Source organism: Paenibacillus sp. FSL R5-0928 (assembly GCF_037970385.1).
GTDB lineage: Bacteria > Bacillota > Bacilli > Paenibacillales > Paenibacillaceae > Paenibacillus_AQ > Paenibacillus_AQ odorifer.
Map to the genome: position 1 here is coordinate 346,029 of NZ_CP150225.1, position 57,671 is coordinate 403,699.

Below are 57,671 nucleotides of genomic sequence, written 5' to 3' on the forward strand. Positions count from 1 at the left end.
ATTGGCCTTCTCCATAATCAATATAGGGAATATCGCGTAAAAGAAGTAATTCCAGAACGGCCCGGTTGCTGCTGGACGCTCTATATAACATGGCGAAGTCGCTATATTCTCTTTTGCCGCTCGAAACCTCGTTTAAAATATGCTCAACCATCTGCTCAGCTTCCTCGTCTGCTGTCTGCGGACGCATATACCGGGGCTGACTCCCGCTGCCTTTGGCAGCTTGCAGGGTTTTGGAACGCCGGCGCGTATTGTGCCGGATAATACCGTTGCCGAGCCCGACTATAGCTGGACCAGAGCGATAATTAATATCAAGTGTAATAACCCTTGCTCCCGGGTACAGCTTCTCGAATTCCAGAATGAATTCACTGCGTGCCCCGTTGAAGGAATAAATCGTCTGGTCATCGTCGCCAACCACCATCAGATTATGCTGCGGGTGAGCAATCATTTTGACTAACTCATACTGCAAGGCATTTGTATCCTGGAACTCATCCACCATCACGTATAGATATCTCATCTGCAATTCCTGCAAAAGCGTTGGACGCTCCTTCAGCATCCGATAGGCGATTAAGAGGACATCATCGAAGTCGATTTTGAAATTGTCTAGTTTCCATTGTTCGTAGATTTCCAGAATGGATTTCATTTCTTTTTCAGCGGTGGTTCCTTCAGGCAAGCCTTCTACGGTACCCATGTTCATCTTGCAGGAAGAGAGCAGGGAGAGTAGCGTTTCCGGTGGATAGGCATCTTTAGGTAGCCCGAGCTCACGCATGATTTGTTTCAAGAGGATGTGCTGGCGCCGCGTCTCACTGAAAATTTCTTGCTGCAATCCTTGTCTGCGCAAGAAAAATAAGAAAAAGGAATGAAAAGTACGGGCTTGCAGCCGCGCGACGTCCGCTGGGCCTACTCCCGGCAATAGGGCGATCCGTTCGCGCATTTCCGCCGCAGCTTTACTCGAAAAAGTCAGCAATAGCAGCTGACTTGGCGAGACGCCGCGCACGGACAACAAATAACCGGTTCTGCAGATCAGAACCGAGGTTTTGCCGGAGCCTGCGCCGGCCAGTGTTAGAAGCGGCCCTTTATGATGCCGTACCGCAGAAATCTGCGGACGGTTGAGCAGGATGCCGCCTTCTTCCAGCCTGCGGAAATAAGCGGAGTCCTCATCCTCCCGCTTCACCAGTTCTTGGCTTGTCTGCGCTGAGGCCACAGCCGCTTGCGGGATCCGCTCACCAGTAGCTCCCAGCGGGATAGTATGAAATAAAAGCTTATTCAATAGATTCACCTTCATTATTTCTGTATAGAGTAGTGATCTCAACAAACCTAGTTCTATGATGTTTGAGTTCATCTTAAAATGTGCCGAAAATTTAGCCAATCTACAATATACCATCCCAAGCTTTTTGCTGCACAGGAAAAGTGTTGGATATTGAGCCAGTAAAAATCTGGGGATTGGTGTGGGAGTGGGACACAACGGTGGTATGAATCCCGTAGATTAGCTGGATCGTGGCTGCGTGGGCGGAATGTACGGTATAAATCCCGTAGATAGGCTGGAATGTGGCTGCGTGGACGGAATGTGCGGTATAAATCCCGTAGATAGGTAGGATTGTGGCTGCGTGGGCGGAATGTACAGTATAAATCCCGCAGATTAGCTGGAATGTGGCTGCGCGGACGGAATGTACGGTATAAATCCCGTAGATTAGCTGGAATGTGGCAGTGTCGGCGGAATGTACGGTATAAATCCCGCAGATAGGCAGGAATGTGGCTACGTGGGCGGAATGTACGGTATAAATCCCGTAGATTGGCAGGAATGTGGCTGCGTGGGCGGAATGTACGGTATAAATCCCGCAGATAGGCAGGAATGTGGCTACGTGGGCGGAATGTACGGTATAAATCCCGCAGATTGGCTGGAATGTGGCTGCGCGGACGGAATGTGCGGTATAAATCCCGTAGATAGGTAGGATTGTGGCTGCGTGGGCGGAATGTGCGGTATAAATCCCTTAGATAGGCTGAATTGTGGCTGCGTGGGCGAAATGTACAGTAAAAATCCCGTAGATTGGGTGGAAAGTGGCAGTGTCGGCGGAATGTGAGGCATAAATCCCGCAGATTAGCTGGATCGTGGCTGCGCGGGTGAAATGTACGGTATAAATCCCGTAGATAGGCTGGAATGCGGTTGCGCGGGTGGAATGTACGGTATAAATCCCTTAGATAGGCTGGATTGTGGCTGCGTGGGTGAAATGTACGGTAAAAATCCCGTAGATTAGTTGGAATGTGGCTGCGTAGACGGAATGTGCGGTATAAATCCCGTAGATTAGTTGGAATGTGGCTGCGTAGACGGAATGTGCGGTATAAATCCCGCAGATTAGCTGGATCGTGGCTACGTGGGCGGAATGTACGGTATAAATCCCGCAGATAGGCAGGAATGTGGTTACGTGGACGGAATGTACGGTATAAATCCCGTAGATTAGCTGGAATGTGGCTGCGTGGGCGGAATGTACGGTATAAATCCCGCAGATTGGCTGGAAAGTGGCTGCGCGGGTGAAATGTACGGTATAAATCCCTTAGATAGGCTGGAATGTGGCTGCGTGGGCGGAATGTACGGTATAAATCCCGCAGATTGGCTGGAAAGTGGCTGCGTAGACGGAATGTGCGGTATAAATCCCGTAGATAGGTAGGATTGTGGCTGCGTGGGCGGAATGTACGGTATAAATCCCGTAGATTAGCTGGAATGTGGCAGTGTCGGCGGAATGTGAGGCATATTCGCCCTACTAAAGGGCGCTGGGTGCAGGTCTGTTTCTATTTTTATAATATAAAAATTTCCGCCCCGCGCATCGCAGACTTGTCCAGCGCACATTTGCCACTCTCCTGAACAATTCTGTGATGCCCATTCCCTTTTCCTATCATGCTCATATCCTAAAGCAAAAACATGATATGGAGATGACCCTATGCCCTCGCCCAGTAAGGTCCGCATCAGACATGCCGTTACTATAGACGTACTGATTCCCGCGATTGAAAAAGATTTACAGACCCTTCCCCATGTGATTGACGCTGTTAGAAAGCAGGTTAAGCATCCCATCGGCCGGATATTAATTGTTGCTCCCAAAAAGAAACGGATGATTGAGTTCTGTCGCACAAAAGGCTGTACCTTTATTGATGAGAATACGGTGCTGCCGATTACGAAAAAAGATATTCATTACCGCTCACGCACCTGGGAACGTTCCGGCTGGCTATTCCAACAGCTGCTGAAACTGAATGGCGACAAGCTCTGCACGGCGGATTATTTTCTGGTTATTGATGCCGATACCGTTCTGATCACCCCCCACCGTTTTCGGGCGGACGGCAAGACACTCTTTTACAGCCGGAACTGGAGCCAACCACAGTATTTTGTAACCTATAGGAAACTCATGGGCCGCAAGGTGACCGCAAAATCGTCATTTGTGACCCATTATATGCTGTTTGAACGCAGTCAATTGACTCAAATGAAAAGAGAGATAGAAGCAAAACACCAAATGCCTTGGTATCGAGCTATTTTACACAGTATGAACCGTTCCAAGCAATTTGCCTTTTCCGAATTCGAAACCTATGCCAATTACCTGTATTCGAAGAATCGCGAGGGAATGAAGATTCAAAAAGCGCGTAATAAAGGTCTCCATATGAATGCAGGACAGCTATCCAAGCAGAGAGTGAATCAGCTGGCTGAGAAGTATAGATCATTGTCTTTTCATAAACGAAAGGGGTATGTGAGAACACCAGGGGCTAAATCCAGCGCAGGGGGGCGATAGGATTGCAGATCGTACTCCTTTCAGGGGGATCGGGGAAGCGGTTGTGGCCGCTATCAAATGAGATCAGGTCAAAAGCTTTTTTAAGGCTGCTTCCAACAGAAGCTGGCGGTGTGGAGTCGATGATCGAGCGGGTATGCAGAGGGCTGGAAGAAGTAGGCTTGTTGGATTCAAGCTGCATTGTGACTCATCGCAGTCAGGTGGAGATTACTCGCAAATCCGTTGGTGCTCAAGTCCCTTTATTAGCGGAGCCGCAGAAACGGGGGACTTTTACTGCAGTAGCTCTGGCGGCGAGTTATCTGCATTCTGTGAAGGGGATGGACTCAAAAGAGATCGTAGTGGTCATTCCGGTGGATTCGTATGTGGAGGCTTCTTTTTTTAAACAGCTTCATCAATTTCCAAGTGTACTTGCCGAATCACAAGCAGATATTGCTTTGATTGGTGTTTTACCTGAATTTCCTTCTACACAGTTCGGTTATATTCTGCCTGGTGAAGGGTCAGGGGTAGGAGGGACTTCTTTTTTAAATGTTAAACAGTTTGCAGAGAAACCGAACGAATCGACAGCCGCCGAGTTCATTTCTCAGGGAGGACTGTGGAATTGCGGCGTGTTTTCCTGCTCATTAGGATATTTGCTCTCAAGTATGAAGGAACGGAATCTTCCAGTAGATTACATGGAGTTTTTGGGGCATTATGATCAATTGCCAGAACGAAGCTTTGACTATGAGGTGCTGGAACACACACGGCGTGCGGTAGTGATCCCCTATATTGGGGTATGGGCGGATATTGGCAGCTGGGATGCGCTTGTTCCCCATTTGCAAGGAACGGTGATTGGCGAGGGGAGTATCTCAGAGGATTCAAAAGGTACCCATTTGATCAACGAACTCTCTTGTCCTGTGCATATCATCGGCGCTCCTGGTTTAATCGTGGCGGCAGGGCCAGATGGTATATTGGTAGCTGGGATAGAGCAGGCAAAACGAATTAAGCAGAAGCTGGAGGGCCATGCGGCGAAGCCGATGATTGAAGAAAAACGCTGGGGCACCTCACGCATTTTGGACTTCTCTCGCACGGCAGCAGGTATTGAGGTTACGACCTCCAAAATAACCATTTTGGCAGGTGAGCACACCAGCTACCATTTTCATCAACATACTAAAGAAGTTTGGTCTTTTCTTTCTGGAAATGGAGAATACCGGATGAATGGTCAACTTCATACGGTTGCCGCCGGGGACACGGTCACGGTTCCTGCTGGTACGAAGCATGGGCTGCGGGCAATTACAGCGCTCGAATTGATTATCATTGAACTGTTGGAATTTCCTGAGGTGGATGACTATGTACGAGTGTCTGCCGAATGGGAGGGGGAGGACAGCTTCCTTGATGATTTGGGATGAATGGAAAGGTAGTTCGCTTTAACCCGGAGGCTGTTATAGATATGGATAGATTGCGCGGCTGAAGTGAAATAGATGTATCCAGTGCAACTATTTCGTGGAGTAGCGAATGCCTTGCGATATAGATGTAGTTTGTACAGTTAAAAATAGCGAATTTTTGCGTTCTGAATAGATTTGCTGAATATAAGTGTACAGAGTGCAATTAAATCCGAATTAGCTCTTAAAAGAGAGCATTTAACTGTACGAAGTACAACTAATTCTTGAGAGGGACGGGGATGCAATAGGCAAGCCACAGTAAGCTACAGGAAAGCGATAAGTAAGCTATAGGTAAGCCACAAGTAAGCTATAGGCACGCCACGAGCTAAACCTAAAGTGTAAATGAGAGATCCCTGCCTAACAAAAATAAACCCACAAATAGCACCGTGAGCAGAACTGCCCACGATGCTATTTGTGCATTCACTGCTTTATACAGGAATTACTCTTTAGAATTTCTATTCAAAAGATGCTCAATTCCTGCCGCGACTCCGTCTTCCTCATTGCTGGTGGTGATGAATTCCGCCATTTCCTTAAGAATTGGCGCTGCGTTAGCCATAGCAATCCGGTAGCCGGCCTTCTCGAACATCGGCTGATCGTTATAACTGTCGCCCATGACAGCTACATCCGCTAGCGATATACCATAATGGTCAGCAAGCATGGTTACACCGGAGCCTTTGTTGGCCTCTTCATGGTTAATCTCGATATTATTCACATGGGAGGCGGTGATAATTAAGCCCGGAATAGCCGCGAAGCGGGTGGAGGCTTCCTTGAGCAGCTCTCGGTTTAGAGAAAAAGCCAATGTTTTATAAATAACATTTTCCTCCTTGCTCCACACCTCTTCCATACTCTCCACATAGGTTACCGCTGCTTGTTGAAACTGTTGATCGATCATTGCTTTTAGCAGCCAGCTGACTTCTTCAGGAACTTCATCATCGCTTAGTGCAGATAATTTCTCTAACCGTACACGTTTGTTCAGCTCTACATAAACGTTATCCTCAGTGTATACCTCGTAATACAAGTCCGGAATTTCGTTCATCCAGCGTAGAGCGGGAATGATGTCCGCTTTATTCAGCGGCGTGCTTGCCGCGAGGGTGCGATCAGATAATGTGACGACTGCGCCATTTAGACTGACTACAGGACATTCCAGATCCGCTAGCCGAAGCTGACGTTCTGCATCCATAAAAGAGCGCCCTGTAGCAATGATAACAATGTGACCTAGTTTCTGAGCTTTTATAATAGCTTCGCGGTTTTTTGGACTGATGTTTCCTTCTTCGTTCAGTAATGTTCCATCCATATCTAAAGCAATCAGCATATTGTATGAGCTCCTTTTCCAGGTAAAGTGGTACTTTTTAAGGGGTATTGAAACGTTACTTGTATCTTATCATTAATATTCTGAAAACCAAAAACCATTTTCATGCAACTGTACAATAATGAACGTCCAACAGGAGATAAAAGGTTTTTACAGTATATTTTTAGAAAATAGTTCAGGCGTGGTACAATAGTTGTCAAACTAACCGACTAGCCGAATCTATCGTCAGCTTATGTTCGAGGAATGTGACCGACGGTATTTTTCCTGCGTAAGGACATCGGCAGCTGCTTATGTAAAGGGGACTATTTATGAGATCCAAAAACTTAGCCACCATGTCACTCGCCTTTATGGCATGTGGGTTTCTGATTACACTGTTTCTACCTGAAAACCTAGCCGTGATTCTACTGAGAGGTGGTTTCGAGGCTGGTTTGGTGGGGGGGATTGCCGACTGGTTCGCGGTAACGGCGTTGTTCCGCCATCCGATGGGATTACGTATTCCACATACCTCACTACTGCTCAAGAATCGCGATAAGATCATCCAATCACTAATCACCGCGATGGAGACTGAGCTTCTTAACAAGGAAAGCATTGAGAACAAGCTGCGTAAGTTTGGCTTTATATCAATGGGCTCCAAGCTGCTGACAAAGTTTTTTAGTAAAAAGAAGGCAAGAGTACAAATATTGGAGCAGCTTGGCGAATTCGTGTCTCGTCTTCCGGTAGAGAAGGCAGTACCGTTTCTGCAAAAGGCAGCCTCCGAATATGTTCGTGAAGCTGAGCTTGGCGCTGCGGCCGATAAAATAGTTACTAAGTTAATGAATGACGGTAAAGATGTAGCTGCTCTGGACTATGCGCTGGAAGGGGTATCTAATTGGAGCGGACGTCCTGAAACGAAAGCTATGCTTGGCAAGATCGCCAGCGAGAAATTGGCTGAAGTGAAGCTTGGCGGACTTAAAGGCATGGCCTTTCAGGCTTTTGTCGGGTTTATGGATGCAGATATGCTTGGTGAAATGCTGCAAGGTATGTTGCAGTCCGGTATCCGCGATTTTCGGGAAGAGGATAGCCCATACCGTGAAGAGATTATCCGTGAGATTCGAGTGGCCCTGTTCCAGATTGTTAATGATGAGGCTAGACTGGCTTCATTAAAAGAATGGGCACTGAATGAGCTTGAAGGCGAAGCAGCAACCGCATTTCTGCATACGCAATTGGAGAACATTCGCAGCAAAGCAATTTCCCTACTGGAAGAAGATCGGGCGGCTGGCGGACGCAAGCTGTTCACGTTATATACCCTGCTTGTACGTCGTATTGGTAAGGAACAAGAATGGATCAGTAGCTGGGAAGAGCGGATTCGCGCTTCATTAATTGCTTTTGTAGAGGCTAACCACTACAGAATAGGTCTTTTGGTAAAAGAGAATCTGGACAGCATGGATGACGCTAGTCTAGTGAATATGTTGGAAGATAAAGTGGGTAAAGATCTGCAATGGATTCGTGTGAACGGAGCCTTATGCGGGTTTGTCGTAGGGCTTGTGCTTACAGTTATTCAATTGATTTGAATTGAAGGAAATTACCTATTTAATGTAAAATTCACAAAAAAAGCAGAGCAGCGATTCTCCCGTGTTGGAGGATCGCTGCTTTTTGTTGTTGCTTATGGCCTGTCTGCATCGTGGAGTAATAATCCTTCTCTGAGGCTTACGGACCCATATGACGTTATTTGTTAGTTTTTGGCCTTTGGAACATGTTTGCGGACTCCACCGACGTTATTCCTATGGATGCGTTCATATTGGGCATTTTTCATGCCAATAGTGGTTATAGGGTCCTTTAGCATTGCAAATGTGGGATAAAGCTGCGTTTGGGGTCAGCTGTGTCCGATAGCTACCTTTTATACGCATATATGACCTAATTCAATCGGAGATTGGTGTTTGTTTAGCTCAAGCAAACACCAAAAAGAAGGGAACCCAGCAGCCAGTTGATGGCTTATGGGCCCCCCTACTTTTCTTGAGTCTACAATTGCATTCCGCCTGCAAGAGTTCTGTACCCCTGCTGTGGTGATGTAGAAGCTTGGTACAGCTGTTCTAAATGGTTCGCTGTACGCAACCAATTGAAGGCTTCAAGCGCATCTGTTCTCCCTTGTGATCCGATGGTAACTGCCAATTGTGGATTGCGGGCTATCCGCAGCAAATGTCGGGCAAAGGGTAAAGCCTCGCGATATCGTTCTACCAGATAACCGTTATGGCCAGAGGCGACAATCTCTCGGATTCCCCCATTATTAGAAGCGATAACAGGTAGACCGGAGGCCATAGCTTCTACATTAACAAGCCCGAAGGATTCATGATTCTGGGAAGGGCATACAAAGCAGTCTGCTGCCTGATAAAGGGTGTGAATATTCTCATGAGCTACATTTCCTAGAAAAGTAACTGACACTCTCAGCCGCCGTGCAAGTAGCTTCAACTGCCGTATGTACGACGGTTTGCCCTTGCCTGCGATGACGAGATGAGCGGGGAGGTGTTTGTTTAAATGCGACATAGCACGTATTAATATAGGCACTCCTTTGCGGGGTATAACCCGACCAACGAACAAAACGGTAAAGGTCTGCGGAAGTCTGTAAAAACTACGAAGCTGTTGTTTTTCAGATGTCTGCACAGGGGTAAACCGGTCAAGATCGGCTCCCAATAAGACAATGTGAATCCCTGTGGTCAGTTGAGGGAAGCGGCGATCCAATCTTCGCTGTAAGGAGTGGCTGTTGGCAATGATCAGATCTGCTTTTGCCAAGGCATTTGCCACTTTATCTGTACCCGGTGTGAAGGTAAGAGAGTGCAGGAACAGAAATACCGGGATATGAGGAAGCTGTTTCTTTACAGCAGACATAAGATGGGGGCGATTATCAACCTGAATGATATCAAAGGATTCTTTCTGAATGTATTCTAATACCGAAGTAAGATAATGGGCTGGGGTGCTTGCGGGCAACCGGATAATTCTGACCTGCTCCAATATAGTGGCAGCAGGTAGTCCAGGTAACTTCCGACTTACAATGGTTACCTTATGTCTCTCCGCGAGCCTTCTGGCAATGGCCCAAATGCAGATTTCTACTGAACCGTCTCCCGGAACTGGGAACTGCTCCGGTGCAATGATACAAATGTGCATGGTTCACGCCTCCTTTTATCCGCTAATGGATATCCTCTTCCACCATATGCAACACAGTAAACAGTAGATACATCCGAAAGCGGAGAGGGCGTTTCACTCATGCCATTTGTACAGTTGCAGCATAAAATACTAAGGCTTACTAAGGCCGTGATTATTTTCTGAGGGACAGGGGAGAGGACAGTTGGGAAAGAAGTTAAAGTCTGCATTGACCAGCAAATGGATTAAAACCAAGGTGCTCATGCGAAGCACTGAAATTTCACCGTTGATTCCCGAAACAGTAAAATTCAGTAAAGTCAATCTGAAAGCTATGCTGCTGAAATATGGAATGGTTTATGTCAAACCAGAATACGGTACCTATGGCAATGGTGTGATGAAGGTTGAACAGAGTAGAGAGACTTATGGAACAGAATACAAGTACCAAAGTGGAACAAGACTTAAGACTTTTAGAACCTTCGACGCCTTCCATTTATCCTTAAAGAAAGCGACGCGTGGACGTAGTTACCTGATCCAGAGAGGAATAGTATTGCTAAAGCACGGGAAACACCGCTTTGATATCCGTGTGATGGTCCAGCTCAGCCCGCAGGGCAAATGGGAAACTACCGGTCTGATTGGTCGGGTAGCTGAGAAAGGTAAGATTGTTACCAACTATCATAGCGGCGGCAAACTAACTGCTATGGAAAAGCTTCTGTCTCCTTATCTGAACGAAGCTCAGCAAGCGCAAATGCTTAGGATACTGAGAAAGCTAGGAGAAGATACCGGACGTTTCTACCATAAGAAATATCCTGGGTTTAGACAGATTGGTGTCGATGTAGGATTGGATAGATCCATGACGCCTTGGATTATTGAAGTGAATACTAGTCCGGACCCATATATTTTTAAACATCTTTCTGATAAAAGCATGTACCGCAAAGTAATGGCTTACCGCAGAGCGAATGAGAAGAAAAAAAATACTAAATGATCTGTTTCCTCGTATTAGCAATGACAACAGAAATCTTTTGTTCTAATTCTATGATTTTTTGCTTGTGCGTTGCGATTTGGCGGTAACCCGAGACGAGTGAGAACAGAGACTGAGTGGTTAATGTAAGGTTTTGCTTGCGAATCGCTGCTTTGAAGTCACTCCAATCTGCGGAAATCCGTTTATTCAATGAGGTGACTACGCTTTTGTTAGATTTAATTGAGACTTGTGGGCTATCAATGCCAGACAAGGTTTTGCGGGCATAGGTTATCTTTCGGGTACGTGTCTGTTTGGCTGCATTCAACTGATTCTGTTTGTCGCTAATCTCTTTGCGAGCCAACTGAACCAGGACCTTCATAGCATCGCCTTGGGCTTGTAGTACGGTATTCAAAGTCTTATTTTTAAGACCCTTGGCGATCTTGATACGTTTATTAAGCGCATTGTATTGGTCGAATAAGGGCTGATAGTGCTGTTTACAGCTCTTAACGGTGACCTCCAGTTGAGCTACGGCTTCTAAATCAATCTCTTTAATTTGCTTACGTACCGCAATCAGTGTTTGCTCATTGTTATAGTGAAGGGTTCGGATCTGCTCCTCACGGTTATTGTATTGCATCTTTAAAGTAGATAATTCATTGTACAGATTAGTCATCTTCATCCTTGCAGGAGCCTCGGCAGTGGCAGCTGTTAGATCAAAAGCCGCTTGAATTGAGGGCGTTAATTCAGTCGTTGCTGCAGCAAAAGCTCTTGTTGATGTGCTTAACGATAGCAGGATCACCAGTAGTAGTAAGGGGAATGACTTTAGTGCGTTCATTGATTCGCTCCTCCTTTTGTCCGTATTCCTGAAGACAACAAAAAAGCACCCGTAGCAAAGGCAAAAGCCTTTATTACGGGTGCTTCCATCGTAATAGGTCACGAACGATATATTTATTGTTAAATATAAGTTGTTTATTTGCTTGCGTCAATAATTTAAATTTAAATATTTCCAATTTAAAATAATGCGCTAGACATTTCTTTCCCCAGTTCTCTTATCGTATACTGACATAAGAAGGTATGAGAGCTTTAGCGCTAGCAACAAAGGAGGTCTGGCTTAAATGGGCAGCTCGGTAGAATTTAACGCAATTCTGGATCATGCATTTATGAGGTCTCCAGAAGGAATGGCCGTACTGTTTTCGAATAACGGCAATTTCAACTGGATAAAAGTCAATCCGGCTTTTTGCAATCTACTTGGCTTTACGGAAGCCGAGTTTCTTGCCGGGGCTCTTTTTACAGAATCGGAAAATAGAGAGGCACATTCAAAAGAGCTCTCCTATAGAGTGGTAATGGATGAGCTTCAGAAATCGCCAGCGGGCAGCTGGAAGAAGGAGCATTGTTTTTTAAACAAAGAAGGTCAACCCGTCTGCCTGTTTCTCATGTTCTCTGGGTTAGGAGCAGAAGAAGGACAAGCCCCTTCATATATTATAGTATATGCCGAGGATATTACGGAACTAAAGATCGCAGCTCAGGAAACGGTGGATCATCGGGATCAGCAGCAGCAAATGGAAGAACAAATTCGTCAAAGTGAACGCAATTATAGATTAATGTCCGAGAATTCACTGGATTTAATCTCGCGTCATGCGGTCAAAGACAGTATTTTCTTATATTGTTCTTCGGCTAGTCGTACCCTGCTTGGTTATGAGCCTGAAGAGATGGTTGGGACAAGCGCCTATAATTATCTCCATCCGGATGATCTAGTTATGATGCAAGGTTTAATGGAGCAGAGCCGCAGCTCTGGCGTTATTCCGGCTGTAGCTTACCGCTACCGCCATAAGAATGGCACCTATGTCTGGTTCGAGTCGAGCAGTCGTTATACCTATGATGATGAGGGGAATGTCATGGAGATTATAGCGATTGGACGTGAAATTACGGAGCGCAAGCAGTTCGAGTTCAAGCTTAAGGAGAGCGAGCAACGGTATAAATCTTTGTTCGAATATAATCCATCTGCCGTGTACTCTATGAATTTGCATGGAGATTATTTGACCGCCAATGCGAATTTGGAGAAGTTGACCGGGTATTCGCTGGATGAACTGATCGGAATGTACTTTGGCCCCATTGTCCATGAGAAGGACATAGAGAAGACGTTGTATCATTTTAACTTAGCCGCCCAGGGTTATCCTCAAAGCTATGATCTAACGCTTATTCATAAAGACGGACACTTTGTAGAGATTAATACTACCAATATTCCGATTATTGTAGATGATCAAGTAGTAGGTGTGTATGGGATTTCCCGTGATATTACAGAGCGCATCCGTTATACAGAACAAATTGAGAAGCTTAGCAATGAGTACACTCTTATTTTAAATGCAGTTTCGGAAGGCATCTTTGGACTCGACATGGAGGAGAAGGTGACGTTCATTAACCCTGCAGGTTTGCAAATGCTGGACTATGAACATGATGAAATTATGGGCCATCCTTATTTGGATCAAATTCAGCAGATAGCACTCGATGGGAGCCATTATCGGCCGCAGGAATCTCCACTAATGAAGGCTATTAAGTCAGGTGTATCTTATCAGAGTAATGATGCGGTCTTGTGGCGTAAGGACGGTTCTAGCTTTCTTGCGGAATATCAGGTAACCCCTCTGTTTGATAAGGGGGATCCGAAGGGTGTTGTTGTAGTGTTCCGGGACATCACGGATGAGAAGGAAATCATTCGGGCGAAGGAATCTGCGGAAAAAGCAGACCAGGCTAAGTCTGAGTTCTTAGCTATTATGAGCCATGAAATCCGTACTCCGATGAACGGAATTGTAGGGATGACGGATCTCCTGGCGGAGACGGAGCTTGATGAAGAACAGCTTGGATATACTGACATTATTAAGGAGAGCAGCAGCTCGCTCCTATCTATTTTGAATGAAATACTGGATTACAGCAAAATTGAAGCCGGAAAAATGATGATTGTAAATGAGCCCGTGCAGCTTCAAGCCGTATTGGACAGCGTAATCGATCTATTTACAGCGAAGGCTTTGGAGAAAAATATTCAGTTATCATGCAGCATGGCACCTGGAGTGCCGCCACTGATTATGGGCGATGCCGGGCGGTTGCGTCAGGTATTGGTCAATCTGGTCAGCAATGCAATCAAGTTTACAGATCGGGGCAGTATCAGTATTTACGTAGAGCAGAAGCTGTCCGCAGATCAAAAGAAATTAACTTTGAAATTTAATGTTAGGGATACGGGAATCGGCATTCCTCTAGAGAAGCAGCATCGGTTGTTTCAGTCTTTTTATCAGCTGCATTCCTCGTTTAACCGCAAATATGGCGGGACCGGATTGGGGCTGGCGATTTGTAAAAAGCTCGTTGAGCTGATGGGCGGAGCCATTGCTGTAGAGAGCAGTGAAGGAGAGGGCTCTAATTTCTATTTCACGCTGCAGATCAATCCTGATAGTAAAGCTGAGATAGATGTGGAAGATACAGTGCAGACAGAAGAACGGGAGACAACAATGGAAGGGGCAGCAGCTGTAGAAGGAGAATTGGATGCCGGTACAAATGTGATTTTACTTCCGGAGGCGACTCCACATATTACTCCTAAGTCTAGCCCTTTAAGAGGGGATCTATCTGAATGAAGCATAGACAGCCTCGGATTAGCAACAAACTGCCTGCGGAGCCATATACACAGTGGGAGGTTGGGGTCGAATCCCCGTCATCTGCGTGTGGCCCAGCTACGATGGCAGCGTTAACGGAGTATTGGAACACCCATTTCGGAGCGGACTTTATTCGGGGGAAAGGTCATTTTCCTTCCAAAGCCGCTCATATTAATTACATATACAGCCATCACGGCGGAAGACCTTGGGGGATGAGTGTGCGCTGTTTTACCAAAGAACTGAAGAACTATATCCATTCATCGACTTTACCTAAGGATCAGCAAAAGTTACTCATTACTACGTTTAATGATTTTGAAGTATATAAAACAGAAATTGATGCCGGCCGGCCTGTGGCTGTTAAATTTGATAAGTGGTTTCGTCTGCGGTGGAGAGGCAAGTTTACTTACGATTACCATTGGGTACTAGGTATAGGATATGAGGTATTTGATGACGGAGAGCGTCCTACCCTGATTGTTCACGATAATGGTGTGCGGTACAAGGATGGTAGAGTCACTCTAGGTAAAGAACGGCGTATTCCGTATTTTGCAAATAAAGGCATTATTACGATGGTCGGGTTAGATATTGCAGATGCATTGAGGTAGAGGGGTTGTCCTGACAAAATAGCTTGAAAAATTTGAGTCCAAACGTTTGCACTACTTAGACGATCATACTATAATCCAGTTAATAACTGGAAAAGGGGATAGGTGCTTTGTCCGTACAAAGGGAAATGAAGGAACCCATTTATTATGGGGACCCTGCGGCTACTAGAGGGATTTCCGTGTTTGCTCAGGAGTTTGATCAGTTATTCAGCTATGATGGGGACGATCTTGGCCTAACGTACTCACCGGGTAGTTCAGCTTTTTGTTTGTGGGCGCCCACCGCTCAAGAAGCGGAGCTGGTACTTTATAATTCATGGCAGGGAGCAGCCGAGTGTAAGTATTCTATGATCCGTGATATCCGGGGCACGTGGAGAATTACAGTTGACGGTGATTTAGATGGCAAGTTCTATACCTACCGAGTACGTCTTGGAGAACAGTGGAATGAGGCGGTTGATCCTTATGCACGTGCTGTAGGAGTGAACGGTGATAGGGGAGCTATTTTAGATTTACGCAAAACAGATCCTGAGCGGTGGACGGAAGATAAACCACCCCTGGATGATCCTGTAGATGCCATCATTTATGAGCTTCATTTGCGTGACTTATCTATCCATCCAGCAAGTGGTATGACCCATAAAGGACAATATCTTGCTTTGGCGGAAGAAGGGACCCGCGGACCGGAGGGTATTCTCACTGGACTCGATCATATCGCGAACCTCGGTGTAACCCATGTGCAGCTATTGCCTGTTTATGATTATTCTACAGAGAGTGTAGATGAGACGAGGCTGGATGAACCGCATTATAACTGGGGTTATGATCCGAAGAATTATAATGTGCCAGAAGGTTCCTATGCTACAGATCCTTATGTGCCTGGAGTGCGTATCCGTGAACTAAAAACAATGATTCAAGCACTTCATGATCGGGGCCTCCGCGTCATTATGGATGTGGTTTACAACCATGTGTACGATGGCTACCGCGTGAATTTTACCAAGCTGGTTCCCGGCTATTATTTGCGTTATAAGCAAGACGGAAGCCTGTCGGATGGCTCTGGCTGCGGGAATGACGTGGCTTCGGAACGATTGATGATGTCCAGCTTCATTGTGGAATCCGTAGTTTATTGGGCCAAAGAATACCATATCGATGGTTTTCGTTTTGATCTGATGGGCTTGATTGATCTCTACACGATGGAGGAAATCCGGCGTCGTCTGGATGGGATTGACCCGTCCATCATGACGATTGGTGAAGGTTGGATGATGGGGACAGAGTTGCCGATGGAGCGGCTTGCCCATCAGAAGAATGCAGCGCTTTTGCCGGGAATCGGACATTTTAATGATGATTTCCGGGATGCAATTAAAGGGAATATTTTTCTTCATGATCAACCGGGCTTCATCAGCGGAATGATGGGTCTGGAGCTTGCGATAAAGGCAGGAGTCGCGGGAGGCATTGCTTTTGCCCCAGGCATTGGACAATTTGCCGTGGAGCCTCAGCAAACCGTCAATTATGTGGAATGTCATGATAATCATACGTTATGGGATAAAATATTACTGTCCACACAAGGGGAGACGGACAAACAGCGCCAATCTATGCATAGATTAGCTTCTGCGATAGTGTTCATGAGTCAGGGAATCCCCTTTGTCCATGCGGGTCAGGAATTTATGCGCACGAAAAACGGGGTGGAGAACAGCTATAAATCCTCGGTGAAGATCAACCAATTGGATTGGGAACTGTGCGCTGCTCATCAAGACGATGTGGTTTATCTGAAGCAGCTAATTGCCTTGCGAAAAGCGCATCCGGCTTTCCGTATGCGAACGGCAGATGACATTCGGAATCATCTAGTATTTGAAAAAGCACCGGTAAGTTCGGTAGCTTATACGCTGCGTGGCCATGCTGGAGGAGATGCGGCGAAGCATATCTATGTGCTTTTTAATGCTAATGTTGAACAGACGACTTTGGTTCTGCCACAGCTCGGGGCATGGAAAACGGTTTTTGGAGCCGATCTTGTGCAGAATCTGACGGGTAATAAGCTAAATGTAAGTGGGATTGGAATGGTAGTGCTGACGGTGAACTAGATGGTTTGTTATAGATAATTCGTCAAAAGCATACGGAGTATTGTGCTCAATGAGTACAGTGCGCTGTGTGCTTTTTTGCGCGGAACTTTCTTTTGAAAGGATGCTTTTATTTTACATAAAAAGGTGACATTACTCATTTTCGTTAAAGATCTAGGATGCTAATATTAAGGCATTTACTTTGGCGCTTTAGAGTGGCATAACAGCAGAAAGTGACAGAGAGTACTTTTCTTTGGTAGAGAGGATGAAAGAGATGGGGAAAGCAACCGGATTTTTAGAGTTTGAACGACAGACACCCTCCGAGTGTGAGGCATTGGAGCGAATTAAGAATTGGAATGAATTTTCGATTCCTATGGATGAAGAAAAGCTGCGCGAGCAAGGGGCACGTTGTATGGATTGCGGTACGCCATTTTGTCATGTAGGACGTCTGTTGTCTGGTATGGCTTCCGGCTGCCCTTTGCACAACTTGATTCCTGAATGGAACGATATGGTCTATCGTGGAAATTGGGAGATAGCGCTGAAACGTCTGCATAAGACAAACAACTTTCCTGAATTTACAGGCCGTGTCTGTCCCGCTCCTTGTGAAGGCTCTTGTACGGTAGGGATGAACGGCAAACCTGTCACCATTAAATCTATTGAGAAGTCAATTGTAGATAGAGGTTTTGCAGAAGGCTGGATTGTGCCTGAGCCGCCACTTCATCGCACGGGTAAGAAGGTTGCTGTAGTGGGTTCAGGTCCGGCAGGCCTTGCCTGTGCGGCACAGCTTAATAAGGCTGGACATACGGTGACTGTGTATGAACGGGCGGACCGGATTGGCGGTCTGCTTACCTATGGTATTCCCAACATGAAGCTGGATAAAAAGACTGTGCAGCGCCGGGTGGATCTGCTTGCGGCTGAGGGTATTACCTTCGTAACTCGAACAGAGATCGGCCGAGATCTCCCAGCTTCACAGCTCAAGGCAGAGCATGATGCTGTGGTACTGTGTGGTGGATCTACACAGGCACGTGATCTTCCGATAGAAGGACGTGATCTGCGTGGGATTCATCAAGCTATGGAGTTTTTAACGCTGAATACAAAGAGCCTACTGGATTCAGGGCTTGCAGATGGCGAGTATTTATCTGCAGCAGGTAAGGATGTAGTTGTAATCGGCGGTGGGGATACTGGAACAGACTGTGTGGCCACCTCAATCCGCCACGGCTGCCGCAGTGTAACTCAGCTCGAGATTATGCCACAGGCGCCGCTGACTCGTCAGCCTAACAATCCTTGGCCGGAATGGCCAAAGGTGCTTAAAGTGGACTATGGTCAGCATGAGGCCGCTTCACTGTATAAAGAAGATCCACGCCGTTATCTGGTTTCGACGAAACGGTTTGTCGGCGATGAGGGCGGGCAAGTGCAGGAGCTGCGTACAGTGCGCATTGAATGGAGAAGTAATGAACAGGGACGAATGGTACCGGTCGAAGTGCCGGGCAGTGAGGAGACCCTGCAAGCGCAGCTGGTATTGCTGGCTTTGGGATTCACAGGGCCTGAAGAAACTGTACTGGGCGAGCTTGGGGTGGAACGCGATGAGCGGGGGAACGCCAAAGCAGAGTTCGGAGCACAAGCAACCAATGTAGAAGGTGTGTTCACAGCAGGTGATATGCGGCGCGGGCAAAGCCTTGTAGTATGGGCTATTGACGAAGGGCGTCAGACTGCGCGCGAAGTAGACCGCTTTTTGATGGGATCCTCGAATTTGCCGTGAGTGTTAAGATATAGCGAGCAGGGCGTTCCTTTGGGAACGTCTGCTTTGCGTTGTGGTATGTTCAAGGTTAAGATTATTGTCTAAGCGCATATTTACTTAAGTTAAGTTGAAAAGGAGAATACATGATGAAGTTAATGTTTATTTCCGACATTCACGGATCTTTATTTTGGCTGGAACGGGCTTTGGAAAAGGTAGAAGAAGAGCAGCCGGACAGTCTTATTATTCTAGGAGACTTCCTATATCATGGTCCAAGAAATCCGCTGCCGAAGGACTATAACCCACAAGAGGTTGCTAATAAGCTTAACGTATATAACAAAAACAAGCCGATAACCGCAGTGCGTGGAAACTGTGACGCCGAGGTAGATCAAATGCTGCTGGAATTCCCGATGATGGGCGATTATGTAATGTTTTTGCACGAAGGCAGACGGATTTACGCTACACATGGTCATGGCTTTAGCATTGAGCATTTGCCGGCGCTTTCCGAGAAGGATATTTTTATTCAGGGACATACCCATATACCAGTTGCCGATGTAAAGGAGGGAGTGTACGTGCTGAACCCCGGCTCCATATCGCTGCCTAAAGAGAATAATCCTAATTCCTATGCTGTTCTAGAGGGCGGGGAATTTATCGTTAAGGATTTTGAAGGCAATGTGGTAAAAAAGATTACCGTATAGTGAGAGGGATCGTTTAAAGGAACTCCTGAAGATTGAGAGATTGAATAAGGGCGACAATGCCGAAAGACAACATTACCAATCCGGATAGTTTGTTGAACAAGAGCTGTTTCGAACGTCCTGACATTATGTTGTTTCTGAACAAAGCGGTGCTCCCTGTCAAACCCATCCACCATAATGCGGAACCCAGAAAGACGCCGCTAACTAGAAACGGCATATTGGAGCTGCTATGAGACAGAAGGACGCCAGATGCGCTGAATACGCCAAGGAAAAAATAATTGTCATGGGATTGGACAACGTCAGCAACAGCGTTACCGTGTATGAATTCAGTGAGCTTTTTGGGGAATTGGGTTCTGTTAGCTTCGTTGTAACGGATGAAACTTAAACTTTTTAACTGTAAAATGGGGGCTGCGAACAAAAAAATTCCTTCCAACATTATTAATGTCCCAGGGAATTGAGCACTAGAACATATTATTGTATGATGAGGAAGGAGTTTTAAGGGTAGGACTGGCTCCAAATATATTAGTAAAGGTAGTTAACACATGAATCCTAAAGATTTGAACTATACAATGCCACCGGAATGGGGCAAGCATGAACGTACTTTTATCTCCTGGCCGGTGCAGGAATCTATGTGTTTCCCGGACAACCACGAGTCAGTGTGTCAAGGTTATGCTGACATTATCACAGCCATCGCCGAGTTTGAACCGATCACGGTCATTGTGAACCCGGAGGACGTGGAGCGGGTAGAACATCTGGTCGGCGGACCGAATGTAACGCTGCTGCCTATTGCGCATAGCGATGCTTGGCTGCGTGATAACGGACCTACCTTTATTGTTAATAAAGAAGGACAAATGGCAGGTGTGAACTGGAAGTTTAATGCTTGGGGCGGTAAATATTCACCTTGGGATCTGGATGACGAAGTGGCTCCGCAGATTCTGGAGCATGCACAGATCACCCGTTTTGATGCACCGCTTGTGATGGAGGGTGGCTCGATTCATACGGATGGAGAAGGCACTTTGCTTACTACAGAAGAGTGTCTGCTTAACCTAAACCGCAACCCGGAGCTGAAGCGCGAAGAGATCGAAGAGTACGTGCGGAACTATACAGGTACAGAAGCTATTATCTGGCTGAGACGTGGCCTTAGCGGCGATGAAACCGATGGTCACGTTGATAATATTGCTTGTTTTGCTGCACCAGGCAAAGTTATTATCCAGGTCTGTGAGGACCCGCAGGATGAGAACTATGAGATTACGCAAGAAAATCTGCGTATTCTGGAGAACGCTACAGATGCCAAAGGGCGTAAGCTGGAGATTATCAAGATTCAGCAGCCACCACGGGTCGATCATGACGGCAGTCGTCTGACGCTCAGTTATTTGAACTTTTATTTCGTGAACGGCGGAATTATCTTGCCTGTGTTTGGCGGCACCGCAACAGAAACGGATACACTTGCTGAGAAAGTGCTCGCTGGTTTGTTCCCGGATCGCAAGATTCGTACAGTTAACGGAATGGCCGTTATCACCGAAGGCGGGAATGTACATTGCACTACGCAGCAAATGCCTGCACAGCAATAATTTGAAGGAAACTAAACGTCCAAAGGGACATTTATATACAAGGAGGACAGATTCTTGAGAAATGTAAAAGTAGCTGCGACACAAATGAGTTGTTCCAGCAATATTGAGGAGAATATCAGCAAAGCCGAGACATTGGTCAGAGAAGCGGCAGCACAGGGTGCGCAAATTATTTTGCTGCAGGAGCTGTTTGAGACTCCGTATTTCTGTCAAAAAGAGAAAGCTGATTATTACGCATATGCAACAGAGCTTGAGCATAACAAGGCGATTAATCATTTCAAAGCAGTAGCCAAGGAGCTGCAAGTGGTACTGCCAATTAGTTTTTATGAGAAAAAGAATTACGCGCGTTACAATTCACTTGCTGTAATCGATGCTGATGGAACGGTGCTTGGCAAATACCGCAAGAGTCATATTCCAGATGGCCCAGGTTATGAAGAGAAGTTCTACTTTAATCCGGGAGATACTGGCTTTAAGGTATGGAACACTCGTTATGCCAAGATTGGCGTAGGTATCTGCTGGGATCAATGGTATCCAGAAGCGGCTAGAGTAATGAGCCTGATGGGAGCAGAAATTCTGTTCTATCCAACGGCTATTGGTTCTGAACCGCAGGATGGATCGATCGATTCCAAGGATCATTGGCAGACCTGTATGCTTGGACATGCAGCTGCTAATCTTATTCCAGTCGTGGCTTCCAACCGTATTGGTGAAGAAATTGATGAGGATTCGAGCATTAATTTCTACGGTTCATCATTCATTGCAGGTCCTCAGGGCAATAAAATCGTTGAGGCTGGACGTGATGAGCAAACCGTGCTGGTAAGCGAATTCGATCTGGATGCTTTGGAAGTTGGACGGATCGAGTGGGGAATCTTCCGTGACCGCCGGCCGGATTTGTATAAATTGATCGGTTCTTATGATGGAGATATCACACTTTAATAGGTTTAAGGTTTAAGGTTTAAGGTTTAAGGTTAAATCTAAAGGCATTGCTAGGGAGAATACAATCTCTGGCAGTGCCTTTTTGTGTTTGATGGTAATTTTTTGAGAGTGATGTACGTATAAAACTTATAAAATAATAATATTATGTTATATAACATTACATAAAATAGAAAAGTTAATTGTCATGAATCCTTTAATCTGTTAAAATCTCTTTAAGTTATTTCCAAAAATAGGGGGTATGGAGATATGACAATAAAAAGTCGAGCTTTAATGTCAGTTTTTATCGCATTGGTGGTGGTTGGATTGGTAGGTTGTGGAGCAAATAACAGTAAAGCTGGTAACGAATCCCCGGCAGAGAAAATTAAGTTTGCCAGTGATGCCAGCTACGCTCCTATGGAGTACATGGACACGGATAAAATCAAAGGATTCGACATCGATTTCATTAAGGCAGTTATGGAAGAAGCGGGAATAGACTATGACGTAACGAACACAGGCTGGGAAACGATGCTTCAAAGTGTGAAGCAGGGAACGGAGTATCAAGCAGGACTGTCTTCAGTATCCATTACGGATGAACGTAAAGAAACCTATGACTATTCCATCCCTTATTTCGAATCTACCAATATGATCATGGTTAAAGAAGGCAGCGACATCAAAAATGCACTTGATCTTAAAGATAAAGTAGTTGCAATACAAGGGGCCACAACTGCAGATGACCTGATGAGCGGAATAATGGGCGTCGACAACCCTAACTTGAAACGTTTCGACAGCAATGCGGTGGCATTGATGGAACTGAATGGCGGCGGAGCCGATGCGGTCGTAGCGGATATTGCTATTGTACGTGAGTACATGAAAAACAATCCTAAGCAGAAGCTGGTGGGGATTGTAGACACGGAGAACTTCGGAGCGGAATATTACGGCATTCTTTACCCTAAGGGCAGTGAGTTAAAAGCGAAACTGGATCCGGCTATTAAGAAGGTATTGGAAAACGGAAAGTACACGGAAATCTACAAAACTTGGTTCGGCGAAGAACCTAACCTAGATAGCTTATTGAACGCAAAATAAGGAAAGAACCTAATAAGCATGCGTAATGATAGCTATTGCGCATGCTTATTTTTTTAAAGAGAGATGACATAAAGAAGAGAAGGGGAGAGTCCTATGGATTTTAGAATGGACATTATTATTCATTATTTGCCCGTCCTTTTAAAAGGGACATTGCTGACTATCGGTATTTCTGTAGTTTCTATTTTATTTGGTTCTATTTTGGGACTGGGGATCGGATTTGGCAAAATGGCTCCTAAATGGTATTTGCGCTGGCCTTTTCATTCATATATCAATTTCTTTCGAGGAACACCACTGTATGTGCAGATTCTGATTGTTCACTTTGGAGTGATTCCCCCGCTTTACGGCAAAACCAACGCCCTAATCACTGCGTTTGTCGCTCTGTCGCTTAATTCGGCTGCTTATTCGGCTGAGATTTTTCGGGCGGGCATTCAGTCGGTTGATCGTGGGCAACGGGAAGCCGCTATTTCACTGGGGATGACTAATCGGCAAGCGATGAGATTTATTATTTTACCGCAAGCGATCAAACGGATGGTTCCGGCTTTTGGTAACGAGTTTATTGTGCTTGTGAAAGACTCCTCTCTTCTGGCTTTGGTGGCTGCACCGGAAATAATGTATTGGACCAACACGATGAAAGGGCAATATTTGCGGATATGGGAGCCTTATTTGACAGCGGCACTTATTTATTTCATTCTTACCTATTCTCTTAGCAAGCTGCTGAATTACGTTGAACGGAGGCTGAAATAGGATGGAGCCTATGATTTCAGTACGGAACTTACATAAATCATTTGGAACAAATACGGTGCTGGCCGACATAAGTATCGATATTTTCAGTCAGGAGGTAGTGGTGGTTATCGGTCCGTCCGGATCGGGTAAATCGACCTTTTTGCGTTGCCTTAATTTACTGGAACAGCCGCAGCGTGGCGAGATTGTAATTGAAGGCACTTCTTTGATGGCGGCTAGTACGAAGATTAACGATATCCGTACAGAGCTTGGGATGGTGTTTCAGCAGTTTAATTTATTTCCTCATATGAAGGTTATAGAGAACATTATGCTGGCACCGGTTCAGGTGCGTAAATGGTCTCCGGATAAAGCGCGGCAAAAAGCGCTGGAGCTGCTGCAAAAAGTAGGTCTAAGTGAAAAAGCAGAGATGTACCCAGCCTCATTGTCTGGGGGTCAGGCTCAGCGGGTAGCGATTGCGAGGGCGCTGGCTATGGAGCCCAAGATTATGCTCTTTGACGAACCAACTTCGGCGCTTGACCCGGAGATGGTGGGGGAAGTGCTGGCGGTGATGAAGGAGCTGGCCCGTGAGGGGATGACGATGGTCGTGGTGACGCATGAAATGGGCTTTGCGCGTGAGGTGGGAGATCGTGTGCTGTTTATGGAACAAGGTGAGATTGTGGAGGAAGGAAGTCCGGAGCAGCTGTTCGGAAATCCTGTGCAAGAACGGACACGCTCCTTTCTATCAAAGGTGCTGTAATTTTGTGGAAAGTAGAATCTTGTTATTTTATCAGGTATATTAGAAGAGTAACGGTTATTTCAGGGATTTATATGCAAAATCTGTCGGAACGTGGAGAGGAGGCTCTGGGGATATCTTTTGTTATCATAATCTTGCAGTGATAGAGGGAGAATACGATGAGCACATTTAAAAACTGGTTAAACACAACCAAAAGCGGACTAACAGATCAAGTGAAAAAATTCAAAAATAAAGATTTTATGAATGCTGTAGTTGCGGGCTGCGCTTTGGTGGCTGCGGCTGACGGTAAAATAGAAGAAGCAGAGAAAAATAAAATGGCCGGCTATATGAATATGAGTAATGAATTGAAGGTATTTGACATGAGAGATGTCATTGCTCAATTTAACTATTATGTAAGCAACTTCGAATTCTCACCGGAAATAGGGAAACAAGAGGCTTTGAAGGCCATCGCAAAGTTTAGCGGCAAACCAGATGCAGGACGTTTAATCGTGGGCGTATGCTCGGCAATTGGATCGGCCGATGGCGATTTTGATGATTATGAAAAAGCAGTTGTGCGGAATATTTGTAGCGTCTTGGGATTAAACCCTAGCGAATTCAGTTTATAAATTAGGTGGAGTCATAGATGAAAGTTCGTTGAAACGTAATTTAATCTTTATCGTATCACTGATATAACACCTAAAAGCTAGACTAACAGATAATGATTTTTATCGGAAACGGAGGTACGTTGATTTGGCTGGAATTAATCTGGTAAAAGGTCAAAAGATTGATTTGACTAAAGGTAATGCGGGCTTGTCCAATGTAATTGTGGGCTTAGGCTGGGATCCGATTGAAGCCTCGCGGGGATTCTTTGGAGTCAAGAAACAGGCGAATGTCGACTGTGATGCCTCAGCACTGCTATTAAATGAGGATGGTAAGCTAACTAAGAAGGGTAACCTGATCTGCTTCCACAACAAGCAAAGTCCTTGCAACTCGGTTATTCATTCCGGAGATAATCTGACGGGTGAAGGTGACGGAGATGACGAGCAAATCATGGTTAATTTGAAAGCCATTCCTGCCGATGTTCACAAGGTTCTGGTTGTCGTTAACATTTACGATGCAGTGAATCGCAAACAGGATTTTGGAATGATCAAATCAGCGTATATTCGGGTAATGAATGCTGCCGGGAATAATGAGTTGATTAAATTTAACTTATCAGACAACTACACAGGTTTTACGGCACTTATTTGTGGAGAGCTTTACCGCCAAGGTGGGGAATGGAAATTCGCTGCAATTGGAGAAGGCAGCCACGCCGCTCATATCAATCAACTTGCAGAACGCTACGTATAATCCAAATATAAGAAAAGAGGTATGTAATCATGGCAATTAATCTATCCAAAGGTCAAAAGATCGATTTAACGAAAACAAACCCAGGTCTATCCAAAATCACAGTAGGTCTTGGTTGGGACACTAATAAATATGACGGCGGAAAAGATTTCGATTTGGACGTATCCGTCTTTTTGACCAATGCTAGTGGTAAAGTTGATAAAGAAACAAACTTTATTTTTTTCAATAACAAGCAAAATGAAAATGCTTCTGTTGTTCATACCGGCGATAACCGTACAGGTGAAGGCGATGGTGATGATGAGCAGGTTCAAGTGGATCTTCAGAACATCCCTGCTGATGTAGACAAAGTAGCTTTTACTATTACAATTTATGATGCTGAAGCAAGAAGTCAAAACTTCGGACAAGTTTCCCGTTCTTATGTACGTATCGTAAACGATCTGAACAATGAAGAGCTGATTCGTTTCGACCTCGGTGAGGATTTCTCTATTGAAACTGGTGTTGTTGTAGGCGAACTGTATCGTAATGGTGCAGAGTGGAAGTTCAATGCCATCGGCAGCGGCTATAAAGACGGCTTGAGCGGTTTGACTCGCGACTACGGCCTGCAATAAATTTCGTTGTATATGCCAAAGATGAACCAAATGAATAATGAAGGAAGGTTTTGTCAGTGACGATCAGTCTCTCTAAAGGACAACGGATTGATCTTACCAAGACTAATCCGGGTTTGACTAAGGTAGTAGTAGGATTGGGCTGGGATACTAATAAGTATAGCGGCGGCCAAGATTTTGACCTTGATGCTTCAGCCTTTCTACTGCATGAAGATGGTAAAGCCAAGGGCTCCGATGATTTTGTATTCTACAATAATCCCTCGGGTGGCGCAGGTTCTTTGACTCATACGGGGGATAACCGTACGGGTGAGGGGGACGGAGATGATGAGCAGATTGTTGTTGACTTCAGCAAAATCCCTGCTCATATTCAGCGCATCGGAATAACGGTAACGATCTATGATTACGAAACTCGGGCACAAAACTTTGGACAAGTCTCCAATGCCTTTGTACGTGTGGTAGATGCTTCTAATGATCGTGAAGTGCTTCGCTTTGATCTGGGTGAAGACTTCTCAACTGAAACAGCTGTTGTATTCTGTGAGTTCTACCGCAATGGTGCGGATTGGAAGTTCCAGGCGATTGGAAGTGGCTTTGCCGGCGGTCTAAGCGCTTTATGCAGAAACTATGGACTGGACGCGCAATAGCATCCAAGTGGGCGGGGTCATTACCGATCCTGCCCTTTTTCTAAATATTTAGAGCAGTACAGACTCCACTTTGTGGGGTTCTTTTTTACAAAATTATGGGTTGGTTTACTCCATTTATAAAGGTGGCGTAAGAATGAGTGTTAACGTAGTCAAAGGGCAAAAAGCTGATCTGACCAAAGGCAATGCTGGACTTCATTCTATAATCGTAGAAATCGGCTGGAATGCTCCGGCTGCTCTGGAGATTGATAGCTCTGCTTTCCTGCTTGGATCAGAGGGTAAGGTAAGTAAAGACGAGGATTTAATATTTTATAATAATCCAGCCACTTCTTATATTAGGTATAAGGATGTGCCAGGATTCAATGACCGCAAGCAATTCGAAGTTCAATTGGATAAGATTCCTTCCGATGTGATGAAGATTGCCTTTACACTTACCATCTATGATGGGGAGAAAAGGGGTCAAAGTTTTGGGCAAGTAAGTCAGGCCTATTTTCGGATTCTGAATCAAGTAACAGGTGCGGAACTGCTCCGATGTGATCTCGACAATCTTTTCTCCGTGGAAACGGCCATTGTGGTAGGGGAATTATATAGATATAACAGTGAATGGAAGTTCAGTGCCATTGCAGCGGGGTTTGCCGGAGGTTTGAAAGAGATATGCAGCAACTTTGGTATTGAAGCGAATGAGGAGCCTGCTCCTGCTGCTCCACAGCCGGAGGTTAAGCCGCAGATTCCACCACAAATCTTCGCAACGCCGCCTGCGCAGCCAGTGAAACGTGAAGAGAGCCCTCCACCCACACCTCCGCCTTCGCCAATAAATCTCAACTTGAAGAAAATCGAGCTGAAGAAAAAAGGCGATTCCATCAATTTGAAAAAATCAGCCAGTGGTGATTTAGGGGAAGTGTTGATTAATCTCAACTGGAACCAGAAACAGGGCGGACTCTTTAGTCGTAAAAATGGCGTAGATCTAGATCTTGCTTGTCTGTATGAACTGAAGAATGGCAGTAAAGGAGTGGTACAAGCGTTAGGCAATGCCTTTGGCTCCTTAAATCAACCTCCTTATGTCATGCTTGATGGGGATGATCGTACAGGCTCCGTAACTACTGGTGAGAATTTGCGTATAAATGGTATCAAAATTTCCGAGATTGAACGCATTCTAGTGTTTTCCTTTATTTATAAAGGGGTAACCAACTGGTCGGAGGCCGATGGGGTTGTCACCATCAAACAAGGCGGAGGACCTGATATCATTGTAAATTTGGACGAGCATAACAACCGAAAAGGGATGTGTGCCATTGCGTTATTCCGGAATGTAAGCAATGAAACATTTAGTGTTGAACGGCTGGTGCAATATTACAGTGGTCATCGTGAGATGGATGAAGCCTATGGATGGGGGCTGCGCTGGGTTGCGGGCAGCAAATAATCGATTTTACCGGAGGCGCAAAGTGTAATGGATTGGTTCGCAGATTTTTTTAGAAATATTAGTGAGAATTACGGGCATTTTTTCTCATGGAGTGATGTAGTAGGCACGCTCTCTGATCCTGTGAGCTGGGGGATTATCGGAAGCTTAATTCTACTAGAAGGTTTGCTCTCTGCAGATAATGCGCTTGTGCTTGCCGTTATGGTTAAGCATCTACCTAAGGAGCAGCAGAAAAAGGCACTTTTCTACGGTATCTTAGGGGCTTATTTGTTCAGATTCCTGGCCATTGGACTAGGGACATTTCTTATTAAGTTTACTTTGGTTAAGGTTCTTGGTGCGCTGTATCTCTTTTATATCGCATATAAAGGTTTATTTAAGGGCAGTGGCGAAGAGCATACGGAGAATAAAGGCACTTCTTTTTGGAAGACGGTACTCCTTGTTGAATTAATGGATATTGCTTTCAGTATTGACAGTGTCATTGCTGCATTTGGACTTAGCGATCAGGTTTGGGTTCTCTTTATGGGTGGTATATTAGGAGTTCTGATGATGCGCGGAGTGGCGCAGGTATTCTTGAAGCTTATTGATAAATTCCCTGAATTGGAACAGGCAGCGTTCCTGCTTATCGCCATTATTGCGGGTAAGATGCTAGCGGGTGCTTTTGGCTTTGAATTGCCGCATGTCGTATTCTTTACAATCCTTATAGCGGTGTTCGTGGGTACGATCCTCTACAGTGCTAGACGTAAGAAAAAAGATGCCCACAAAAGTGCATGATTAAAAAAGTAATTGCACCATAGAGAAGTCGGAGCCGATCATGCAAGAATAGAAACGCCTGCTTCTTTCAGGTAATCGTATATGTTATAGCGTAGGCCTTCACTTATATTTGAGAGAGCCAAGATGCCATCCCAAGGGACAGTATTGCCGGTTCTGACACTCTCTATGAGGAGAGGTCTACGCTTGTTTTGCTTGGCTTCGCAAAACTATAAGGGGGAACCGATTTGAGATACTTCGATTACCTGACGAAAGAACAAGAAAACTCTTTGTTTTACACTTCGCCTATCTCATTTGATCATACCACGAATAAGGAACTGCTAGCCTACGCTGTCGGCGCTGCCCTCTATATGCCGGCTACCCGTGCAAGTGTTGCAGAAGACATCATTAAGCTCAAGAATGCAGGTCTGGTGACGGTTATTATAGATCTGGAGGACGCAATCGGAGATGACCAGGTTGACAATGCAGAGGAGTCTATTATCCAGCATCTTATTTATCTAGCTGCTTACGCAGAAAATGAGCTGGATTCGGCAAACAGCCTCCCGCTTCTTTTTATACGAGTACGTAACCCGGACCAACTCCGGCAAATGATTTTCCGCTTGGGATCCTTGGTAACGATGTTAACAGGGTTTGTTTTTCCTAAGTTCTCTGTGGACAATGGAATTCAATATTTTGAAACGTTAGCTGAGTACAACAATACGCGTGGTTATAATGATCCTGTGCTTTACGGGATGCCAATCTTGGAAACTGCACCTATTATTTATCGGGAAAGTCGAGTGGACAGTCTGCTATCTATCCGTGATTTACTCCGTAATTACCGTGAACTTGTCCTAAACGTTAGAATTGGGGCAACGGATTTCTCCAGTCTGTTCGGACTGCGTCGCAGTCCTGATGTTAGTATTTATGATCTTACTCCTATTCGTGACTGTATCTCGGACATTATCAATGTGTTTGGGCGGGTTGAAGAGGGATATGTGATCTCAGGACCCGTCTGGGAGTATTTTGCGAATAAAGGCCATCGAGTTCTCCGGCCGCAGCTACGGCAGACGCCATTTGAGGATACTTACGGCAAAAACGGCCGTGATATGCGGAATAGCTATATTTCGAGCAGTGTAGACGGGCTAATTCGTGAGGTTATTTTAGATAAAGAGAATGGAATTGTAGGCAAGACGATTATCCATCCTTCTCACCTCAGACCTGTTCAGGCGATGTATACGGTTATGCATGAGGAATACGTTGATGCTTTAAGCATTGTAGAAAGTAATGATGGCAGTTTGGGCGTGTTTAAGAGTCAATATTTTAATAAAATGAATGAAATTAAGCCCCATCTCAATTGGGCAAGACGAACTTTACTACGATCTCAAATATACGGGGTGTTACATGAACAACAGCATTTTGTCGGATTATTACCCGAAAACGAATTTACGCACGTATAACATAGTCGAGAACCTGCAAGTGAATGTAACCGAAACCTTTAACCCCTTTCATATGCCTCTGGATTCTTTATTCTCTATGGCGGCGCGAATTAATAAAAAGCGGACTTTTCTGTTTGTCAGTAAGGTGCTTGGCAAGCATATCCCCGTCGATCCGTATACTTCACTTCTAAGCGGAGCAGCGTTGGCGCTGCTGTTATATCAGGAGATGAACGGTGATTCCGTGGACAGTGATCGTATGACAGAGTTATTGGATATGGCGGTTCATGGGCTGATTCATCCTGAATTTGCTAAGGAAGCCTATCAACATTTGCTAGCGGCCCAGCTGGTTTTGCCCAAGCCTGTGGTTTTTATTGGATTCGCAGAAACGGCAACTGCACTGGGTCACAGTGTGTACAACATCTTTGCTGAGCAGGCATCATATATTCATACTACGCGTGAGCATATTCCTGATTTGGAGTCTGTTGTAAGTTTTGTAGAAGAACACTCTCATGCGGTTGATCATCTATGTTATGCCTTGGATACCGAACTCTTATCTGGGACAGAGCCTATTATATTGGTAGATGACGAGATAACGACTGGGAAAACCGCGATCAATACGATTCGGGATATTCAGTCAAAGTTCCCGCGGGAGGAATATGTGGTAGTCTCTCTTCTGGACTGGAGAAGCGGCAGCAATCTTCAACGCTATAGTGATCTTGAGCAGGAGCTGGGGATTCGCATTAAGTCGTTATGTCTGCTGCAAGGGAATATTGAAGTGATAGGTTCACCAGTATTTAATAAGGATACAGAGCAGCTGGATAGAGAGGCTGCTGTAGAGTGTGAGGTTGTAACCACTTATGCTCCAGATGGAATGGAACGACTGGAGGTATCCTCTATCGATTCATATGGTGAGATTAACACAGCGCCGTATATGAAATATAGTGGACGTTTCGGAATTGTGTCGCAGGATAATCCGGGGCTTGATCAGGGTGTGAAGCGAATAGCTGAACAGCTGCGGCAATTGCGTAGAGGACAGAAAGCCTTGGTAATGGGCGTAGGGGAATTTATGTATCTTCCGATGAGAGTGGCGGCGGAAATGGGGGAAGGGATTGCTTATCAGTCTTCCACTAGAAGTCCAATCCACCCTGAGCGTCGACCGGATTATGGGGTGCATAGTGCTGCTGCCTATCCTTCAGCCGGCGACCCGGAGATCACAAACTTTATCTATAATGTAGCTCCTGATCAATACGATGATATATTTGTGCTGATTGAGCGTGATGTACCGCATGAACGTATGAAACCTATGCTTGATATACTGAAGAAACTGGCCCGCCATAAAGTGCATCTTATTGTACTGACCTCGGAAAGAAGAAGTGGAGGCCCTACCAATGAAGGGAACAGTAACTGAAGAAATTCTAAACAGAAGTATAGCCGAACCGGTTCCGCTAGGCAGCTATTCTCCATCAGATGTTATATTTTTGCTTAAGGATCTGAGTGATGTTTCACTGGAGCGGGCGACTGACGAAAGAGAGGCCGCCATTCAATCAGGTGTACATTACTCTGAGATGCTGCCCGTGGAATATCAGCCTACTGAGCAGTATATTGAGTTATTTCACGAGACGCTGGAGCAATCTGCGGAGAAGGTCGCTCTAGCAGTAGCGGTAGTCTCTGAGATGATTGTCGCTCAACGGGGACTTGATACGGTGTTAGTCTCTTTGGCAAGAGCGGGAACACCAATTGGTGTACTGATTAAGCGTTATATCCAAGAGCGATATGATGCTGATTTGCCGCATTATAGTATCTCTATCATTCGGGGCAAGGGGATTGATGAGAACGCAATCCTCTATATTCTGCAAAAGCACGGGCTTGACGCTGATTTGCAGTTTGTCGATGGATGGACGGGGAAAGGAGCTATTCGCCAGGTATTGATTGAAGCGTGCAACAGCCTGTATGAGAAATATGGCATTCGGCTAAATGATGACCTGGCCGTATTGGCTGATCCCGGGAACTGTTCAGGCACGTTCGGTACTAGAGAGGATTATCTTATTCCTAGTGCATGCCTCAATTCTACGGTGTCAGGGCTGATGAGCCGGACAGTGCTGCGCGACGATTTAATCGGTCCGGAAGAATTCCATGGGGCTAAATTCTACAAGGAATGGCTCGATACGGATGTATCTAATGTATTCATTGCGGCGATCTGCCCGTATTTCTCCTCCGTTGCGGAAGAAGCACAAGCGATTGCTGAACAGATGCAGCAATCCCCGCCAGAAATTACATGGCAGGGGCTGCGTGATATTCAGAGTATTCAAGAAGTGTTCGGCATAGATAACATTAATTTGGTCAAGCCCGGAGTCGGAGAAACAACCCGAGTGCTGCTGCGCAGAGTACCGTGGAAGATTCTTGTCGATACTATGGATAATCCAAATCTCCGTCATATTATTCTCTTAGCAGAGGATAGGGGGGTTCCAGTAGAAGTATTCCCTGGACTCACCTATTCCTGTTGTGGGATTATTAAACCGCTGAGAGGTGAGACGGAATGATCTATGCCAGTGATTTGGACCGAACGTTAATCTATTCCCTAAATGCAATCGGTGTCCCGGAGAATACTCCGGGCCTGGTTCCTGCGGAGGTTGTGGATGGCAAGACGGTTTCATACATTTCCCAAAAAGCATTGGCTGATCTGATGGAGCTTACTTCCCGTATTATCTTTATGCCCGTTACAACACGTACAATCGCGCAGTATAAGCGTATTAATCTGTTTCAAGACACGATTATTCCAGACTACGCGATTACTAGTAATGGCGGGAATATTCTGATTGGTGGCGAAGTGGATAAGAGCTGGAGAGCTTCTGTGGGCAGGCTTGTTCAAAATGAATCGGCTGCGGCAGAAGAAGTTAGAATGCACGTTAGGTCTGTAGTGCACGAGGAATGGATCATTAGTGAGCGGTATTGTGATGATTTATTCTATACCTTTGTGGTAGTGCGTGATTTATTACCTATGGATGAGATTACGAATCTGGCAGAGCGATTATACGATTTGGGCTGGCGGGTATCCTTACAAGGGCGCAAGCTATATGTCGTTCCTGCCGCTGTAAATAAAAGTGATGCGATTGTTCATGTACGCCGGACGGTTCGGTCAGAACCGATGGTAGCATCGGGAGATTCCTTGTTGGATAAGAGTTTACTAGAAAGTGCGGACTATGCGATTGCTCCTTGTCATGGAGAAATATTTGCAGAGCAGCAGAGTGGTCTTGTAAAATCAAGGTATCCCTTTACGAAGCAAGCGGGTGTTTTTGCTGGTGATGAAATTCTACAGTATGTAAACATGATCTATAATAACTTAACCGTATTGGGAGTTGGGCCACTATGAAAAAGGTAAACATTTATTTCAATCGCTGGTTTTCCGTCGCTTACCATTATATGAATCTCATCCGCAATAATGAGGATGGCGTTCCTGTACAAATCTTCGCCACGCACCCAGATATTCACCATATGTCACTTCAAGGGGCTGATGTTGCTGGGACTGAACCGGCACTGACTGGAATAGAATATGTTCAATTCTGCGTGGATTTCTGTCGCCGCAATGAGATCGATATCTTTATTCCACGGTTACATATGCTGGATATAGCTTTGCATGCTGCTATGTTTGATGCGATTGGTACCAAGGTTCTGGTCTGTAGAGATTTGGACTTGTTGGAGACCATCATGGATAAGGGTAAGTTCTACGAAAGTGTTAAGGAAACCGGGATTATGACAATTCCTGATTATCATGTGGTCAGTACAGCAGAGCAGTTCAAAGAGGCTTATCATGATCTTGTAGCCAAAGGGCATCGCGTATGCTTTAAACCTACGGAGACAGAGGGGGGCCTCGGCTTCCGTATCATTGATAACACACGTAGTCCTCTGCAGGAGCTGTTTGGTCATGTAACACCGCTGATATCCTTCGAAGAGGCTTATCGTATTCTGGGAAGTGAAGCTACATTCCCTGAACTTATGGTGATGGAATTGCTGGAAGGTTATGAATACAGTATAGATTGTTTGTCAGATGAGAACGGCAGACTGTTAGCGGCTGTGCCCCGTCGTAAAGCTGGCGGCCGTCTGCGGCTGATGGAGCATATTCCGGAGCTGGAGGAGATCGCTTCTCGGGTAGCAGAGGTATATAAAATACCTTTCAATTTCAATATTCAAATGAAGTATAGTGGTGGAATTCCTAAACTGCTGGAGATTAACCCCCGGATGTCTGGAGGTCTTCATATTTCTTGTCTGTCTGGAATTAACTTTCCATACCTGGCTGTCAAAAGTGCACTCGGCGGAGAGGTACAGCCTGCGGAGTTCGGCGATAATGTGCTTGCCAGCCATGTAGAGCAGCCGCTAATTATGAAAATAAACGGCGAATCCGTAATTTCGGATCCCGTGAATTGAGCGTTCGCAATCTCGCTCACAAGAGGTGAGAAAAATTAAATTTAAATCGAAAATATTGCTGTATGCCGGTATTGGCTATGTTGTCGCTGTATTAACGAGCTCTTTTCTGCCTGAGTTACTCTCCTTGCTGTTGCCTGTAGCAGGTGCTGCTGTAGGGGTTCTTGCAACGAGAAGTCCGAGAACCAACCTTCCGGCTGAGGTGCTGCCAGCAGGTCCAGAGACGGTACCTATTGCTCCAGCTCCCTCTGCAAATGCTCCGCAATTAAATAGTGCGGCAAATAATGCTGCACCATTTAATCCGGGCAATAGTGGTAGAACTGAGGCCGAACCGACGAAGATTGGACCGGAATTTGCTCCGGTAGTTGAGTATCTTAGCATTCTGGAAGATATGATTATCTCCGAAGGGCAGAAGGATACACTGGACAATGAAATTGTCGAGAAATCACTGGCGCTTTTTGCGAGACTTCAACGTGTAATTCCGCTGCTGCAGGAGCTCAATAATGGCGATATTAATCACACGGTCCGCAGATTGATTCTGAAGGATTTGAATGGTGTGATTAACCCATTTTTGCGCCTAAGTGGTGAAGCAAAGACGAAGAATCGGAGAACGCTGCTGAACGGTCTAAGAGATGTTGATTCCAAAATATCGGATATTGCTTCGACGATCGAACATAAAGACCTGATGGAACTTCAGACGAAGGCGGAACTGATTCATCAGCGGTATAGCAGTTCCGAATTATAGGAGGGAAACCCATGTCCACGCAGTTGATCCAATTAAAAAAAGAAGATGAACAAAAGGTAGTCGAAGAAGCGGCACAATTGATCGAGAAGGTATCCCAAACAGATACAGTCACGTTGGATTCTTTAATGGATGATATCGGGAAGCTTGGGGTGAAGACGCAGGAGAAAGCAGGCCAAACCCTCAAACTTCTGGATCGTCCGGTAAATGACCTGATGTCCGGTAAGCGTGTTGAAGTGCCTAACATGATTATGAAGCTGCGGAATGAGTGTGAAAATCTGCAACAGAGTAAGAATGTTAGCTTTTTCGGCAAAATGCTGCGGAAGAGTCCGATGAAGAACTATGTGTACAAATATCAGTCTGTCCGCACGAATATTGATGCGATTGTTACCGGTCTACGCGACGGCAGAGATACCCTCGAAGAGAGTATTGTAAATATGCGCCAGCTGAAACGTACCTCTATGGAGGAGATCTATAACCTGCAGACCAAAATTGCCTTCGGCAATAAGCTAAAAGAGCTGTTCGAGGTGGAGATTGCGAAGCCTGAGAATGAGTTCCGTAAAGCTTATCTGGAGCGTGGTCTACGTAAAGTGATGGTTCGTATTCAGTCCATGACAGAGATGATTCTATTGTACAATCAAGCGATCGCTGCTACAGATATCATCAATGACAATAATGATAAACTGATCGATTCCGTGAATAATGCGATTGATAAGACCTCTAATCTGATCACAGTGTCGGCAATGATTGCGATGTCGCTGGCCGATCAGGAGAATGTTATCAATGCTGTAGAAGCAACAAATAAGACGATTGAAGATCAGTTTAAAGAAAATGCACGCTTGCTGCGTACGACTACAGAAAAAACGACCGAGCTTCTATCCAAACCTTCCATGTCTATGGAAGCCGTGAATCAAGCGATCGGCGATCTGCTTAGCGCATTAGACACTTCGGAACAGTCAAACCGTCGTATTATCGAGAGCTGCCAGGATTATACATCCAAAATGACGACGATCAATACCCAATTGGGCAATCGTCTAGGTCTCAATGAAGCGGACAAGCCTGAGGCGCTGAAACAAGGTGAAGCAGAGAGCCAACTGAGCAGTTTCTTGAACTAATTAGTTAAAAAAAGACCGTAAAAATATAGCAGAGCAGTGAGCCTTCGTTTCTGGGGGCTCGCTGCTCTGCTTTTTTTGGTCTAATCAAATGAAGTTTGCTGTAGCCAAACATAAAGCCCTATCCACATACATAAGTTGTCACAAGACTACATGTGGAGGAAGTGGGGATAGGCTATGGTTTTAGGCTGTTTGATACTCGTGCTTATCATCGTCGCCAGCAGTGAAAAAGCAGAAGCCATTGCTAAAATCAATGAAGACAATTAGCAAGAGGTAGCTTCGCTTCCCCGTAAGTATTCAGGGATTTTTTGGCGTGAATTGGTTCAAGTAATTTCCAGCGGGTTATTGGGTATAATAACGCAAGGCTGTACGATTAGCCCATAATCAGCTGGAAATACCAAAATCCCTAAGGAGGTCACATGGAGAACGAGGCGCTGCTTCAGGTTGAACATTTAGCACTTAAGAAACAGAAGATATTCCGGCAAAGCGTAATGCGCTATATTGCCAGAGCCATGCTGGCCAGTATGTTTATCGGATTCGGTGTAATTGTAGCCTTTAAGACAGGCAACTATTTCTTTATGGAGCAATCCCCCTTTGCATATCCAATGGCTGCGATAACTTTCGGAGCGGCTATTATTCTAATTTCTTTTGGTGGTGGGGATTTATTCACCGGAGATACTTTTTATTACACATACACGGCACTAAGACGGAAAATGAAATGGTCTGAGGTTGTCCGCATGTGGATCATGAGTTATATCGGTAATATTCTTGGAGCTGCCGTTTTTGCCTTGCTGATTTTTTTGACAGGACTGTTCTATAGCTCAGATGTAAACGGATTTTTGTTATATGTAGTGGAGCATAAGATGGAAGCCCCGGCAGGTCAGCTTTTCTTTCGGGCCATTCTTTGTAACTGGCTCGTTTGTATGGCTTTTTTTATACCCATGAATATGAAAGGCGATGGGGCCAAAATGTTCGCAATGGTCTTATTCGTATTCTGTTTTTTCATCTCCGGCTATGAGCATAGTATTGCCAATATGTGTACCTTTGCGATTGCGCTTGTACTTGATCATCCCGGAACGGTATCGTGGTATGGAGTGTTCCATAACCTTGTCCCCGTTACGATCGGCAATTTAATTGGCGGTGGCGTACTGATGGGGGTAATGTATTATTATGTGAATAAACCTTTTTTGGATGACACTAAGCATTAACAGAAAAACAGAAAATAATAATCCTCCAAAACTTCGCTCTTTTACAGGGGTGGAGTTTTTTTGTGCAGAAAGTTATTTTTTAACATTGGGATTATTTGATTTTTAAGGATTGAAAAGGATTAGAGGGAGAGAGGTAGAATACATAATTATGCAATGCAAAATTGAAGATTCATACAGAATGGGGTAAGGGCTTTGGATGAGACAACAGGGATACTGACGGATGAGACCATTATTAAGGCTTCCAATCAGCATTGTATAGACCAAGGAATTGATCCTGAGCAACCGCCTGTCTTTGCAAAGGGATATTCTGCTGATGAATTGGGAGCGCAGCTTAGCGTATATAGTGAAGTGATTGAGGTTATCGAATTTTTTGTCAAAAAATTTCTGTCCTCAGTAAAGGGGAACCCGATCCTAATTACGATTTCGGATGATGCAGGTTATCTATTGGCGTTCCAGGGAGATGCGACGATTATTGATCTCGTAGGACAGGTAGGCATCAAAGAAGGCGTGCAGATGAACAAAGAGGTGGGTACCAATTCAATCGCTTTAGCCCTTGAATATCAGAGGCCATTCCAGCTGACAGGACGAGACCATTTCCATCATATTTTGCATCATTTAGTATGCTGTACGGCTCCATTTTATAAAGAAAATGGGCAGGAAATCTTAGGTACAATTTCATTTATGGCAGATATAGATGTAGCCCATCCCCATTTGCTGCCTCTGCTCTGTACGATGGCTGACTCGATTGAACGTGAGATTTTGTTGCGGAGAGGAAATTCTCAGCTGCAATTATTAAATCGGATTTTGCTAGAGACCAATTACTTAGGGGTAATCATAACAGATCAATTCGGAACAGTCGTGAATATAAATGAGAACGGTTTAGCCATGCTTCATTTGGGTGGTGAGCATCAAGAGTCTGTTGTTGGAACTAGTGTCTTTGAAATTAGGAATGTGGGCGCATACTTTCAACATGTCATCATACATCATGTCGCATGTGCCGGGTTAGAAGTGATTCAGGAGAAAAACGGGTTGTTCGAGCATTATATGTTAGATGTACTACCCGTTTACGATGCGAATGGTTACTTAGCGCGTGTGATTGGAAGTTTGCGCAACATCACGGAGATGAAAAGAACGGAAGAAGTGCTGCGCAATACAGAAAAGCTAGTGGTCGCAGGACAACTGGCCATGAGCATTGCACATGAGATCCGCAATCCCCTGACTACGGTGAAAGGGATGCTTCAACTGGCTAATAAAGATTCACGTCTGCTGCATTATGATCTCATTATGTCAGAAGTGGAAAGAATGAATCTCATTGTGAGCGAGTTTCTTATTCTGGGTAAGCCGCAGGCTGCGCATTATATGACTGAACAATGTAGTACGATCCTTCTGGAAGTATTGAATATCTTCGCGATTCAGGTGGAGATGAATAATATAGCGTTGAATACAAAGATCCATTATGATGCTGAGATCGAATGTGACCGCAATCAGATTAAGCAGATTTTCCTGAATATCCTAAGAAATTCAATGGAAGCTTTGCCTTTTGGCGGGAGCATTACAGTAACTCTTGATGTGAAGGATGAATTCCAGGTGATTACCTTTACCGATAATGGAGAGGGTATGAACAAGGAAGTTCTGGAGAAATTAGGGGAGCCCTTTCACACGACCAGAGGTGATGGGAATGGACTTGGCTTCATGATTGTCAAAAAAATCGTGACTGCCCACAGAGGATATGTGGCAATAGCTAGTGAAAAGGGAGTGGGCACAGCCGTTACAATTTATCTTCCAATGGCACATTCATACCACAAATGAAACAGCAATAATTCATAATTAAAAAGACTCTTCCGCCAGATATAGGCGAAAGAGTCTTTTTGTATATCCATTTGCATCTAAGTGTGAGGAATCACCACTTTGAGCCACCCGATGAATTTCCACCGGATTTGCCGCCGCCACCGCCCCAAGAAGAACCGCCGGAGGATTTGCCGCCACTGCCGCCTCCGCCCCAGGAAGAGCCGCCGGAGGAACGTCCCCCACCGAATCCACCTGAAGAAGGAGGACCAGAGGACATTCGTTTACGGGCTTGTGCACGCCGCTGTTGCTCTCTCATCATGGCTAGCTGGGCCAGCCGTTCTTCCTCTTCCTTTTGGCGAATGATTCGGTTCGCTTCATTCACAAAGGAAGTGATCTGAGCGTCATAAGCGCGGCCAATCGATTCCAGTTCCTCTAGGTTGTAAGGCCGGGATGACAGCCGTTGCTCCAACTGGCTATATTCCGGCAATAAGGACAACTCAAAGCGGATTCTGGAAGACAAGCCTCTGCTGTGCAGCATTCGCTGGGTCGTCTCTACCCGGCTTTGTCCTTCGGAGAAGAGACGTTGTACTTTATCAAGTCTTTCATTTAATGCATTTAGACTTTCAGAGACACCGTCATATTGCCGGCCAGCTTCATCCTGCAATGACAGCAAGCGCTCCAGCGCATCGTGGGCCTTGTCATATTCGCCCCGTTCATCACTGGTCCAGTTCTCAATTTGCGCCACTTCACCTGCGCCTTCCCGAAGACGTGTGCTCCACTCCGTCAGAATATTCTCTATAGTAGCTACATGCTGTTCTTCGAAATGTACACGTGCTTCTGTAATTCGTGCCTGCAGCTCGTCTCGCCGCTGTTTCAAATGGCTCCATGTGGTGCGGAATGTCTCTAGATCTCTACGGTTATTCTGCCGCAGCAGTGCTTGTTGCTCTGTCATAGCAATAGCTTCATCCAGAAGAAGGTCTAGACTGGCGCCGATTCTGCGCACCTCATCCATATCTCCTATACGCAGTGGCGCTTCAAGAGTCAACGATTCTGCGCGGGCCTGCTCCAGGTGATCATATGGCTTAACCTTCATATTGTGCAGTGAATTCTGTTCAATGATCCCGGTGATTTTGGCACGTGCCGCAGCTAATACCGTAGGGAATTTGTTTAGCTTATCATCATAGAGATCAACATCCTTCAGATCCTGTTCGATCTTTTCCTGACGTTCCTGTGCATCCTCGGTAACCTCTTGTGCAGCAATGGGATCAAAAAGCTCTAATTGGTCTGCCTTAGCTGTCTCCTCCGCAAGCTCCTTAAGTTCTTCTACAATTTCTTGAAGTTCATACCCGGTTTCTTTAACTGCACCTTGCAGTTGCTCTTCAAGCTCCGGCGTATCCTCTTTCAGCTCTGTAATACGCTGTTTGACATTGCGGTCAGCTTCGCTGATGACAGCAATGTGTTTCTCTTCCTCTTCAAGCGCTGCGCGGAAGGAAGCTTCGGTCAGCTGTAATTGTTTCACAGCTGTCTTGAGGGCAGCCAAGCGATAAAATGCCGGCTGAACGCCTTGACCTTCGCTTTGTAGTGCAGAGATTTCAACGAGCTTGGCAGACAGCCGCTTAGAAATACCCTCGACTAGCTCTCCCGTCTTGCCTTGAACGATCCCTTGAAAAGGATTTAGCGATTCCAGTGCCCGATTTGCCTGGACCATTAAATTAGATAACTGTTTCTGTTGCTCGCTAAGCTGCTTGCGACGACGCAGGCCCGTAACCACTACAAAGAGTACAAGGAGGATTAGAAGGGCTCCGATAAGAATCGCTGCAATCATAAACATGGAGCTGCTGGAGCGGTTTACACCATTCCCGGCGCCGACTGCGCTCCCGCTTCCTGCGGTTCCTCCAGTATTGCCGGCACGATCTCCAATAGAATGGATGGCATTAATCAAAGCCTTTGTCCCGCCAGCGAAGTCCCCTTTTTTGGCATAAGGAATGAAATAAGTGTCGAGCAGTTTTTGGATGGCTGAACTTCCCGAGGACCCTCCCTGATTCTTAGACCAAGTATTTAACGAGCTTTGAAAGTCTGGATTTAAGAAATTTAGCTCAATGGACTGGTCACCAGCGGAGATCAGCAGTAGAAGATCCCGCGTGGACAGTTTCCACGAGTCGTAAACCTTGTCTGCATACTTATCAGCTGGAGTACCGTCTGTGGAATCTACAGTGAGTAAATGGATGGTCAGGAGTTCTCCAGTAGCGGTAGCAGAAATAGACGCGGCTTCTGCGGAACTGAACATTTCAGCGTTATCGGTAACGAATCCCTGCTGTGCAGGAATTCCAGCGGCATATGCACCGGGTATCCATAACAGGCTGAGCATTAAGAATAAAGCTATATACTTTTTCAAGCTGACACGCTCCGATCTGAAGGGCTTTTTATTCTATATATTATGCTGATAATTATACTATATCATTAACCATCAGGTGACCTGGAGATACTCCTATTATTATATAGCTATGTCGGCATACTAACAAAAAAAGCCATGCTCCCAATAAGGGAACACGGCGTATATTCAGAAGCATTATCTTGTCGGCAGACAGAGAATGTATTGCAGTCTGGATTTAATTTCTTTTTGCCATTTCAAATCTCCAACTTTAACGGCAAGATTGAGCAGATCCAGATAATCGTCAACCTGTAATGTTGTTCGGGTAGAGGTAACGTTCATGGGTGATCAGTCTCCTTTTAACTTAAATATAGTAAATTGAAATTATTAACGCTTATAATAATGATAATCATTATCATCGTTTGTCGTTATTGCTATTATCCACATTTTCTATGTAAAAAGCAATATAAAAATCCAGACTTCGTAACTTTTATCATTTACAAATAAAAGAGTCCATCGAAAGATGGGGATTTGCGTATAATGTGTGGTTTTAGGAAAGAATTAGCAGGAATCTTACCATATTTTGTCGAATACTTTTTAGAATAATGCTTTAAATTCTAAATTTTTGCAAAAAGGGGAATTGGGCAATGAAGCGGTGCACAATGTTGCTTCTGATTATTTTTCTGCTTTTGCTCGTACCTCCTACAGCCGCTCACGCCGAAAGAGAGGATATAAGGTACCAAGTAGAACTGGAATATCCACCGTATAAATATGTAGAAAATGGGTATTTGACCGGGTTTGATATTAATTTGAGCACGATGATTTTTGAGAAGCAGGATTATCTTATTCACTACAGTACTGGGCAATGGGATGAAGTTTACAGTCGGCTGATTCAAGGAGATATTGAGATAGCAGGTCTTATGGCAATTACGGAGTCGCGTAACCAAGAGGTGTTATTTTCAGATCCAGTTATTAAAAACTATATTTCCATCTATACAAGGCGAGAGCTTGAGGATGAGATCGATTTAAAGACGTTGGGAAGTTATAAGATTGGGTTAGGGAATGGACAGTATTCTGCAACCGTGCTGAACAGCAAGGTGGGGATTACAAATTACATAGAGTATGCAACGACTCCTGAAGCTTTAAAGGCTCTTGAAAAAGGGGAAATCGACCTTCTATTTGAGAATCAGGAAGTGATCGATTATCTGATTGCTGAACAGAAATTGAAGGGGAGTATTATCAAAAAAATGAGCAATCTCTACCCTAGGGATGTTGCTTTTGCAATAAGTAAATCCGCTCCGGAGCTAGTAACTTATGTTAACGAGAGATTGGATCGCCTGCATCGTTCCGGTGCTTTTGAAGAGCTGTATCAGCACTATTTCTTCGTTCATTCAGATTATTATAAAGTTATGATGCGCAATAGATTTATTGTGGGAGCCATTATTCTGCTCGGCCTTCTGATCATTAGTGCGGTTTTGCTAAAAATGTATATTAATCACTTACGGCGGGCGGTTTATTCGGAACAGCAATTTTTTGAGGATGTAATAGAGCATAGCGGTATGGTGGTTTGGGCTGTGCAGGCGGATAAAAAGGTAGTTCGGTTTAATAATTACGCTGAGCGAATGACGGGCCTATGCGAGAATGAAGTATTGGGCAAAAACATTGCGGATATAGAGGGGCTGACAGGCAGTACGGCGGCTATTCGGAATCTGCTGGAAAGGGCCGTACAGCTTGACTATGTTGATAATATCGAGCATAAACTTCCGGACAATTCGCCAGCGGCGCGGTATTTTTCATTTCGGACCACCTTGTTAAAAGGATTGGATAAGCAGGCAGCTGATATTTTTGTGCTTGTAGGAGTGGATATCGATGAGCGCAAACAAAATGAGCTAAGGCTTCAGCAAAGTTATGAGGAACTGGAAGCTACTTACGAAGAGCTGTCAGCGACAGAGGTCGAGCTACAGGAGCAATTTGCTAAGCTGCAGGTAGGTGAACGACGGTTCAGTCTCGCGACAGAGGGTTCTGGTGCTTACATGTGGGAGCTTGATTGGGAGACAGGACTGTATAATCTATCGGATCGCTGGTACAAGCTCATGGGCTATACGGAGGATGAAATCAATTCATTCGAAAATGGGGTGCTTAGTATTATTCATCCCGATGACCAGCCATCATCCCAAAAGGCAAGACATGATCATCTGGCAGGTTTAACACCTATCTACGAGACGGAATACCGCATGCGGACCAAAGATAATCAATTCGTCTGGTTTGAGGTAAGTGGTAAAGCTATCGTTGATCCAAAGGATGAAGTTGTGTTATTTATCGGTTCACTGATTGATATTAGTAAGCGGAAGCAGGTAGAGCTAAAGCTGAGCAACAGTTATCAGGAGCTTGAGGCAACCTATGAACAGCTAACAGCCACACAGCAGGAGCTTGTAGAGCAATACGATATGCTGGTGGAGAATCAAAAACACATGCATCGTCTAGCTTATGTGGATGAGCTTAGTAATTTACCCAACCGTGTATGTCTACTGGAATCTATGGAGAAATATCTGCAATGTTCAGGAGGCAAGGCGGCGCTGTTGTTCGTAGATACCGATAATTTTAAATACATCAATGATACCTTAGGGCATAAATCCGGTGATGTTCTCATTCAAAAGGCTAGCGAAAGACTGCAGTCGGTGGTGCGTGAAGGGGATATGCTCTCTCGGCTCGGCGGGGATGAATTCGTGATTTTTATTAAGGATATAGAAAACCACGAGGATGTGCTAGACCTGGCGGAGCGGATCATGAGAGCATTCAGGCAGTCCTTTTTAATCGGAGAGAGTTATTTGTACGTTTCCGTAAGCATAGGAATTTCCTTTTATCCGGAAGATGGGGAGACCACCGAGCAAATCTTAAAAAATGCGGATGTCGCTATGTACCGGGCAAAAGAGGATGGCAAGGGGACTTATGTGGTATATGACAAATCCATGCATACTGCGTTTAATGAACGGATGAATATAGAGAAGCATTTGCGCAGTGCCATGAATAATAATGAGTTTGAGCTATATTATCAACCGCAGGTGGATATCCAGTCTGGATTAATCTCTGGTTTTGAGGCTTTAATTCGCTGGAATAGTCCAACGCTGGGCTTTGTATCTCCACTTTCTTTTATCAAAATCGCCGAGGATTCCAGGCTGATTATTTATATTGGAGAATGGGTGCTTAGGGAATCGTGCATCTTTATGAAGGGCATTCAAGATCGTATGGGCATTCCTTACAAGATATCAGTTAACATTTCCATTATTCAACTATTGCAGGATGATTTCGTCGAGATGGTGCAGGAAAGTCTGGCTGAAAGCGGGCTAAAGCCTAGTTGTCTTGAACTGGAAATCACCGAGTCTATCTTTATGGAATCGTTTGAGAGTATCGTGAATAAGCTTCAATTCCTCAAATCCCAAGGCATTCGTATTGCGCTGGATGATTTCGGAACGGGGTACTCATCTCTTAGTTATTTGCAGCAATTGCCGATTTCTACGCTTAAAATGGATAAAACCTTTATCGATTCGCTTTCGGAAAAAGCTTACAGCCAGTCTTTTGTGCAGACCATTATACAGCTGGGACACAATATGGGGCTGGAGGTCGTTGCGGAGGGAGTGGAAGAGATCAGCCAGCTGGATTTCCTCAGAAAATCGGGCTGCGATAAGGTACAGGGGTATCTGGTTAGCAGACCTGTTCCGAAGCAGGAAGTGGTGGAGCTTTTGGAACCGCAGAAGCGTTACGGAATATAGCAGTTGATACACAGCCCTCATCTACAAGGTGGGGGTTTTTGGTGTGTAATGCTTCTGAGATTAAGTCTTTGCAAAAAAACAAGCTCCGACAGATAAACAGTGTCTGTGGAGCTTGTCACTAGCTGATGACAATTTTATTCTTCCCGGTGTTTTTAGCTTCGTAAAGTGCATCATCAGCCTGCTGAAAAGTGGAATTTTTGGAGTCTGCGCCTGTGTAATCATGCATCCCGATACTGACGGTTATGCTTTTACCTTCCATTTCGGCAAAAGGGGTATCGGCTACTTTGGCTAGAATTTGTTGCATGATTTCATAGGATCGCTCAAAGGTTTTGGTAGTCAAAATGACAATGAATTCCTCGCCACCGTACCGCGCGGCGAAATCATCAGGACCGATATACTCGAGCAGAATCGCTGCGACTTTTTGTAATACGATATCTCCAACGGAGTGTCCATAGCAATCATTTACTTTTTTGAAATTATCGATATCCATAACGGCAAGCTGCATGGAGAATGGATTACTCTGCTGATGCTCAATTAGCCAACCTAAATATTCGTGAAAAGTCTTGTGATTATACAGATCAGTCAGGGGGTCTATCTTAGATAGACGATCCATAATTATATTCTGAATGCGTAATTCCTGTTCTGACTTAACGGAGTTCTGCAGGGATTGCATCAAATCACGTCCACGAACGATTACTGCAAAACCTGCCAAAGCAGTGCCTGCAAAAATAAGAGCGATAATGATAGTTTGGGTGATCGGTAAGTACTCGTGAATGGGTGTCCTGATGAATAAAATGATCGTGTACAGTAGAGAAATAGCAGAAGTGGCTATCATATAACTGCTCTTCAGATAGATCATCGAGACTAGTAGCGGGAACAGCATAATTAATGATTTAACATGCAACTCATCGCTGAGATTGACGATAATCAAAACCGCAAATAGATGGCTTGCAACCGTAATGGCGAGTTGGGCCCACAGAGGCCTCCATCTATAGATTACTTCTAGAATAATGATCAAACTCACTATGATGGAATCAGAAATCAACGAGTGCTCAATATAATCGTTCCTGGTTGGGGTTTCCGGACGCTGGCTCCATAAGGATAGAGAAACAATGAACTGAATACTTAAATACACAATCAGGATGATCCAGAATGAATTGAGAAGCACACGATTCCAATAGGTCTGACGAGGAGTTTGAGGTGTTGCGCGCATAATGTGATCCTCTTTTCCAGTGGCAATATGCTTATATATTCGACAATAAGCTCAGGTTTCCTCTTGATGGCTTTCTTGGAAGCGGGAGTTCAACAAGCATCTTTATAAGGGGAGATTGCCTGGCCCGGGGAATGATTGAACGAAAAGGAATACTATAGAAAGTATTTCCTTTAATTAACTCTGCTGATATAATGTTAGAATACATAACATCAATCGAGTGGAGTGGAATTGAAGATGCAGATCCGTCCAAACCAGATTTTTGTAGTCGTCCTGTTGCTTCTTGTCAGTGTGTACAGCTTATTGATTGACATGCTCTGGATTCATAAGCTGGTGATTATTCTGTTTATGGGTTCTCTAGGATGGTTCTCGCTGAATACATCCCGCTACGGTTATCGCAAAGAAGCGCTGCTGAAGGAGTCACAGAACCAAGTGGAGCTTCTTGGCAATGAGATTGTAGTTACCTCGGATCGGCTGCATGGTGCACTTGAAGAAATCAGCCGCCATACAGAGCAGCTGCAGCAGACAGCGGATTATTCACACGCGTATGAAACGGATTTAAGGATTCGCAGCAACGAAGCTAAAGCCAATATTGAAGGGGCCTATCAGACGATGGGCGGTGTAGCTTCAGTTACAGCACATATCGAAGAATTGACGGAAAAACTAGGCTCGAATATGCAATATGCCCGGCAAGGAATGACAGCAATGGTAGATTCCCTGAGCATTGCAGATGGGGTGATGAAGGATCTGCAAACACAGAGTGGGGACATGTTAGCTAAGTTTACTACCCTGAGTAATCATATTGCGATGGTAGAGGAGATCAATACATTGATTAACTCCATTGTGAATGAGACCTCATTGCTCGCGCTGAATGCTTCTATTGAAGCGGCCCGGGCCGGTGAACAGGGCCGCGGATTTGCAGTAGTGGCCAGCCGGATTCGGCAGCTGGCTGATCAAAGCAAGAGCTCGGTAGACCGCTCCTCAGGCATCTTGCTTGACATTAATAATGGAGTACAGCAGGTGCTGGAATCCGTTACGAAAGAGCAAGTCTCAGTGGAGCGTGGGGTGAACGAGGTCGGCACGGTGAAGCTTCGACTCGATGATATCGCGTCGAGAGTAGATGAAGTAGGCAGCGCCGTGACGGAAACAATCGATGCTGCCGCGAAGCAGGGCAAGCTGATTGTAGAAGTGACAACGGAGCTGAGCGGTGCGGTGGCGATCGTGAATGAGACGATTGCCAATGTAGACCTTACGCTGGAGCAGGTGACACGGCAGCGGGATCAAATTGGGCAGCTGAACGAAGTCAGCGCCAATCTGTTAGCGGAGTCGCAATCCTTGCAGCAATCGGTTACTAGCATTGCGGGCAGAGCGGAAATTGAGATGAGCCAATATGCAGCCCGGCTTCAGGAAATGCAGAGTCTCTTGGAGACGATTTCCGCCAAGGAAGAACTTTACGCTCCAGATACTGAAGTTCATCAAGGTGTTTTGAACGCTTACATTAAGAAAATTCCAGATGTACAAGCCATTTGGTCTAATCGGACGGATGGAACCTTTATCTACTCCGAGCCAGCGGCTGGCTTGTTGAATGCTAAGCGGCGTGATTGGTGGAATGGGGCCATGAATGAAGGTGAATATGTCTCTAAACCTTACGTATCTGCGATTACGAAACGTTCTTGTATTACATTATCTAGAGCAATCCGGAATCGTCAGGGAGATGTAGTAGGCGTGGTGGGTATTGATTTAGCGGTGTAATAAAGCAACAGCAGCAAGCCCTTCTGTAGCAGAGGCTTGCTGTTTTTTTTATTCCGATGCTAACACAACTTAGCTTTAGGTAGCGCTGACCTGCAATTGCTTCCACGTTGCCTGCCAGTTTTTTTGTGCAATTCGTTTTTCATAAATAGGGAGTAAGCTTGGATTATTGTTGAAATGAGGGGTAGCCCGCAACACTACATTAATAACATCCGCAATCCCATGCGGAGCGGTTAGGATAACCTTACCGTATTCATCTAAGGAAAGCCCAAGCGCTGTAGCTGTTTCCGGAAACTTGGAGATGGCATCTACAGATGACGTATAGGGTGCAAGGTTGTTAATGGTATGCATTCTTGCTTCATTCTTAACGGACCATGGCACATGGGGATTTAAATCTCTTAGTTTTGCCTCCCATTGCTTTTCCACTTCCTCATGAAGATTGCTGCCGTCATAATAAATAACATCAATATCTGGCAAAGGGGTCCGTTCTTCAAATCCATGTAAGGTATCCCAGATTTTTGAACGTACAAACCCCGCACAAACACACCAGTCAGGTAACTGTAGCGATCTGGCATTTTCTAAAATATCCATCATCCAGGGATCATTATGTACAAGCTGAATGATATCTGCCTCGTGTTCTATCTTGCGCAAACTGCCACCTCCTAATATTCATGCTTCCAATCTGTTAATATCATACAACAAGAGTTTCAATAGAGGTATAAGGGGACAGGCTGAATGGACAGAGGCATGAACTATCTTTATAATGAATCGACATCGAGACCTTTGGAGGCGGTGACCGTGCAATATACGTTTACTATATTACTGCAATTGTTGGAAAGAGCTGCGTTATTGCTGATGTGTCTATTTGTATTGACTCGTCTGCCGCGGTTTAAAGAGGTTTTTCAAAAAGGGAGTTACGCTCCGCAAGAGCTTGCTATTGCAACGATGATCTTCAGCTTATTTGCCATTTTCGGCACTTATAGCGGAATTAATGTGGAAGGTTCGCTTGTGAATGTACGAATTATCGCCATCGTATCTGGCGGGATTTTGTTCGGGCCATGGGTTGGACTTATAACAGGCATCATCTCAGGGGTTCACCGTTTTCTGATTGATATCGGAGGGGTAACCTCTCTTCCTTGTCTGATTACGAGTATCACCGCGGGCATAGTGTCTGGGATAATCTATCGCCGCACCTCTGGTGAGCGTCGCTGGATAGCAGGCATTTTGGCGGGAATGGCCTGTGAGGCACTGACGATGCTGCTCATTCTAGCGATGGCTCAGCCGATGTCGCTGGGTGTGGATATCGTGTCCAAGATCGCTTTTCCGATGATTATGAGCCAGATTAGTGTCGGCCTGATTGTCGTGTTAGTGCAGAGCGTGGAAGGTGAGAAGGAACGGATTGCGGCTAAGCAGTCCAAGCTGGCGCTTGATATTGCCAATAAGACCTTGCCGTATTTTCGCAATATTAACCAGGAGTCGCTGCACACCATCTGCCAGATCATCAAAGAGGATATCGGTGCAGACGCTGTAGCGATTACTGATACTCGGTTTATTCGTGCCTATGTTGGTGTGGGTGAGGAGGATTATGAGACAACTAACGATATTATCAGTGAGGAAACTAAAGTAACGTTGTCCAGTGGTGAAATTACTATCCGTAATGATGATAGTGATTACGTGAATCCGCAGATCAAGTCGCTGATCATTATTCCTTTAAAGGAAAAGGGTGAGGTGACGGGAGCGCTCAAAATCTATTACACCAAAGCCCACAAGATTACCTACTCACTTCAAGCTATGGCCGTGGGTCTGTCGCAAATGATCTCTACCTTGATGGAAGTGTCGCGGGTGGAAGGCATTAAGGAAATGGCGAACAAAGCGGAGCTGAAGGCACTGCAGACCAGCATTAACCCGCATTTTTTATTCAATGCACTGAATGCGATTGCGTCCTCGATTCGAATTAATCCGGATAAGGCGCGTGAGCTGATTGTGAATCTGTCCGGTTATATGAGATACAATCTGGAGCTTACCGATGAATTCATTGATATCAAACGAGAGCTACAGCAGGTCCAGCAATACGTAGAGATCGAAAAGGCGCGTTTTGGAAGCCGGCTTAACGTGCTTTATGATATTGATGAGGTTCAGGTTCGGATTCCGAGTCTGATCATTCAGCCGCTTGTAGAAAATGCGATTATACATGGCATACTGAAGGTAAGAGGGACAGGAACAGTAACGATTTCTGTAAAAGACCACGGGGATACCGTACGGGTGGGCATTCGCGATACCGGAGCTGGCATCAGCGAGGAAACGATAGAGAAAGTCTATACTGGCGATATGCCGGAGAATAAAATCGGGCTGTTTAATGTACACCAACGGGTAAAGCTGATCTATGGGACTGGACTTACCATTCAGAGATTGGATAAAGGGACGAACATCTTTTTTGATGTTAAAAAGGAGGACCAATGAGAGCGATCATCGTAGAGGATGAAGAGCTGGCAAGACAGGAGCTGGCTTATTTAATAGAGACGCACAGCGGGATCGATATAACGGCACAGTTTGAAGATGGGCTGGACGCGCTTAAATTTTTGCAGAGTGATACGGTAGATGTGATTTTTCTGGATATTAATATTCCCTCTATCGATGGGGTGCTGTTGGCACAGAATATCAGTAGATTCTCGGTAAAACCCTACATAGTGTTCATCACTGCGTATAAGGAGCATGCCGCTGAGGCGTTTGAGATTGAAGCTTTTGACTATATTCTTAAGCCGTATAGCGAGGTTCGCATTAAAGCCATGCTGCACAAGCTGGAAAATGCGTTTGCCAACCGTGGACGACAGGGGGAAGAGGAGCGTAATCCGGTCAGTGACAAGGTTAATCTGTGGAAAAATGAAAAGATTATCGTAGTGAATGCCGACGATATTTATTACGCCTCCGCGCAGGAAAAAAGTACAAGTGTGATGACTAAAGGTGAGGAATACAGCATGGCACTTAGTATTAGCGATTTCTTTCAGCGGCTGCCGCAGGATCGTTTTTTTCGCTGCCATCGTTCCTATATTGTTAACCTGTCCAAGATCAAGGAAATCATCCCGTGGTTCAACAATACGTATTTGCTGCGCCTGCATGATTTAGATTTTGAAGTGCCGGTAAGTCGTAGTAAGGTAAAAGAATTCAGGCAGATTATGCGCTTATAAATGCAATTCATTCTTCATTTCCGTCATCTCATGCCGGATTTCTCTCAACATCGGCTGGTTTAGCTACAATAAAGAGGCGATAGAAGCTCTTGTAGCAGACAACGAGAGAGAAAGAAGGAAAAGACCATGACTACGACAATGGACAGCAAAAGCACCAAACGGTGGCTAATCGTATTAGGTACAGTAATTATGCAAATGGGTCTAGGTACCATCTATACATGGAGTTTATTTAATGCGCATCTGGTAACAAAATTTGGCTGGGAGCTTAACTCCGTTTCGATTACTTTTTCTATAACGAGCTTTGCACTCGCTTTCGCGACCTTGTTCGCAGGGAAGCTGCAGGATCGTTTCGGGCTTCGCCGTTTGACTGCTACTGCTGGGATTGTGCTCGGACTAGGATTGATCCTTAGCTCGCAGGCCAATTCACTCTTCATGTTCTATTTATTGGTTGGGGTGATCGTTGGTTTTGCGGATGGGACAGCTTATATCACTTCATTATCTAATTTAATTAAATGGTTTCCGAATAATAAAGGTTTAATCTCCGGCGTGTCCGTTGGTGCTTATGGAACAGGGAGTTTGATCTTTAAATATATTAACGGCGGGTTGATTGACTCAGTGGGTGTGTCTAATACATTTATGTATTGGGGTTTGATTGTTATGGGCATGATTGTAATCGGTTCCTTGCTCGTAAGAGAAGCTCCGGTTCAAGCGGCCCCAGCACCAGCGGGTTCAACGACAGCTGCAGTAATGAGTTCACCGAAAGACTATACGGTCAAAGAAATGCTGCGGACAAAAGAAGCTTATCTGCTATTTATCATCTTTTTCACCGCTTGTATGTGTGGTCTGTATTTGATCGGTATTGTAAAAGATATCGGCGTGCAGCTGGCTGGACTTGATGTACAGACAGCAGCTAGTGCGGTGGCTATGATTGCGATCTTTAATACAGCGGGACGTTTAATTCTGGGTGCTTTATCTGACAAAATGAGTCGCTTGAAGCTGGTAGGCGCATCGCTTGCTGTAACTGCGGCGGCTATGCTGACCCTCAGCTACGCGACCCTGAATTTCGGACTTTTCTTCACTTGTGTAGCAGCCATTGCGTTCTGCTTTGGCGGGAATATCACGGTGTTCCCAGCCATTGTCAGCGACTTCTTCGGACTGAAAAATCACAGTAAGAACTACGGAATCGTCTACCAAGGTTTTGGTATTGGTGCCCTTTCCGGTTCGTTTATCGCCGTCTTCCTAGGCGGGTTCAAACCAACCTTTGTTATCTTTGGCCTCTTGTGCCTGCTGGCCTGCATCATCGCGATTTCTCTGAAACCGCCAGTGGCGAAGTCGAAAGAGAAAAAAGCGCTGCGTCTCAAAGCAACGGAACGTACGGCTTAAGGTGTAATTGAAGTTAGAGCCAGGCAGCGATTCTCCGGTTAGTGGAGAATTGCTGCCTGTTTTTTTGATTTGCGGTGGCTTGCTGAGCTGAGACTTGTTTGGGCGGATTATCTTCAATTGGGAGAAGGAGTTTTGCTGGGATCTGAGAAGTAACTGCATTCTGTACAACTATTCCGTATGAAATAGTGAATCTTCGGATTTTAGCTGTATTCTGTACAACTAAAAACTCGAAATTTTGCTTATAGGCGAAAAAACCAAGGAAATAGTTGCACCAAATACAGCTATATCTAATGGTGGCGTGATGCGTGAAAAAATAGTTGTATGAAATACAGTTAAACGTGACTACCCTTGCACCAGCACCAGCACCAGCACCAGCACCAGCACCAGCACCAGCACCAGCACCAGCACCTATATCACTACGAGCGCCTAGCACCTACATCACTAGGAGCACTTAGCACCTACATCACTAGGAGCACCTAGCACCTATATCACTACAGGCACCTACACCAGCACCTACATCAGTACCAGCATCTGTACCAACGTCTGTGGGCCTGCACCATCACTTTTGCCATTCCTTTCCCTTCGTCTCTCTTTTGCGTCTAAACATTGCCTCCGTTACTGCTCAATATGTTTATTTAGAGGGTGGATAGATTTGTCGGACGCACAGCGGATTTTTTGTAACTAGGTAAGCAAGTACATCAATAGGACAGTGTGGTCGAAGCAGTGTTGGATGTGATCTGATTCTTGCGGAACTCGGATGGGGAGACCCCGCTAAGTTTATTGAATATGCGGTTGAACTGGGAGAAACTGTTGAATCCGCATTGCCCGGCGATCTCGGAAATCTTCAGGCGGGTGTAAATCAGCAATTGCTGGGCATTACGGACCCGGGTCATCTGAATATATTCTGTCAGCGTGGAGCCGGTAATTAACTTAAATTGGTGTGATAAATAATAGGAGCTGATAAAGAACTCTTTAGCGAGGAAATCAAGGGATAACTCGCTGTTGTAATGGCTATGGATGTATGCGGTGATCGAGTAGATTTTTTGCATAATGGCATTTCCGATCTCCTCTGGGACATAGCTGTTCTGATCCCTGCGCTGGTATAAAGCACATAGAAACTGTTGGAAAAGGCTGTGAATCAGTACTGGATTTAATGGTGAAGTGCTGTGTGATAAGGTGAAGATAGCGTTAAGAGGATCAAACACGGCTTTGCGCAACTCTTTTGGCAAACGGTAGATCGGTATTTCTTCCCAAAATGAGAGAAACATACTTTTGTAAGCGTTCTCTAAACCGGGTATATCCTTGGGCATGGCGAAGTTTATGATCAGCCGCTTAAACGGCGGCCCTTCCGGATATTGTGTCTTATGCATCCGATAAGGACGCAGGAGCACGATGTCATACTGCTGGAGGGCGCAGACATTCCCATCGATAATATGAGTGGCTCGGGAATCCATTAAGATATGAATCTCGTAAAAATCATGAAAATGCTGAAACTCCATATTGATATCGTGAGAACGCTGGTCATAATCAAAATAGTAAAAAAGGGGATCAACGGGCGTGTTGATACGTACGCTATATCCTTGTTCGTACAGTAAGTCGCTTTCAAGCAAATGCTCTCACCGCCTTATTCTGTAATATGCACTTATTATATGTTCAGAAAAGCAAGATTTGCAATATATGAGGGTTATTACAGCAAATATAAAGTAGTTTTTGTATGGAATGGTTTGATATATTACGGGTGAATGGAACTAGCCAACATGAGGGAAGACCCAAAATGGCAGGCGAAGGGGCGGAAAACAGATGAACAACAGCCGGATTAGTAAAGTTGAGATCATTGAAAAGCTGAACCGCGTGACGGATAAGCTGCTGAAGCTGGAGCGGCCGGAAAACGAAGCCGAACTGCAAAATTTAGGGGAGGATGCGGGACGACGGGGGTATTTTGCTCGTGATTTTGGCATGGAGGAATGGGATTGGCCGCAGGGAGTGGGGCTTTACGGACTTCAAAAACTTGAGCAGCATTTCAAGGATGAGCGTTATCAAGAATATGCCAAGCTTTGGATGAGCAAGCAGCTGGGCAAGGGGCTGCCGAGCCGGAATATCAATACAACAGCGCCGTTGCTGTCATTGATGGAACTGAAGGAATCGGAGGAATTAAGCCTGGAATGGGTACAGTGGTTGATGCATGGCCTGCCGCGGACGAAGGAGTCTGGTTATCAGCATGTCACAACAGGAGCGAGCAAGGATGAAGTTACGCTCAACGATAATGAAATCTGGATTGATACGTTATTTATGGCTATTTTGTTCACGGCAAAAATGGGTGTGAAATACGATAATTCCGCATGGCGGCAAGCGTCGCTTTACCAACTGCTGCTGCATATCAAATACCTGTATGATAAAAAGACAGGGCTGTTTTTTCATGGCTGGCATTTTGGCGGCCGGCATAATTTCAGCGAAGCCTTCTGGTGCCGGGGTAATAGCTGGTTTACACTCGGCCTGCCTGAATACCTGGATTTGATGGGGCCGTATCTGGACAGTGGAGTGTTTGAATATCTTCAACAGATCCTGAACGCACAGGCAACAGCTTTATTAGCCTGCCAGAGCGGAGATGGATTGTGGCATACGCTGCTGGACGACTCTAGCAGTTATACTGAAACGTCAGGCTCAGCAGCTATCGCAGCGGGTATTTTGCATAGCGTACGCAGGGGGTTGTTGCCGGAATCGTATGCAGGTCATGCCCTGAAAGCGATCCGGGCGGTGCTGGACAGAATTGACGATGAAGGCACGGTGCTTGGTGTATCCGGCGGTACTCCGATTGGTGCTGCAAAAGAAGATTATAAGCAAATCATTATTGCCCCTATGGCCTACGGGCAGGCCATGGTTTTAGTCGCACTAGGTGAAGCGTTACATTACTGTTGAGGTTGAGTAAATAGCTAAGGCGAGAGTCAAAAAAGCTGGAGAAATATTTGCTTGTAACTTCGCTGGTGCTTGGAGTATACTATTTTCGGGATGGTTAAGCGCTTACCTCGAAGGAGGATAAGCAAACATGGTAAATCCGATCGTAGTTGGCATTATTGGGGCAGGCAGAATTGGCCGGCTTCATGCAGATAATCTGCGTGTGATGCCGTCGTTTAAGTTGAAATCCATTGCGGAGGCTGTGGTAAGTGAGGAATTGCTGGTCTGGGCAGAGAGCCGGAATCTTGGCTCTGCATTTGTGAATGGGCAAGACCTTCTGAATGACCCTGAGATCGAGGCTGTGTTTATCTGCACACCTACGGATACCCACGCCTCATGGATTGAGCTAGCAGCCCGGGCTGGGAAACATATTTTCTGTGAAAAGCCGATCAGCCTGTCGTCAGAGTTTACCCACCAGGCACTGAAGATAGTGGAGGATGAGGGTGTATTGCTACAGGTCGGCTTCAACCGGCGAATGGACCCTAGCTTCCGCAAACTTAAGCAACTGGTTCAGTCAGGAGAGCTAGGCAGTCCACATGTTGTGAAGATCACATCACGTGATCCGCAGCCTCCGGGTGAGGCTTATGTGCGGTCTTCCGGCGGGATGTTTATGGATATGACGATTCACGATTTTGATATGGCCCGTTATCTGATGGGTGAGGAAGTAACAGAAGTTTATACCCGAGGTGCCAATCTCGTTGATCCGATGTTTGGGCGCTGCGATGATGTGGATACAGCTGTCATCACGCTGACCTTTGCCAGTGGCGCAATCTGCGTCATTGATAACAGCCGTAAGGCTGTATATGGTTATGATCAACGTGTGGAGGTGTTCGGTTCCTGCGGCTCAGCCACCGCCGACAACTGCCGTCCAACAACTGTAGAGGTTTCAACCGCTGCTTCGGTCACACGCGATCAGCCGCTTCATTTCTTTCTCGAGCGGTATAACCAGGCTTTCGTGGAAGAGGTTGCCGCATTTGCCCGGGCAATCCGCTTGCAGGAGCCTATCATTTGCAGCGGGCTTGATGGGCAACAGGCGGAACGGATTGCCGAAGCCGCTAAAGAATCCTATCTTACCGGGCTTCCGGTCAAGTTGTCTTCTTGTGCCGGAGAGGGAATATCGGCGACACATGCTTTGTAAGCGGATGCAGATGCTGAAGATGGGGGAGGTCTGTGAAGATGTCCAATCTAATCATAAAAGCCGGAGCACCCGGCAAAGATGGACTTGTAGCGGCAGTTAGCAAGGAGAGCGCTGGATGGGAGTATGTAGGTTTTGAAGTGTACCAGCTGCAGGTTGGGGATACGCTGAGCCGCAG

Annotated in this window: 50 protein-coding genes (2 of these 50 cut by a window edge); 40 read left to right on the forward strand and 10 right to left on the reverse strand. The window is 45.4% G+C overall.

Translation table 11 applies throughout. The features are described from left to right. Nucleotides 1–1,267 carry the 5' portion of a UvrD-helicase domain-containing protein gene (locus tag MKZ16_RS01560; protein WP_076107362.1) on the reverse strand. Its footprint begins 1,031 nt before the window's first position, so the window shows 1,267 of its 2,298 coding nt (coding positions 1–1,267); it begins with the start codon at nt 1,265–1,267; its stop codon lies beyond the left edge, outside the window. Nucleotides 1,268–1,715: 448 nt separating this feature from the next. Between MKZ16_RS01560 and MKZ16_RS01565 the strand changes: the two genes are divergently transcribed. The 4 genes from MKZ16_RS01565 to MKZ16_RS01580 all read left to right on the forward strand — a co-directional run bounded on the left by MKZ16_RS01565 (nt 1,716) and on the right by MKZ16_RS01580 (nt 5,152). Next, nucleotides 1,716–1,949 (forward strand): hypothetical protein, encoded by a 234-nt coding sequence (locus tag MKZ16_RS01565; protein WP_143759131.1) that lies wholly within the window; start codon nt 1,716–1,718, stop codon nt 1,947–1,949. 531 nt (nt 1,950–2,480) lie between these two features. After that, entirely contained in the window at nt 2,481–2,663 is a 183-nt protein-coding gene (locus tag MKZ16_RS01570) for a hypothetical protein (protein ID WP_143759132.1), read from the forward strand. A gap of 270 nt (nt 2,664–2,933) precedes the next feature. After that, nucleotides 2,934–3,770 (forward strand): DUF6492 family protein, encoded by an 837-nt coding sequence (locus MKZ16_RS01575; RefSeq protein ID WP_076107365.1) that lies wholly within the window; start codon nt 2,934–2,936, stop codon nt 3,768–3,770. A 2-nt stretch (nt 3,771–3,772) separates the two neighbouring features. Beyond that, nucleotides 3,773–5,152, forward strand: coding sequence for a sugar phosphate nucleotidyltransferase (locus MKZ16_RS01580; RefSeq protein ID WP_076107367.1), 1,380 nt, complete (start codon nt 3,773–3,775; stop codon nt 5,150–5,152). Nucleotides 5,153–5,624: 472 nt separating this feature from the next. Here the strand turns inward: MKZ16_RS01580 and MKZ16_RS01585 are convergent, their stop codons facing one another. Then, nucleotides 5,625–6,497 (reverse strand): Cof-type HAD-IIB family hydrolase, encoded by an 873-nt coding sequence (locus tag MKZ16_RS01585; protein ID WP_076107368.1) that lies wholly within the window; start codon nt 6,495–6,497, stop codon nt 5,625–5,627. A gap of 305 nt (nt 6,498–6,802) precedes the next feature. Between MKZ16_RS01585 and MKZ16_RS01590 the strand changes: the two genes are divergently transcribed. Continuing rightward, complete coding sequence (locus tag MKZ16_RS01590) at nt 6,803–8,044, forward strand: DUF445 domain-containing protein (protein ID WP_038568289.1); 1,242 nt, start codon at nt 6,803–6,805, stop codon at nt 8,042–8,044. Nucleotides 8,045–8,492: 448 nt separating this feature from the next. Here MKZ16_RS01590 and MKZ16_RS01595 read toward each other — a convergent pair whose 3' ends face one another. Further along, nucleotides 8,493–9,632 carry a glycosyltransferase family 4 protein gene (locus MKZ16_RS01595; RefSeq protein ID WP_052096721.1) on the reverse strand — a complete coding sequence of 380 codons (1,140 nt, stop codon included), beginning with the start codon at nt 9,630–9,632 and terminating at the stop codon, nt 8,493–8,495. A 181-nt stretch (nt 9,633–9,813) separates the two neighbouring features. On the opposite strand from MKZ16_RS01595, the gene MKZ16_RS01600 reads away from it, so the two are divergent. After that, on the forward strand, nt 9,814–10,590 hold the full coding sequence (locus MKZ16_RS01600) for a YheC/YheD family protein (protein WP_036687402.1): 777 nt from the start codon (nt 9,814–9,816) through the stop codon (nt 10,588–10,590). Here the strand turns inward: MKZ16_RS01600 and MKZ16_RS01605 are convergent. Then, on the reverse strand, nt 10,583–11,398 hold the full coding sequence (locus tag MKZ16_RS01605; RefSeq protein ID WP_076107370.1) for a hypothetical protein: 816 nt from the start codon (nt 11,396–11,398) through the stop codon (nt 10,583–10,585). The two genes, MKZ16_RS01600 and MKZ16_RS01605, sit on opposite strands and share 8 nt — an antisense overlap. Before the next feature lie 280 nt (nt 11,399–11,678). Between MKZ16_RS01605 and MKZ16_RS01610 the strand changes: the two genes are divergently transcribed. From MKZ16_RS01610 to MKZ16_RS01735, 26 genes are all read left to right on the forward strand, one after another. Further along, a complete protein-coding gene (locus MKZ16_RS01610) occupies nt 11,679–14,180 on the forward strand; it encodes a PAS domain-containing hybrid sensor histidine kinase/response regulator (RefSeq protein WP_076107372.1) in 2,502 nt (833 codons plus the stop codon). After that, the gene (locus tag MKZ16_RS01615) at nt 14,177–14,800 is read left to right on the forward strand and encodes a C39 family peptidase (RefSeq protein WP_076107374.1); all 624 of its coding nucleotides are present in this window, start codon (nt 14,177–14,179) and stop codon (nt 14,798–14,800) included. Before MKZ16_RS01610 ends, MKZ16_RS01615 begins: the two co-directional genes overlap by 4 nt. A gap of 107 nt (nt 14,801–14,907) precedes the next feature. Continuing rightward, nucleotides 14,908–16,863 carry a type I pullulanase gene (pulA, locus tag MKZ16_RS01620; protein ID WP_076107376.1) on the forward strand — a complete coding sequence of 652 codons (1,956 nt, stop codon included), beginning with the start codon at nt 14,908–14,910 and terminating at the stop codon, nt 16,861–16,863. 250 nt (nt 16,864–17,113) lie between these two features. Next, the gene (locus MKZ16_RS01625; RefSeq protein WP_076107377.1) at nt 17,114–18,598 is read left to right on the forward strand and encodes a glutamate synthase subunit beta; all 1,485 of its coding nucleotides are present in this window, start codon (nt 17,114–17,116) and stop codon (nt 18,596–18,598) included. Between the two features lie 125 nt (nt 18,599–18,723). Further along, on the forward strand, nt 18,724–19,272 hold the full coding sequence (gene yfcE / locus MKZ16_RS01630; protein ID WP_076107379.1) for a phosphodiesterase: 549 nt from the start codon (nt 18,724–18,726) through the stop codon (nt 19,270–19,272). A gap of 226 nt (nt 19,273–19,498) precedes the next feature. Continuing rightward, entirely contained in the window at nt 19,499–19,654 is a 156-nt protein-coding gene (locus tag MKZ16_RS01635) for a hypothetical protein (RefSeq protein WP_155288068.1), read from the forward strand. Nucleotides 19,655–19,811: 157 nt separating this feature from the next. Continuing rightward, a complete protein-coding gene (locus MKZ16_RS01640) occupies nt 19,812–20,840 on the forward strand; it encodes an agmatine deiminase family protein (RefSeq protein WP_038568299.1) in 1,029 nt (342 codons plus the stop codon). A gap of 54 nt (nt 20,841–20,894) precedes the next feature. Beyond that, nucleotides 20,895–21,770 carry an N-carbamoylputrescine amidase gene (gene aguB / locus MKZ16_RS01645; RefSeq protein WP_076107380.1) on the forward strand — a complete coding sequence of 292 codons (876 nt, stop codon included), beginning with the start codon at nt 20,895–20,897 and terminating at the stop codon, nt 21,768–21,770. Nucleotides 21,771–22,016: 246 nt separating this feature from the next. Next, nucleotides 22,017–22,832, forward strand: a complete 816-nt coding sequence (locus tag MKZ16_RS01650; RefSeq protein ID WP_036687413.1) for a transporter substrate-binding domain-containing protein — start codon at nt 22,017–22,019, stop codon at nt 22,830–22,832. Nucleotides 22,833–22,925: 93 nt separating this feature from the next. Beyond that, entirely contained in the window at nt 22,926–23,576 is a 651-nt protein-coding gene (locus MKZ16_RS01655) for an amino acid ABC transporter permease (protein ID WP_036687415.1), read from the forward strand. Between the two features lie 10 nt (nt 23,577–23,586). Beyond that, nucleotides 23,587–24,309 (forward strand): amino acid ABC transporter ATP-binding protein, encoded by a 723-nt coding sequence (locus MKZ16_RS01660; RefSeq protein WP_076107444.1) that lies wholly within the window; start codon nt 23,587–23,589, stop codon nt 24,307–24,309. A gap of 155 nt (nt 24,310–24,464) precedes the next feature. Then, complete coding sequence (locus tag MKZ16_RS01665) at nt 24,465–24,911, forward strand: tellurite resistance TerB family protein (protein ID WP_036687417.1); 447 nt, start codon at nt 24,465–24,467, stop codon at nt 24,909–24,911. Between the two features lie 124 nt (nt 24,912–25,035). Continuing rightward, entirely contained in the window at nt 25,036–25,632 is a 597-nt protein-coding gene (locus tag MKZ16_RS01670; RefSeq protein ID WP_076107382.1) for a TerD family protein, read from the forward strand. A 29-nt stretch (nt 25,633–25,661) separates the two neighbouring features. After that, a complete protein-coding gene (locus MKZ16_RS01675; RefSeq protein ID WP_036687420.1) occupies nt 25,662–26,237 on the forward strand; it encodes a TerD family protein in 576 nt (191 codons plus the stop codon). A gap of 56 nt (nt 26,238–26,293) precedes the next feature. Continuing rightward, nucleotides 26,294–26,875: a TerD family protein gene (locus MKZ16_RS01680; protein WP_036687422.1), complete on the forward strand. Its 582-nt coding sequence runs from the start codon at nt 26,294–26,296 to the stop codon at nt 26,873–26,875. A gap of 133 nt (nt 26,876–27,008) precedes the next feature. Then, on the forward strand, nt 27,009–28,289 hold the full coding sequence (locus tag MKZ16_RS01685) for a TerD family protein (RefSeq protein ID WP_038568304.1): 1,281 nt from the start codon (nt 27,009–27,011) through the stop codon (nt 28,287–28,289). Nucleotides 28,290–28,316: 27 nt separating this feature from the next. Further along, on the forward strand, nt 28,317–29,057 hold the full coding sequence (locus tag MKZ16_RS01690) for a TerC family protein (protein ID WP_036687425.1): 741 nt from the start codon (nt 28,317–28,319) through the stop codon (nt 29,055–29,057). Nucleotides 29,058–29,281: 224 nt separating this feature from the next. Further along, nucleotides 29,282–30,490, forward strand: a complete 1,209-nt coding sequence (locus MKZ16_RS01695) for an HpcH/HpaI aldolase/citrate lyase family protein (protein WP_256715561.1) — start codon at nt 29,282–29,284, stop codon at nt 30,488–30,490. Nucleotides 30,491–30,566: 76 nt separating this feature from the next. Further along, nucleotides 30,567–31,877: a phosphoribosyltransferase family protein gene (locus tag MKZ16_RS01700; RefSeq protein ID WP_076107445.1), complete on the forward strand. Its 1,311-nt coding sequence runs from the start codon at nt 30,567–30,569 to the stop codon at nt 31,875–31,877. Then, on the forward strand, nt 31,858–33,009 hold the full coding sequence (locus tag MKZ16_RS01705) for a cysteine protease StiP family protein (protein ID WP_076101184.1): 1,152 nt from the start codon (nt 31,858–31,860) through the stop codon (nt 33,007–33,009). Before MKZ16_RS01700 ends, MKZ16_RS01705 begins: the two co-directional genes overlap by 20 nt. Beyond that, nucleotides 33,006–33,839 carry an HAD family hydrolase gene (locus MKZ16_RS01710; RefSeq protein ID WP_036687429.1) on the forward strand — a complete coding sequence of 278 codons (834 nt, stop codon included), beginning with the start codon at nt 33,006–33,008 and terminating at the stop codon, nt 33,837–33,839. The genes MKZ16_RS01705 and MKZ16_RS01710 overlap by 4 nt, the downstream gene beginning before the upstream one ends. After that, nucleotides 33,836–34,891 (forward strand): ATP-grasp domain-containing protein, encoded by a 1,056-nt coding sequence (locus MKZ16_RS01715; protein ID WP_036687430.1) that lies wholly within the window; start codon nt 33,836–33,838, stop codon nt 34,889–34,891. Before MKZ16_RS01710 ends, MKZ16_RS01715 begins: the two co-directional genes overlap by 4 nt. Nucleotides 34,892–34,925: 34 nt before the next feature. After that, nucleotides 34,926–35,633 (forward strand): hypothetical protein, encoded by a 708-nt coding sequence (locus MKZ16_RS01720; RefSeq protein ID WP_036687454.1) that lies wholly within the window; start codon nt 34,926–34,928, stop codon nt 35,631–35,633. A gap of 11 nt (nt 35,634–35,644) precedes the next feature. Continuing rightward, nucleotides 35,645–36,745: a toxic anion resistance protein gene (locus MKZ16_RS01725; protein ID WP_036687432.1), complete on the forward strand. Its 1,101-nt coding sequence runs from the start codon at nt 35,645–35,647 to the stop codon at nt 36,743–36,745. A gap of 416 nt (nt 36,746–37,161) precedes the next feature. Continuing rightward, entirely contained in the window at nt 37,162–37,950 is a 789-nt protein-coding gene (locus tag MKZ16_RS01730) for a formate/nitrite transporter family protein (RefSeq protein WP_038568317.1), read from the forward strand. Between the two features lie 192 nt (nt 37,951–38,142). Further along, nucleotides 38,143–39,759 (forward strand): ATP-binding protein, encoded by a 1,617-nt coding sequence (locus MKZ16_RS01735; RefSeq protein WP_036687435.1) that lies wholly within the window; start codon nt 38,143–38,145, stop codon nt 39,757–39,759. Nucleotides 39,760–39,850: 91 nt separating this feature from the next. On the opposite strand, the gene MKZ16_RS01740 is transcribed toward MKZ16_RS01735, so the two are convergent. Both MKZ16_RS01740 and MKZ16_RS01745 read right to left on the reverse strand, forming a co-directional pair. Further along, entirely contained in the window at nt 39,851–42,133 is a 2,283-nt protein-coding gene (locus tag MKZ16_RS01740; RefSeq protein ID WP_076107384.1) for a TPM domain-containing protein, read from the reverse strand. Nucleotides 42,134–42,307: 174 nt separating this feature from the next. Beyond that, the gene (locus MKZ16_RS01745; RefSeq protein ID WP_167348483.1) at nt 42,308–42,451 is read right to left on the reverse strand and encodes a hypothetical protein; all 144 of its coding nucleotides are present in this window, start codon (nt 42,449–42,451) and stop codon (nt 42,308–42,310) included. A 305-nt stretch (nt 42,452–42,756) separates the two neighbouring features. On the opposite strand from MKZ16_RS01745, the gene MKZ16_RS01750 reads away from it, so the two are divergent. Next, complete coding sequence (locus MKZ16_RS01750; RefSeq protein ID WP_076107385.1) at nt 42,757–45,879, forward strand: EAL domain-containing protein; 3,123 nt, start codon at nt 42,757–42,759, stop codon at nt 45,877–45,879. A 118-nt stretch (nt 45,880–45,997) separates the two neighbouring features. Here MKZ16_RS01750 and MKZ16_RS01755 read toward each other — a convergent pair whose 3' ends face one another. Then, entirely contained in the window at nt 45,998–47,092 is a 1,095-nt protein-coding gene (locus tag MKZ16_RS01755; RefSeq protein ID WP_038568323.1) for a GGDEF domain-containing protein, read from the reverse strand. A 222-nt stretch (nt 47,093–47,314) separates the two neighbouring features. On the opposite strand from MKZ16_RS01755, the gene MKZ16_RS01760 reads away from it, so the two are divergent. Next, complete coding sequence (locus MKZ16_RS01760) at nt 47,315–48,841, forward strand: methyl-accepting chemotaxis protein (RefSeq protein WP_339815270.1); 1,527 nt, start codon at nt 47,315–47,317, stop codon at nt 48,839–48,841. A 75-nt stretch (nt 48,842–48,916) separates the two neighbouring features. Here MKZ16_RS01760 and MKZ16_RS01765 read toward each other — a convergent pair whose 3' ends face one another. After that, nucleotides 48,917–49,432, reverse strand: coding sequence for a nucleotidyltransferase family protein (locus tag MKZ16_RS01765; protein ID WP_076107447.1), 516 nt, complete (start codon nt 49,430–49,432; stop codon nt 48,917–48,919). Between the two features lie 261 nt (nt 49,433–49,693). On the opposite strand from MKZ16_RS01765, the gene MKZ16_RS01770 reads away from it, so the two are divergent. From MKZ16_RS01770 to MKZ16_RS01780, 3 genes are all read left to right on the forward strand, one after another. Then, nucleotides 49,694–51,298, forward strand: coding sequence for a sensor histidine kinase (locus MKZ16_RS01770; RefSeq protein ID WP_280513476.1), 1,605 nt, complete (start codon nt 49,694–49,696; stop codon nt 51,296–51,298). Beyond that, nucleotides 51,295–52,023, forward strand: a complete 729-nt coding sequence (locus MKZ16_RS01775) for a LytTR family DNA-binding domain-containing protein (RefSeq protein ID WP_036687441.1) — start codon at nt 51,295–51,297, stop codon at nt 52,021–52,023. Before MKZ16_RS01770 ends, MKZ16_RS01775 begins: the two co-directional genes overlap by 4 nt. 126 nt (nt 52,024–52,149) lie before the next feature. Next, a complete protein-coding gene (locus MKZ16_RS01780) occupies nt 52,150–53,406 on the forward strand; it encodes an OFA family MFS transporter (RefSeq protein ID WP_143760543.1) in 1,257 nt (418 codons plus the stop codon). A gap of 13 nt (nt 53,407–53,419) precedes the next feature. On the opposite strand, the gene MKZ16_RS01785 is transcribed toward MKZ16_RS01780, so the two are convergent. Both MKZ16_RS01785 and MKZ16_RS01790 read right to left on the reverse strand, forming a co-directional pair. Then, nucleotides 53,420–53,839: a hypothetical protein gene (locus MKZ16_RS01785; RefSeq protein ID WP_339815272.1), complete on the reverse strand. Its 420-nt coding sequence runs from the start codon at nt 53,837–53,839 to the stop codon at nt 53,420–53,422. Nucleotides 53,840–54,104: 265 nt separating this feature from the next. Continuing rightward, complete coding sequence (locus tag MKZ16_RS01790) at nt 54,105–55,016, reverse strand: AraC family transcriptional regulator (RefSeq protein WP_038568333.1); 912 nt, start codon at nt 55,014–55,016, stop codon at nt 54,105–54,107. 190 nt (nt 55,017–55,206) lie between these two features. Here MKZ16_RS01790 and MKZ16_RS01795 point away from each other — a divergent pair, with 190 nt between their 5' ends. From MKZ16_RS01795 to iolB, 3 genes are all read left to right on the forward strand, one after another. Beyond that, a complete protein-coding gene (locus MKZ16_RS01795; protein ID WP_038568335.1) occupies nt 55,207–56,322 on the forward strand; it encodes a glycoside hydrolase family 88 protein in 1,116 nt (371 codons plus the stop codon). 127 nt (nt 56,323–56,449) lie between these two features. Further along, nucleotides 56,450–57,496 carry an inositol 2-dehydrogenase gene (gene iolG / locus MKZ16_RS01800; RefSeq protein ID WP_052096728.1) on the forward strand — a complete coding sequence of 349 codons (1,047 nt, stop codon included), beginning with the start codon at nt 56,450–56,452 and terminating at the stop codon, nt 57,494–57,496. 38 nt (nt 57,497–57,534) lie between these two features. Beyond that, a protein-coding gene (gene iolB / locus MKZ16_RS01805; protein WP_038568337.1) for a 5-deoxy-glucuronate isomerase crosses the window boundary here: on the forward strand, nt 57,535–57,671 show its 5' end (the start). It continues 694 nt past the right edge of the window; only the first 137 of its 831 coding nucleotides appear in the window; it begins with the start codon at nt 57,535–57,537; the stop codon falls past the right edge of the window.

Excerpts from the sequence above, each read along its gene's own strand:
- MKZ16_RS01705 (WP_076101184.1), top strand. The coding sequence starts at position 31,858 with ATGAAGGGAACAGTAACTGAAGAAATTCTAAACAGAAGTATAGCCGAA.
- MKZ16_RS01640 (WP_038568299.1), top strand. The coding sequence starts at position 19,812 with ATGAATCCTAAAGATTTGAACTATACAATGCCACCGGAATGGGGCAAG.
- MKZ16_RS01585 (WP_076107368.1), bottom strand. The coding sequence starts at position 6,497 with ATGCTGATTGCTTTAGATATGGATGGAACATTACTGAACGAAGAAGGA.
- MKZ16_RS01690 (WP_036687425.1), top strand. The coding sequence starts at position 28,317 with ATGGATTGGTTCGCAGATTTTTTTAGAAATATTAGTGAGAATTACGGG.
- MKZ16_RS01700 (WP_076107445.1), top strand. The coding sequence starts at position 30,567 with ATGGCGGCGCGAATTAATAAAAAGCGGACTTTTCTGTTTGTCAGTAAG.
- MKZ16_RS01590 (WP_038568289.1), top strand. The coding sequence starts at position 6,803 with ATGAGATCCAAAAACTTAGCCACCATGTCACTCGCCTTTATGGCATGT.
- MKZ16_RS01780 (WP_143760543.1), top strand. The coding sequence starts at position 52,150 with ATGACTACGACAATGGACAGCAAAAGCACCAAACGGTGGCTAATCGTA.
- MKZ16_RS01635 (WP_155288068.1), top strand. The coding sequence starts at position 19,499 with ATGAGACAGAAGGACGCCAGATGCGCTGAATACGCCAAGGAAAAAATA.
- yfcE (WP_076107379.1), top strand. The coding sequence starts at position 18,724 with ATGAAGTTAATGTTTATTTCCGACATTCACGGATCTTTATTTTGGCTG.
- MKZ16_RS01715 (WP_036687430.1), top strand. The coding sequence starts at position 33,836 with ATGAAAAAGGTAAACATTTATTTCAATCGCTGGTTTTCCGTCGCTTAC.
- MKZ16_RS01660 (WP_076107444.1), top strand. The coding sequence starts at position 23,587 with ATGATTTCAGTACGGAACTTACATAAATCATTTGGAACAAATACGGTG.
- MKZ16_RS01565 (WP_143759131.1), top strand. The coding sequence starts at position 1,716 with ATGTACGGTATAAATCCCGCAGATAGGCAGGAATGTGGCTACGTGGGC.
- MKZ16_RS01770 (WP_280513476.1), top strand. The coding sequence starts at position 49,694 with ATGTGTCTATTTGTATTGACTCGTCTGCCGCGGTTTAAAGAGGTTTTT.
- MKZ16_RS01750 (WP_076107385.1), top strand. The coding sequence starts at position 42,757 with ATGAAGCGGTGCACAATGTTGCTTCTGATTATTTTTCTGCTTTTGCTC.
- MKZ16_RS01725 (WP_036687432.1), top strand. The coding sequence starts at position 35,645 with ATGTCCACGCAGTTGATCCAATTAAAAAAAGAAGATGAACAAAAGGTA.
- MKZ16_RS01610 (WP_076107372.1), top strand. The coding sequence starts at position 11,679 with ATGGGCAGCTCGGTAGAATTTAACGCAATTCTGGATCATGCATTTATG.
- MKZ16_RS01665 (WP_036687417.1), top strand. The coding sequence starts at position 24,465 with ATGAGCACATTTAAAAACTGGTTAAACACAACCAAAAGCGGACTAACA.
- MKZ16_RS01685 (WP_038568304.1), top strand. The coding sequence starts at position 27,009 with ATGAGTGTTAACGTAGTCAAAGGGCAAAAAGCTGATCTGACCAAAGGC.
- MKZ16_RS01650 (WP_036687413.1), top strand. The coding sequence starts at position 22,017 with ATGACAATAAAAAGTCGAGCTTTAATGTCAGTTTTTATCGCATTGGTG.
- MKZ16_RS01570 (WP_143759132.1), top strand. The coding sequence starts at position 2,481 with ATGTACGGTATAAATCCCGCAGATTGGCTGGAAAGTGGCTGCGCGGGT.
- MKZ16_RS01775 (WP_036687441.1), top strand. The coding sequence starts at position 51,295 with ATGAGAGCGATCATCGTAGAGGATGAAGAGCTGGCAAGACAGGAGCTG.
- MKZ16_RS01625 (WP_076107377.1), top strand. The coding sequence starts at position 17,114 with ATGGGGAAAGCAACCGGATTTTTAGAGTTTGAACGACAGACACCCTCC.
- MKZ16_RS01575 (WP_076107365.1), top strand. The coding sequence starts at position 2,934 with ATGCCCTCGCCCAGTAAGGTCCGCATCAGACATGCCGTTACTATAGAC.
- MKZ16_RS01605 (WP_076107370.1), bottom strand. The coding sequence starts at position 11,398 with ATGAACGCACTAAAGTCATTCCCCTTACTACTACTGGTGATCCTGCTA.
- MKZ16_RS01795 (WP_038568335.1), top strand. The coding sequence starts at position 55,207 with ATGAACAACAGCCGGATTAGTAAAGTTGAGATCATTGAAAAGCTGAAC.
- MKZ16_RS01765 (WP_076107447.1), bottom strand. The coding sequence starts at position 49,432 with ATGATGGATATTTTAGAAAATGCCAGATCGCTACAGTTACCTGACTGG.
- MKZ16_RS01745 (WP_167348483.1), bottom strand. The coding sequence starts at position 42,451 with ATGAACGTTACCTCTACCCGAACAACATTACAGGTTGACGATTATCTG.
- iolG (WP_052096728.1), top strand. The coding sequence starts at position 56,450 with ATGGTAAATCCGATCGTAGTTGGCATTATTGGGGCAGGCAGAATTGGC.
- MKZ16_RS01755 (WP_038568323.1), bottom strand. The coding sequence starts at position 47,092 with ATGCGCGCAACACCTCAAACTCCTCGTCAGACCTATTGGAATCGTGTG.
- MKZ16_RS01730 (WP_038568317.1), top strand. The coding sequence starts at position 37,162 with ATGGAGAACGAGGCGCTGCTTCAGGTTGAACATTTAGCACTTAAGAAA.
- MKZ16_RS01655 (WP_036687415.1), top strand. The coding sequence starts at position 22,926 with ATGGATTTTAGAATGGACATTATTATTCATTATTTGCCCGTCCTTTTA.
- MKZ16_RS01615 (WP_076107374.1), top strand. The coding sequence starts at position 14,177 with ATGAAGCATAGACAGCCTCGGATTAGCAACAAACTGCCTGCGGAGCCA.
- MKZ16_RS01675 (WP_036687420.1), top strand. The coding sequence starts at position 25,662 with ATGGCAATTAATCTATCCAAAGGTCAAAAGATCGATTTAACGAAAACA.
- MKZ16_RS01595 (WP_052096721.1), bottom strand. The coding sequence starts at position 9,632 with ATGCACATTTGTATCATTGCACCGGAGCAGTTCCCAGTTCCGGGAGAC.
- MKZ16_RS01710 (WP_036687429.1), top strand. The coding sequence starts at position 33,006 with ATGATCTATGCCAGTGATTTGGACCGAACGTTAATCTATTCCCTAAAT.